The sequence below is a fragment of the Thermophilibacter sp. ET337 genome (genome assembly GCF_024733715.1).
Taxonomy (GTDB): Bacteria; Actinomycetota; Coriobacteriia; order Coriobacteriales; family Atopobiaceae; genus Thermophilibacter.
Window position 1 is genome coordinate 1 of the sequence record NZ_JANRHO010000002.1, and the last position, 55,784, is coordinate 55,784.

Annotated in this window: 54 protein-coding genes, 1 tRNA gene and 1 pseudogene (1 of these 56 running past the window's edge); 18 read left to right on the plus strand and 38 right to left on the minus strand. The window is 69.2% G+C overall.

Annotated elements, in window-relative coordinates; translation table 11 throughout:
* The coding region (gene bilS / locus NW198_RS02190; protein WP_258339838.1) for a flavodoxin family protein BilS at positions 1–516 on the minus strand (516 nt) is incomplete at its 3' end.
* Between the two features lie 337 nt (positions 517–853).
* Positions 854–1,177 carry an MGMT family protein gene (locus tag NW198_RS02195; protein WP_258339839.1) on the minus strand — a complete coding sequence of 108 codons (324 nt, stop codon included), beginning with the start codon at positions 1,175–1,177 and terminating at the stop codon, positions 854–856.
* A 65-nt stretch (positions 1,178–1,242) separates the two neighbouring features.
* On the opposite strand from NW198_RS02195, the gene NW198_RS02200 reads away from it, so the two are divergent.
* From NW198_RS02200 to NW198_RS02265, 14 genes are all read left to right on the plus strand, one after another.
* Positions 1,243–1,803 (plus strand): cysteine hydrolase family protein, encoded by a 561-nt coding sequence (locus NW198_RS02200; protein ID WP_258339840.1) that lies wholly within the window; start codon positions 1,243–1,245, stop codon positions 1,801–1,803.
* A 269-nt stretch (positions 1,804–2,072) separates the two neighbouring features.
* The gene (locus NW198_RS02205; protein ID WP_258339841.1) at positions 2,073–2,948 is read left to right on the plus strand and encodes a DUF3737 family protein; all 876 of its coding nucleotides are present in this window, start codon (positions 2,073–2,075) and stop codon (positions 2,946–2,948) included.
* 72 nt (positions 2,949–3,020) lie between these two features.
* Positions 3,021–3,097, plus strand: a tRNA-Pro gene (locus NW198_RS02210).
* A gap of 97 nt (positions 3,098–3,194) precedes the next feature.
* On the plus strand, positions 3,195–4,466 hold the full coding sequence (locus NW198_RS02215) for a hypothetical protein (RefSeq protein WP_258339842.1): 1,272 nt from the start codon (positions 3,195–3,197) through the stop codon (positions 4,464–4,466).
* Between the two features lie 137 nt (positions 4,467–4,603).
* Complete coding sequence (serC, locus tag NW198_RS02220) at positions 4,604–5,686, plus strand: 3-phosphoserine/phosphohydroxythreonine transaminase (RefSeq protein ID WP_258339843.1); 1,083 nt, start codon at positions 4,604–4,606, stop codon at positions 5,684–5,686.
* Between the two features lie 139 nt (positions 5,687–5,825).
* Complete coding sequence (locus tag NW198_RS02225; RefSeq protein WP_258339844.1) at positions 5,826–6,998, plus strand: 3-phosphoglycerate dehydrogenase family protein; 1,173 nt, start codon at positions 5,826–5,828, stop codon at positions 6,996–6,998.
* 111 nt (positions 6,999–7,109) lie between these two features.
* Positions 7,110–7,841, plus strand: a complete 732-nt coding sequence (locus NW198_RS02230; RefSeq protein ID WP_258339845.1) for a CDP-alcohol phosphatidyltransferase family protein — start codon at positions 7,110–7,112, stop codon at positions 7,839–7,841.
* On the plus strand, positions 7,838–8,695 hold the full coding sequence (locus NW198_RS02235) for a hypothetical protein (RefSeq protein ID WP_258339846.1): 858 nt from the start codon (positions 7,838–7,840) through the stop codon (positions 8,693–8,695). The genes NW198_RS02230 and NW198_RS02235 overlap by 4 nt, the downstream gene beginning before the upstream one ends.
* 42 nt (positions 8,696–8,737) lie before the next feature.
* Complete coding sequence (locus NW198_RS02240) at positions 8,738–9,118, plus strand: RidA family protein (protein WP_087316037.1); 381 nt, start codon at positions 8,738–8,740, stop codon at positions 9,116–9,118.
* Positions 9,119–9,159: 41 nt separating this feature from the next.
* Positions 9,160–9,579 (plus strand): FHA domain-containing protein, encoded by a 420-nt coding sequence (locus NW198_RS02245; protein WP_258339847.1) that lies wholly within the window; start codon positions 9,160–9,162, stop codon positions 9,577–9,579.
* 7 nt (positions 9,580–9,586) lie between these two features.
* A complete protein-coding gene (locus tag NW198_RS02250; protein WP_258339848.1) occupies positions 9,587–10,372 on the plus strand; it encodes a MerR family transcriptional regulator in 786 nt (261 codons plus the stop codon).
* Complete coding sequence (locus NW198_RS02255; RefSeq protein WP_258339849.1) at positions 10,365–10,904, plus strand: adenine phosphoribosyltransferase; 540 nt, start codon at positions 10,365–10,367, stop codon at positions 10,902–10,904. Before NW198_RS02250 ends, NW198_RS02255 begins: the two co-directional genes overlap by 8 nt.
* Before the next feature lie 106 nt (positions 10,905–11,010).
* Positions 11,011–12,237 (plus strand): NlpC/P60 family protein, encoded by a 1,227-nt coding sequence (locus NW198_RS02260; protein ID WP_258339850.1) that lies wholly within the window; start codon positions 11,011–11,013, stop codon positions 12,235–12,237.
* A 1-nt stretch (position 12,238) separates the two neighbouring features.
* A complete protein-coding gene (locus NW198_RS02265) occupies positions 12,239–13,852 on the plus strand; it encodes a ClC family H(+)/Cl(-) exchange transporter (protein WP_258339851.1) in 1,614 nt (537 codons plus the stop codon).
* 153 nt (positions 13,853–14,005) lie between these two features.
* Here the strand turns inward: NW198_RS02265 and NW198_RS02270 are convergent, their stop codons facing one another.
* The 6 genes from NW198_RS02270 to NW198_RS02295 form a co-directional block, all read right to left on the minus strand.
* Complete coding sequence (locus NW198_RS02270) at positions 14,006–14,956, minus strand: NAD(P)/FAD-dependent oxidoreductase (RefSeq protein ID WP_258339852.1); 951 nt, start codon at positions 14,954–14,956, stop codon at positions 14,006–14,008.
* A 128-nt stretch (positions 14,957–15,084) separates the two neighbouring features.
* On the minus strand, positions 15,085–16,356 hold the full coding sequence (locus NW198_RS02275; protein WP_087316023.1) for a uracil-xanthine permease family protein: 1,272 nt from the start codon (positions 16,354–16,356) through the stop codon (positions 15,085–15,087).
* A gap of 70 nt (positions 16,357–16,426) precedes the next feature.
* Positions 16,427–17,740: an NCS2 family permease gene (locus NW198_RS02280; RefSeq protein ID WP_087316021.1), complete on the minus strand. Its 1,314-nt coding sequence runs from the start codon at positions 17,738–17,740 to the stop codon at positions 16,427–16,429.
* 75 nt (positions 17,741–17,815) lie between these two features.
* Positions 17,816–18,262, minus strand: coding sequence for a dUTP diphosphatase (gene dut / locus NW198_RS02285; protein ID WP_087316020.1), 447 nt, complete (start codon positions 18,260–18,262; stop codon positions 17,816–17,818).
* A complete protein-coding gene (gene nrdR, locus NW198_RS02290) occupies positions 18,255–18,704 on the minus strand; it encodes a transcriptional regulator NrdR (protein WP_087316018.1) in 450 nt (149 codons plus the stop codon). The genes dut and nrdR overlap by 8 nt, the downstream gene beginning before the upstream one ends.
* A gap of 97 nt (positions 18,705–18,801) precedes the next feature.
* The gene (locus tag NW198_RS02295) at positions 18,802–19,260 is read right to left on the minus strand and encodes a hypothetical protein (protein ID WP_087316016.1); all 459 of its coding nucleotides are present in this window, start codon (positions 19,258–19,260) and stop codon (positions 18,802–18,804) included.
* A gap of 185 nt (positions 19,261–19,445) precedes the next feature.
* On the opposite strand from NW198_RS02295, the gene lexA reads away from it, so the two are divergent.
* Both lexA and NW198_RS02305 read left to right on the plus strand, forming a co-directional pair.
* Positions 19,446–20,093 carry a transcriptional repressor LexA gene (lexA, locus tag NW198_RS02300; RefSeq protein WP_087316015.1) on the plus strand — a complete coding sequence of 216 codons (648 nt, stop codon included), beginning with the start codon at positions 19,446–19,448 and terminating at the stop codon, positions 20,091–20,093.
* Positions 20,094–20,095: 2 nt separating this feature from the next.
* Entirely contained in the window at positions 20,096–20,857 is a 762-nt protein-coding gene (locus NW198_RS02305; RefSeq protein WP_239386779.1) for a heparan-alpha-glucosaminide N-acetyltransferase, read from the plus strand.
* Between the two features lie 56 nt (positions 20,858–20,913).
* Here NW198_RS02305 and hflX read toward each other — a convergent pair whose 3' ends face one another.
* From hflX to NW198_RS02450, 29 genes are all read right to left on the minus strand, one after another.
* Positions 20,914–22,242, minus strand: coding sequence for a GTPase HflX (gene hflX / locus NW198_RS02310; RefSeq protein ID WP_258339853.1), 1,329 nt, complete (start codon positions 22,240–22,242; stop codon positions 20,914–20,916).
* A gap of 1 nt (position 22,243) precedes the next feature.
* On the minus strand, positions 22,244–23,170 hold the full coding sequence (gene miaA / locus NW198_RS02315; protein WP_258339854.1) for a tRNA (adenosine(37)-N6)-dimethylallyltransferase MiaA: 927 nt from the start codon (positions 23,168–23,170) through the stop codon (positions 22,244–22,246).
* Positions 23,167–24,534, minus strand: coding sequence for a tRNA (N6-isopentenyl adenosine(37)-C2)-methylthiotransferase MiaB (gene miaB, locus NW198_RS02320; RefSeq protein WP_087316010.1), 1,368 nt, complete (start codon positions 24,532–24,534; stop codon positions 23,167–23,169). Before miaB ends, miaA begins: the two co-directional genes overlap by 4 nt.
* Complete coding sequence (locus tag NW198_RS02325; protein WP_087316008.1) at positions 24,531–24,842, minus strand: stage V sporulation protein S; 312 nt, start codon at positions 24,840–24,842, stop codon at positions 24,531–24,533. The genes miaB and NW198_RS02325 overlap by 4 nt, the downstream gene beginning before the upstream one ends.
* Positions 24,843–24,939: 97 nt before the next feature.
* Positions 24,940–26,025: an ATP-binding protein gene (locus NW198_RS02330; RefSeq protein WP_087316006.1), complete on the minus strand. Its 1,086-nt coding sequence runs from the start codon at positions 26,023–26,025 to the stop codon at positions 24,940–24,942.
* A 7-nt stretch (positions 26,026–26,032) separates the two neighbouring features.
* Entirely contained in the window at positions 26,033–27,586 is a 1,554-nt protein-coding gene (gene rny / locus NW198_RS02335; RefSeq protein ID WP_258339855.1) for a ribonuclease Y, read from the minus strand.
* A gap of 235 nt (positions 27,587–27,821) precedes the next feature.
* Entirely contained in the window at positions 27,822–28,481 is a 660-nt protein-coding gene (locus tag NW198_RS02340; protein ID WP_258339856.1) for a regulatory protein RecX, read from the minus strand.
* The gene (gene recA / locus NW198_RS02345; protein ID WP_087316000.1) at positions 28,481–29,584 is read right to left on the minus strand and encodes a recombinase RecA; all 1,104 of its coding nucleotides are present in this window, start codon (positions 29,582–29,584) and stop codon (positions 28,481–28,483) included. The genes NW198_RS02340 and recA overlap by 1 nt, the downstream gene beginning before the upstream one ends.
* Positions 29,585–29,800: 216 nt before the next feature.
* Entirely contained in the window at positions 29,801–30,325 is a 525-nt protein-coding gene (locus NW198_RS02350; protein ID WP_087315998.1) for a CinA family protein, read from the minus strand.
* A gap of 2 nt (positions 30,326–30,327) precedes the next feature.
* A complete protein-coding gene (pgsA, locus tag NW198_RS02355; RefSeq protein WP_204204680.1) occupies positions 30,328–30,921 on the minus strand; it encodes a CDP-diacylglycerol--glycerol-3-phosphate 3-phosphatidyltransferase in 594 nt (197 codons plus the stop codon).
* A gap of 1 nt (position 30,922) precedes the next feature.
* Positions 30,923–32,185 (minus strand): 30S ribosomal protein S12 methylthiotransferase RimO, encoded by a 1,263-nt coding sequence (gene rimO / locus NW198_RS02360; protein WP_239386785.1) that lies wholly within the window; start codon positions 32,183–32,185, stop codon positions 30,923–30,925.
* 71 nt (positions 32,186–32,256) lie between these two features.
* Entirely contained in the window at positions 32,257–32,754 is a 498-nt protein-coding gene (locus NW198_RS02365; RefSeq protein ID WP_258339857.1) for a YajQ family cyclic di-GMP-binding protein, read from the minus strand.
* A 23-nt stretch (positions 32,755–32,777) separates the two neighbouring features.
* Positions 32,778–34,433: a helix-turn-helix domain-containing protein gene (locus NW198_RS02370; RefSeq protein WP_258339858.1), complete on the minus strand. Its 1,656-nt coding sequence runs from the start codon at positions 34,431–34,433 to the stop codon at positions 32,778–32,780.
* A 1-nt stretch (position 34,434) separates the two neighbouring features.
* Entirely contained in the window at positions 34,435–36,957 is a 2,523-nt protein-coding gene (locus NW198_RS02375; RefSeq protein ID WP_258339859.1) for a DNA translocase FtsK, read from the minus strand.
* Between the two features lie 4 nt (positions 36,958–36,961).
* On the minus strand, positions 36,962–38,626 hold the full coding sequence (locus tag NW198_RS02380) for a ribonuclease J (protein WP_258339860.1): 1,665 nt from the start codon (positions 38,624–38,626) through the stop codon (positions 36,962–36,964).
* Between the two features lie 377 nt (positions 38,627–39,003).
* Positions 39,004–39,162: a hypothetical protein gene (locus NW198_RS02385; protein ID WP_258339861.1), complete on the minus strand. Its 159-nt coding sequence runs from the start codon at positions 39,160–39,162 to the stop codon at positions 39,004–39,006.
* 78 nt (positions 39,163–39,240) lie between these two features.
* Positions 39,241–40,344 carry an ATP-binding protein gene (locus NW198_RS02390; protein WP_258339862.1) on the minus strand — a complete coding sequence of 368 codons (1,104 nt, stop codon included), beginning with the start codon at positions 40,342–40,344 and terminating at the stop codon, positions 39,241–39,243.
* 200 nt (positions 40,345–40,544) lie between these two features.
* Entirely contained in the window at positions 40,545–42,797 is a 2,253-nt protein-coding gene (locus NW198_RS02395) for a polyribonucleotide nucleotidyltransferase (protein ID WP_258339863.1), read from the minus strand.
* A 132-nt stretch (positions 42,798–42,929) separates the two neighbouring features.
* Positions 42,930–43,208 carry a 30S ribosomal protein S15 gene (rpsO, locus tag NW198_RS02400; protein ID WP_087316075.1) on the minus strand — a complete coding sequence of 93 codons (279 nt, stop codon included), beginning with the start codon at positions 43,206–43,208 and terminating at the stop codon, positions 42,930–42,932.
* 327 nt (positions 43,209–43,535) lie between these two features.
* Positions 43,536–44,258: a gamma-glutamyl-gamma-aminobutyrate hydrolase family protein gene (locus NW198_RS02405; protein ID WP_258339864.1), complete on the minus strand. Its 723-nt coding sequence runs from the start codon at positions 44,256–44,258 to the stop codon at positions 43,536–43,538.
* A 268-nt stretch (positions 44,259–44,526) separates the two neighbouring features.
* Positions 44,527–45,279 carry a DNA repair protein RecO gene (gene recO / locus NW198_RS02410; RefSeq protein ID WP_258339865.1) on the minus strand — a complete coding sequence of 251 codons (753 nt, stop codon included), beginning with the start codon at positions 45,277–45,279 and terminating at the stop codon, positions 44,527–44,529.
* Between the two features lie 3 nt (positions 45,280–45,282).
* A complete protein-coding gene (gene era, locus NW198_RS02415; RefSeq protein WP_258339866.1) occupies positions 45,283–46,212 on the minus strand; it encodes a GTPase Era in 930 nt (309 codons plus the stop codon).
* Positions 46,213–46,235: 23 nt separating this feature from the next.
* Positions 46,236–46,610, minus strand: a complete 375-nt coding sequence (locus NW198_RS02420) for a diacylglycerol kinase family protein (protein WP_258339867.1) — start codon at positions 46,608–46,610, stop codon at positions 46,236–46,238.
* Positions 46,607–47,116 carry an rRNA maturation RNase YbeY gene (gene ybeY, locus NW198_RS02425; protein ID WP_258339868.1) on the minus strand — a complete coding sequence of 170 codons (510 nt, stop codon included), beginning with the start codon at positions 47,114–47,116 and terminating at the stop codon, positions 46,607–46,609. The genes NW198_RS02420 and ybeY overlap by 4 nt, the downstream gene beginning before the upstream one ends.
* Complete coding sequence (locus NW198_RS02430; protein ID WP_258339869.1) at positions 47,106–48,074, minus strand: PhoH family protein; 969 nt, start codon at positions 48,072–48,074, stop codon at positions 47,106–47,108. Before NW198_RS02430 ends, ybeY begins: the two co-directional genes overlap by 11 nt.
* 74 nt (positions 48,075–48,148) lie before the next feature.
* The gene (locus NW198_RS02435; RefSeq protein ID WP_258339870.1) at positions 48,149–49,459 is read right to left on the minus strand and encodes a MiaB/RimO family radical SAM methylthiotransferase; all 1,311 of its coding nucleotides are present in this window, start codon (positions 49,457–49,459) and stop codon (positions 48,149–48,151) included.
* The gene (dnaJ, locus tag NW198_RS02440; protein ID WP_258339871.1) at positions 49,456–50,691 is read right to left on the minus strand and encodes a molecular chaperone DnaJ; all 1,236 of its coding nucleotides are present in this window, start codon (positions 50,689–50,691) and stop codon (positions 49,456–49,458) included. The genes NW198_RS02435 and dnaJ overlap by 4 nt, the downstream gene beginning before the upstream one ends.
* A 500-nt stretch (positions 50,692–51,191) precedes the next feature.
* Positions 51,192–52,295, minus strand: a complete 1,104-nt coding sequence (locus NW198_RS02445) for a DnaJ domain-containing protein (protein ID WP_258339872.1) — start codon at positions 52,293–52,295, stop codon at positions 51,192–51,194.
* A gap of 152 nt (positions 52,296–52,447) precedes the next feature.
* Entirely contained in the window at positions 52,448–52,918 is a 471-nt protein-coding gene (locus NW198_RS02450; RefSeq protein ID WP_087315968.1) for a dCMP deaminase family protein, read from the minus strand.
* Positions 52,919–53,253: 335 nt separating this feature from the next.
* On the opposite strand from NW198_RS02450, the pseudogene NW198_RS09650 reads away from it, so the two are divergent.
* Positions 53,254–53,454 (plus strand): annotated as a pseudogene (locus NW198_RS09650) (helix-turn-helix domain-containing protein); the annotation flags it as partial.
* Positions 53,455–53,506: 52 nt separating this feature from the next.
* Here NW198_RS09650 and NW198_RS02455 read toward each other — a convergent pair.
* Entirely contained in the window at positions 53,507–55,069 is a 1,563-nt protein-coding gene (locus tag NW198_RS02455; RefSeq protein WP_258339873.1) for a hypothetical protein, read from the minus strand.
* Positions 55,070–55,364: 295 nt separating this feature from the next.
* Between NW198_RS02455 and NW198_RS02460 the strand changes: the two genes are divergently transcribed.
* Positions 55,365–55,784, plus strand: the start of a protein-coding gene (locus NW198_RS02460; RefSeq protein ID WP_258339874.1) for a Fic family protein. It continues 630 nt past the right edge of the window; the window shows 420 of its 1,050 coding nt (coding positions 1–420); the start codon lies at positions 55,365–55,367; its stop codon lies beyond the right edge, outside the window.

Here is a 55,784-nt window from a genome sequence, read left to right on the forward strand (position 1 = left end):
GCCCCCCGGGGGGGGGCCGGGGGGGGGGGAGACGAGGCCCGCGGCGGCGAGCGCGTCGACGAGGCCCGCGAGGTCGGCGTCGTTGGGGTGGCCGACCGCTCGGTCGAAGTTCTCGATCATGGGCTCGAAGCGCGCGGGGTCGTCCTGCGCCATCCTGACGTAGCGCTCGCGGACCGAAGGCGGCATCTGGCCCTGGCACATGTAGCGGCCGACCACCTCGGCGCCGTCGGGAAGCGCAGAGGCGAAGCGGTCGAGAACGCGGTCGTAGTAGGCCGGGTCGCCGCCGAAGCCGCACGTGCCGAAGACGAAGACGCGACCGCCCGCGAGCTTAGGCAGGGCGTCGGCGAGCGACGGGTCGAGGCCGCCCCTGTCGGTCCAGGAGCCGAGCAGCGTGACGTCGGCTTCGGCGGGCGACGCCACCTCGAGCGCGCCGGCGGCGGCGAGCGCCTGGCGGGCGCGCTCGGCGAGGCGGGCGGTGTTTCCAGTCTTTGAGCTGTAGATAAGTGCGTACCTCATGGGATCTCCTCTCGCTTTTCTCTGGAGAGTTATACCCCTTTGGTCCGACGGGCACTCGCGGGCGGGGTGCGGGAGGGCCGGCGCGGGCGGAGGCGGGGTCCGGGCCGGGCCGCCCCGGGGCCCGCGCCGGGGCCCGCCGCCCGAGGCCCCGAGCCTCCCGCGCGTTCTTCTCGCCTCAGCGCACTCCGTAGTACGCACAGTTCCGGTTAAGTTTTGTATATCCGCAGGTCGCCAGTTGGCGTTTCCGATACTGTGCGTACTAGCCGCCGCACGCGGGGCGCGTGGGCGGCGCGGGGCGGGGTCGCGGCGGCGCGACGGGCCGTGCTGGGCGCCGACCTCAGGCCTCCCACGAGAACCGCGCCATGTCCACGCGGCCGTCCTCGAGAAAGCCCACTCCCTCCGCCTCGAGCATGCGCCGCTGCTCGCCGGGGCCGCCGAAGGCAAACCCGCGGCACAACGACCCATCCCTGAAGACGACCCGGTGGCACGGCACGCCGCCCGCGACGCCGGGGCTCGCGTGCATGGCGTACCCCACCTGCCGTGCGCAGCGAGGGGCGCCCATCATGCGCGCGACCTGCCCGTAGCTCGCGACGCGACCCTCCGGTATCTGGCGCACCACGTCGTAGGCGCGCTCGAAGAACGACCGCTCCCTCTGCTCCATGAGCCCTCCAATCCGCTATGCTTCAGGCTATCACGCCACGGGAAGCGCCAACCGAGAGGGGACCCATGAACATCGACAAGCGCTCGACCGCCCTGCTCGTCATCGACGCCATCGAGGCCGTGGGGGATGACTCGCTCTACGACCCCGACGCTGCAACTGCCGCCTACCGCTCCGCCGTCGCACGCGCCGTGGCCGCCTGCCACGCCGCCGGCGTCCCCGTCATCTACTGCAACGACGCCCACGTCCGCGGGTACGACCGCGAGCTCGAGCTCTGGGGCGAGCACGGCATCGCGGGCGAGACCCGCGTCTTCCCGGAGATCGAGCAGGCCCCCGGCGACATCACGATCCCCAAGCGCCGCTACTCGGGCTTCTTCCAGACCGACCTCGACCTCACCCTGCGCGAGCTGGGCGTCACCACCGTCGTCGCCGTGGGCGCCGACACCAACATCTGCGTGCTCCACACCCTGGCCGACGCCTACTTCAACGGCTACGCCTCCGTCGTGGTGACCGACGCCACGATGACCTTCCTCTGCGGCACGCAGGCCGGCGCGCTCGAGCACTGTGAGAAGTGCTACGGATCTGCGCTCGTGACCGTGGCCGAGCTGGAGGCCGCGCTCAGCGCGTAGATGCCCGTTCTTTCGGTGACCCTGACGTTGTAGGCAGTTTTTTCGAGACCCCCTGGGTAGCAGCGATTTTGCGCCAAGAGAAGCGCAGCTCAGCGCCTTGCGACCAAAGCGATACTCGGGGGTCTTCCCAAAATCTGCCTACAACCTCGAAGTCGCCTCGAGAGTATGGTTTTGATGACGTTATTGTCGACGTGGCGTCACCAATACTTGTCTCAAGTGATATGATTTCCTCAAAGTGAAGAGGGGAGCGTCCCCGAGGAGAGGAACTCATGGACAGTAAGATCATCGAGAACCAGACCTTTGACGAGGAGCGCGCGCTCTACGGCGTGCGCGACGTCATCGTGAGAAACTGCCGCTTCGACGGGCCGGCCGACGGCGAGAGCGCCTTCAAGGAGTGCGACAACGTCACCGTGGAGGGCGCGTTCATGAACCTGCGCTACCCGTTCTGGCACGACCGCGGCCTCGTACTGCGCGACGTGGAGATGACCGAGCTCTGCCGCGCGGCGCTCTGGTACAGCGAGGGCGTGACCATCGAGGACAGCCGCCTGCACGGCATCAAGGCCCTGCGCGAGTGCGCGGACGTGCGGATGCGCGGCTGCGACATCGTGTCGCCGGAGTTCGGCTGGTCGACGCGCGGCATCCGGATGGAGTCGTGCACGGCCGAGAGCGAGTACTTCCTGATGCGCGCGACCGACCTCACCCTGCGCGACGTGCACTTCCAGGGCAAGTACTCATTCCAGTACGTCGAGAACGTGGAGATCGAGGACAGCGAGCTCGACACCAAGGACGCCTTCTGGCACGCGAAGAACGTCGTCGTGCGCAACTCGCTCGTGCGTGGCGAGTACCTCGGCTGGTACAGCGAGGGCCTCACCTTCGAGAACTGCCTCATCCAGGGCACGCAGCCGCTGTGCTACTGCAAGGACCTGCGCCTCGTGAACTGCCAGATGATCGACTGCGACCTCGCCTTCGAGCGCAGTCACGTGCAGGCCGAGGTCACGACGCCGGTGGTGAGCGTCAAGAACCCGCTGGCGGGCAGCCTCATCACGGCGCCGGCCGTGGGCGAGGTCATCCGCGACATCGACGGCGCCACGGGCGTGGTCACGCTCACGGGCGAGAAGAACGGCGTGACCCAGGGAGCGGCATGACGCTTCCTCGTACGAACATTCTCACTTGCACGCTCGACGATGGGATGCTATAGTACTTCCTCGCACAACGACCGGGTGGTGGCGCAGTTTGGTAGCGCACTTGACTGGGGGTCAAGGGGTCGCTGGTTCGAATCCAGTCCACCCGACCACGTAACTTCGGAGCCGACGGCAGCACGTCGGCTCTTTTCGTATAGAGAGGCGCGCAGTCGAAGGCGCCCCGAGCGATTGAAGACGTTGGGAGGGCACGTGGCTTCCTTCTCCGAGAAGGCATACGAGCTCAGGCTCTATGACCGGACCCTCATGAGCTTCACCGTGAGGAGCACCCCCTTTGCCGCCCCCGCCGTCACGGATGTGCGGGCGGACTCCCGCACGCGCGCCCTCATGCCCCCGCGCCTCGTCATTGCGCAGGACGGCGCGGACGTCATGTCCTGGCTGGAGTCGCGCGTCGTGCCCAAGAACCGCGCCTTCGTCGACAGGCTCCTTCAGCAGGTCGGCCTCACCCCCGGCGACACCATGGGAATCATCGACGTGAGTCTCGGCCTCTCCCTGAACGACGCCTATTGGGTCGTCCCCGAGGGCTTCGAGGGCTCATGGGCCCGGTACAACCTCTACGAGAACGACTTCGATGCCGCGCTTTCCCTGGTCGCCTACACCGGCTACACCTCCTCCCAGCAGCATCAGGCGGGCCTCTCCTCCGAGTGGACCACCTCCGGCAACTACCCCAAGGCATGGCGCAGAATCGAAGGCGAGGTTCGCCTCTACAAGAGCGGCAGCCCCATCTTCGAGGGGACTGCCAACCCCGACCTGGGCCCTTACTCCGAGTTCCTCTGCGCCCAGGTCGCCGACGCACTCGGCGTGCCCCATGTGCCTTACTCACTCGAGGTGTGGGAGGGGCGGCTCGCCTCCGTCTGCCCGCTCATGAATGACGAGTCCACGAGCTTCGTCCCCATTCATGCGGCAACAGGTGCCGCCGGCTTCGCGAGTACGGCAAGGACCATGCTTGAGCTCGGGGACGACGCGCTCGGCCCCTATCTCGACATGCTCGTCTTTGACGCCATCGTCCTCAACCCGGACCGCCACGCCAACAACTTCGGTTTCCTCCGCGACAACGCAACGGGCTCCTACCTGGGCATGGCGCCCCTCTTCGACCACAACCTCGCGCTCTTCCCGCACGACCTCCCGAGTGACTGGCCGCTCTGGGGCCGCGCGGGGGCAACGACACGGCCGGCAGGGGCATATCAGTCTTTTGACGACCTCGCCGCCCTCGTGATGCTCGAGCGTCACCATGAGTGGTGCCGCGGTCTTCTCGCCTTCTCCTTCGAGAACGACGCCGCCCACCCTCTGGACGAGAGCCGCCTCCAGGAGCTCACGCGATTCATCAGGCAGCGCGCCCGGACCCTCCTCTCCATGCCGTCCCACGCCCTCGGCAACGTCCGGGCAGTCCTCAAGAGCGAGCTCCCCGACGTGGAGACCGCCCGAATGCCCATCCTGGCGCAGCGGGACCTCGACGCCTCGTAGCCCTTGTCGCCTGAGCCTGCCATGCCGTGTGTCGGGCGCGTTTCGGCACGGCAAACGCCGTGTGGCCGGGCACGCGGCGTCCCAGGCGTACGGCATAAGATGGTCTCGCACGGACAACCGACCCACAGGAGGGCGACATGGCACGCGTGTACAACTTCTCCGCCGGTCCCGCCGTGCTTCCCGAGGAGGTCCTCAGGGAGTGCGCGGACGAGATGCTCGACTACGCCGGCTGCGGCATGAGCGTCATGGAGATGAGCCATCGATCTTCCGTCTTCCAGAAGATCCTCGACGACGCCGAGGCCACGCTGCGCTCGCTCATGGGCATCCCCGAGAACTACAAGGTCATCTTCACGCAGGGCGGCGACTCGCTGCTCTTCTCGACGGTCTTCATGAACCTCGCCACCAACGGCAAGGCCGACTACGTCATCACCGGCAACTGGGCCAAGAAGGCCTTCCAGGAGGCGCAGATCCTCGGCGACGCCGTGGCCGTGGCGAGCTCGGCCGACAAGAACTTCTCCTACATCCCGGACTGCTCCGATCTGCCCATCCGCGAGGACGCGAGCTACCTCTACATCTGCGAGAACAACACCATCTACGGCACCAAGTTCCCGGAGCTGCCCAACGCCAAGGGCCACGTCCTTGTGGCCGACCAGAGCTCGATGTTCCTCTCCGAGCCCGTCGACGTCTCCCGCTACGGCCTCATCCACGCCGGCGTGCAGAAAAACGTCGGCCCCGCGGGCGTGCAGATCGTGATCGTGCGCGAGGACCTCATCCCCGAGGACCTCCCCGGCGTGCCCACGATGCTGCGCCTCAGGACGCAGGCCGACGCCGGCTCGCTCTACAACACGCCCAACTGCTGGGGCATCTACGTCTGCGGCAAGGTCTTCGAGTGGATCGAGAAGGGCGGCGGCCTCGCCGCGATGGGGGAGCGCAACGCCGAGAAGGCGGCCGTGCTCTACGACTTCCTCGACGAGTCCGAGCTCTTCTCGTCCCCGGTCGAGCGGCGCGACCGCTCGCTCATGAACGTGCCCTTCGTCACGGGCGACAAGGACCTCGACGCTGAGTTCGTTGCCGAGGCGGCCAAGGCCGGCCTCGTGAGCCTCAAGGGGCACCGCTCCGTGGGCGGCATGCGCGCCTCGATCTACAACGCCATGCCGCGCGCCGGCGTGGAGGCGCTCGTCGCCTTCATGAAGGACTTCGAGCTCGCGCACCGCGCGTAGCGCCAAGAGTTGACATTCTCGTCAGGTTATGTTGTCAAATGGTCCATTTGACAACATAACCTGACGAGAATGTCAACCCACGGCCCATTTGACAATATAACCTGACGAGAATGTCAACCCCCTTTAGTGGGAGGAAGCCATGTACAAGATCTGCTGCCTCAACAACATCGCCAAGGTCGGGACCGACCACCTCGGCGAGGGATACGAGTTCGTGAGCGAGCCCGAGGGCGCCGACGCCCTGCTCGTGCGAAGCGCCAACCTCCACGAGCTCGAGCTCGGGGACGGCCTGCTCGCCATTGCGCGTGCCGGGGCCGGCGTCAACAACATCCCCGTGGAGCGCTGCGCGGAGGCCGGCGTCGTGGTCTTCAACACGCCCGGCGCCAACTCCAACGCGGTGAAGGAGCTCGTGGTCTGCGGCATGCTGCTCGCCTGCCGCGACGTCATCGGCGGCGCGGCGTGGGTCGCCGAGAACAGCGACGACCCGGAGATCGGCAAGCGCGCCGAGAAGGCCAAGAAGCAGTTCGGCGGCTGCGAGCTCGCCGGCAAGCGCGTGGGCGTGGTGGGCCTCGGCGCCATCGGCGCCGCCGTGGCAAACGCCCTCATCGACCTCGGCTGCGAGGTCATGGGCTACGACCCCTACCTCTCCATCAACGCCGCCTGGAGCCTCGACCGCAGGATCGAGCACGTCACCGACCTCGGCGAGCTGCTCTCGCGCTGCGACTTCGTGACCCTGCACGTCCCCGCCACCGACTCCACCCGCGGCATGATCTCGGCCGAGGCCATCGCCCGCATGCCCCGCGGCGCCGTGCTGCTCAACTTCGCCCGCGACGCGCTCGTGGACGAGCAGGCGCTCGCCGAGGCCCTCGACGACGGCCACGTGGGCCGCTACGTCACCGACTTCGCCAACCCCGCGAGCGCCAACATGAGAAACGCCATCGTCCTGCCGCACCTCGGCGCCTCCACGGGCGAGGCTGAGGACAACTGCGCCGTGATGGCGGCCAACGAGCTCAAGGACTACCTCGAGAACGGCAACATCAAGAACTCCGTCAACTACGGCCAGGTCGACCTCGGGGCGCTCGCGCCCGGAAACGAGCGCGTGGCCATCTTCCACGAGAACGTCCAGGGCGTCATCGGCCTGGTCTCCGCCGCCATCGCCGCCTCGGGCCTCAACATCGAGAACATGACCAACAAGAGCCGCGGCGCCAACGCCTACACCCTGATCGAGGTCTCCGGCGACGTCGCCGGCGACCTCGCCGCCCAGCTCTGCGCCATCCCGGGGATCCGGCGCGTCCGCCTCATCGAGCACGCGTAGCGGCGGCGCGGCCCAACCTGTCCTTATCGTCACCTGACGGGGCGGGGATTCTTTTTCCGCTAAGATGGGTACCCTGAAGGAGGGAAGAGAGCCCCAACCCGAGAGGCACCGATGTCAGAGAGAACCGACCAACTCAAGTCAGAGATCAAGACCATCGCGGACGCGGACGCAGCCGAGCGCCAGCGCAGCGGCAAGACCGACGTCCCCGTCGGGACCTCCGGAAACCCCTCGACCCAGGTCCTCACCGTCGCCAACGCCATCACCTTCTGCCGCCTGGCCCTCACGATCGCCTTTCTCGTCCTGTTTGCCGGCGGCGAGCACCGCACCCTTGCGCTCGTCTGCTACGTCGTAGCCGCGACCACGGACTTCCTCGACGGCCAGGTGGCCCGTCGCACGCAGACCGTGAGCTGGCTCGGCAAGATCATGGACCCCATCATGGACCGCGTCCTGCTGTTCACCGGCGTCATCGGGCTTTTGATCGTCGGCGAGCTGCCGCTGTGGGTCCCCGTCTTCGTCATCGGGCGCGACGCCTACCTCGCCGCGGGCAGCATGGTGCTGCAGCGCTACCGCCGCCGCCCCGTCGACGTCTCCTACGTCGGCAAGACCGCCACGGCGCTGCTCATGTTTGGCTTCTGCGACCTGCTGCTGGGGCTTCCCCAGGTGGGCGGGCTCGGGCTCGTGGACGTCCCCTGGCTGCCCGGCCTCAACGACCAGCCCGCGGCGCTCGGCATCTTCTTCGTCTACCTCGGCGTGCTCTTCTCCACCGCCGCGGCGGCCATCTACACCAAGGAGGGCGCCGAGCTGCGCCGCGCCGCGATCCGCGAGCGCGAGGCCCGGCGATGAGCGCGCAGCGCGCCGGCATCCTCCACGAGGAGCACCTCCTGCTCGGCGCCCGTCTCGTCGAGTCCGCGCTCGGCGGGCTCGAGGTCGCCTCGTACGCGGGCGAGAAGGACCTGCCCTCCGCGCTCAAGGGCGCCGCGCTCGCCGACCTCACCGGCTCGGCGTACCTGCTCGCGAGCGGCGCCGGCGCCGCGGATCTCGCCCGGGCGGCCCTGAGCGGGCGGGCGCTCGGCGTGGGCGACGCTGCCTTCGAGGGCTGCCTCGCCGGGGACGGCGGGCTCGTCTCGGTCCCGCTCGCCATGAGGACCGGGGACGCCGAGCACGTCCTTCTCGACCCCTCCGCGCGCGGGCCGGTGCTCGCGGGCTGGCTCGGGTTTCTCGCCGGGCTCGAGGGGCGGGGCGGGCGCGCCTTCGAGGGCGTCGAGCTCGAGGACGCGAGCGAGCTGCTCGTGGCGCTGCTGCTCGCCGGCGCCGAGGCAGAGCGCGTCCTGTCCGACTACGTGAGCGCCGAGCCGCTGCCGCCCGCCGGCGCCGTCGCCCCCGTCCACCTCGACGCCATCGGCTCGCTCGTGGCGCGCCTGCCCGAGCCGGGCGGCTCGTCCGCGCAGGCGCCGGCGTTTCTCGTCCTGGTGCCGCCCGCCTCGGCGCGCTTGCTCTGGCGGAGCCTGCTCTCGTTCAACGAGGTGTCGCCCGTCGGCCATGAGGCGCTGCGCGAGCTCGCGCGCACCTCGGCGCCCTGGGGCGAGCTCCTCGCCCAGGACGGGCCCTGCCGCGTGGGCAGGGAGGACCTCGCGCGCTGGGGGCTCGTTCGCGACGGGGGCGACTTCGTGGGCGCCCGCGCCCTCGAGCCCCGCTGACCTGCCGCCCGGCGCCACGGCGCGACCTGAAGGGGGACTGACATGAAGTACTCGATCAACGCCCAGGGTGCGCCCGAGGCCATCGGGCCGTACTCGCAGGGGACCACCGCCGGCCGGCTCGTCTTTGCCTCCGGCCAGCTGCCCATCTCGCAGGACGACTCTCATTCGCTCGTTGAGGGCGGGGTCACGGAGCAGACCGAGCGCGTCATCGACATCATCGAGTCGATCCTCGGGGAGGTGGGCTGCACCCTCGCGGACGTCGCCCAGACCACGGTCTACCTCGCGAGCCTCGAGGACCTCGACGCCATGAACGAGGTCTATGCGCGCCGCTTCGGCTCGCCGGCGCCGGCGCGCGCCGTCGTGGGCGTCTCGGAGCTGCCGCTCGGCTCGCTCGTCGAGATGGACTGCGTCGCGTGCAGATAAGCGCGCTATGATAATGGTCTGAGACCGAAGAGGGGAGAGACATGCCCAACACCAACCCCGGCGCGACCGAGATCTTCCGGATGCCCGCCGCCGACTCGACCGTTCCCGACCTCATGGGGGGCCTCAAGCCCTCCCATCCCACGCTCACCATCGTCAAGGGCCCGCAGATCGGGCAGGCCTTCGAGCTCGACACCCCCGAGATCACCCTCGGGCGCGACCCCAAGAACAGCGTCTTTCTCAACGACATGACCGTGTCGCGCCACCACGCGCGCATGGACCTCTCCAACATCGCACTCGGCCTCGCCACGGTCGAGGACCTCGGCTCGCTCAACGGCACCTGGGTCGACGGCGCCATCGTGAGCAAGGCCAGCCTCAAGGACGGCTCGACGATCCAGATCGGCACGTTCCGCATGGTCTTCCACACGAGCGCCCGCCCGCGCAGGATCGACGCCGAGGCGTAAGACGGCCATGGCGGACGCCGGATACCTGACCATCGGCAAGGTCGTCAAGAAGCTGCAGGAGCGCTACCCCGACCTCTCCATCTCGAAGGTGCGCTACCTGCAGGACGAGGGCCTGCTCAACCCCTCGCGCACGCCGAGCGGCTACCGCCTCTACTCCCAGCGCGACGTACACCGCCTCGAGACGATCCTCTACCTGCAGAAGAGCCGCTTTCTGCCCCTCTCCGTCATCAAGGAGGAGCTCGACCGGATGGAGAGCGGCCAGCCCGCCGCGAGCGCCCCGCCGCTGGCGGAGAGCGTCTCGCTGCCGCCCGACGACGAGGAGACGGCCGGCAAGCTGCACCCCATCGACCGCATGCCCGAGCTCGTGGGGGCAACCGTGAGCTTCGTGCGCCAGCTCTCCGAGGCGGGCGTCATCCAGCTCACGCGCTCGCCCCACGGCCGCGACCTCGTCGACGGCCGCGACTTCCCGCTCATCCGGGTCTGCGACGAGCTGCGCCACTTTGGCATCGGGCCCAAGAACCTGCGCCAGTACGTCATCGCCGCCAACCGCGAGTCGGCGATGTTCGAGCAGGCGCTCGTCGTCTTCGCCCGCAAGGGCGGCGGCGTGGAGCTGCAGGACACCGAGGAGACGCGCCAGCGCTTCAACCAGGCGTTCTCGCGCATGCTCGGCCTCACCAACACCGTTCGCGACGAGCTCATCGCCCGCCGCGTCAAGGAGCCGTTCAAGGACAGGGACGCCGAGCGCAAAGACCCCGGCGACAAGAACACGGGAAGAGGGACCGCACGTGTCTGACAAGAGCTTTGACTTCGAGAGCCGCATCATCGACATCCCCGACTACCCTGAGCCGGGCGTCGTCTTCAAGGACATCACGCCGCTGTTCGACGACCCGGAGGGGCTCGCCGCCGTGGTCGACGCCATGGCCGGGCACTTCGCCGGCCGCGGCATCACCAAGGTCGTGGGCGCCGAGGCGCGCGGCTTTCTCGTGGGCGCGCCCGTGGCCTATCGCCTGGGCTGTGGCTTCGTCCCGGCGCGCAAGCCGGGCAAGCTCCCGCGCGCGGTCTACTCACAGACCTACGACCTGGAGTACGGCACCGACGAGCTCCAGATCCACCGCGACGCGCTCACCTCGGACGACCGCGTCCTCATCGTCGACGACCTCGTGGCGACCGGCGGCACCGCCGTCGCCGCGGCGCGCCTCGCCGAGCAGTCGGGCGCCCAGGTCGAGGGCTTCTCGTTCATCCTCGAGCTTGAGTTCCTCGGCCCGCGCGATATCATTGCTAGGGACTATCCGCAGGAGGTCTTCTCACTCGTCAAGGTGAGCTAGCGGGACGCGCCCAGCGCTTGGTTTTTTGCCCATCGTATGGAACGTTTCGCGTCGAAGGAACACACAGCCTAAAATGAAGCAGCACGCCTTCGAAAGGACATCGTTTATGACGATCAGACATAGGGCCGTCACCGCGGGCATCGTGCTCGCGCTCGCCGGGGCGGCCGGCATCACGGCCCTTCCCGCCGCCGTCGCCTACGCCGACCCTGCGAGCGACCTCGCCGCCGCCCAGCAGCAGCTCGACTCCCTCGGCGCCCAGCTCGCCGACTCCCAGGCCCGCCTCGCCGAGGCCACCACGCAGCTCGAGACCACCGACTTCGAGATTGAGCAGAAGCAGGCGGACATCGACGACAAGCGCGCCACGCTCGCCGAGAAGCAGTCCGCGCTCGGCCAGGGCATGAAGAGCACCTACAAGTCCGGCCCGGCGTCGCTTCTCGACTTCATCCTCGGCTCCACCAGCGCCGAGGACCTCGCCAACCGCGTCTACTACCTCGACAAGGTCTCCGAGCAGCAGGCCACCGCCATCGCGGAGGTCCGCACGCTCACCGAGCAGCTCCAGGCCGAGATGGGCGAGCTGCAGGACAAGCAGCTGACCCAGCAGGCGCAGGTCGCGAGCCTCCAGAGCGAGGTCGACGCCTATCAGGGCCAGGTCGCCGAGGCCACCTCGATCTACCAGTCCCTCGACGCCGAGGTCCAGGCGCAGCTCGCCGCCCAGCAGGAGGCCAACTCCAACGTCTCCACCGCCATCGAGGCGGTCGAGAACAACCAGGCCCAGCAAAACGCCGGCGGCTCCCAGCAGCCCGACGCCGAAACCGGCGTCACGCCCGATCAGGGCCAGGACGGCATCACCGACCAGAACCAGAACCAGAACCAGAACCAGAACCAGAACCAGGGGCAGACCCCGGACAGCACGCCCGAGCCCGAGCCGGAGCCCACGCCGGACCCCGAGCCCGAACCTGAGCCCGAGCCGGAGCCCGACCCCGAGCCCTCCGCCCCCTCCGGCGGCGGCCTCGCGACGGCCTATGCCCAGCTCGGCAAGCCCTACGTCTACGGCGCCGCGGGCCCCAACGCCTTCGACTGCTCCGGCCTCATCTGCTACAGCTACGGCTACGCGCGCGGCCGCACCACCTACGCGATGATCTCCTCGCTGCAGGCCACGGGCGACTGGAAGACCGACATGAGCCAGCTCAACGTCGGCGACCTCGTCTTCCCGCACTCCGGCCACGTGGGCATCTACGTTGGCAACGGCAACTACCTGCACGCCGCCAACCCGAGCTCCGGCGTCATCGTCGGCAAGCTCTACAGCTTCTACGGCGGCGGCTCCTACTACTAGGATGGCGGGGGAGTTCTCCGGCACAGAGGTCCGGCGGCGCCTCTCGAGGCGCCTGCAGGTCGCCCTCGTGGGGGAGGGCGCGCTCGTGGGCCTTGCCGGCGGGCTCGTCGTCACGCTCTATCGCATCGCGCTCTCCGGCGCGGAGGACCTGCTCCGCGCCGTCACGGCCGCCGCGTCGGGAAGCCTCCCGCTCGTGGCGGTCTGGTTTTTGGCACTCGCCGTCCTTCTCGTCATCGTCTCGAGGCTCATCCGCTGGGAGCCGGCCACCTCGGGCTCCGGGATCCCCCAGATCGACGCCGAGGTCATCGACCGCATGGACGCGCCCTGGCACCGCGTCATCCCCGCCAAGTTCGCCGAGGGCACCCTCGTGGCCCTCGCCGGCCTCTCGATGGGCCGAGAAGGGCCGTCCGTGCAGCTCGGCGGCATGTCGGGCAAGGCGGTCTCGCGGGCCCTCAGGCGCGGCAGGGGAGAGGAGCGGCTGCTCGTGACCTGCGGCGCCGCGGCGGGCATGTCCGCGGCCTTCCATGCCCCCTTCACCGGCGTGCTCTTTGCCCTCGAGGAGATCCACAAGGAGTTCACAGCTCCGCTCATCATCTCGGTGATGTGCTCGGCCATCGTCTCCGACCTGCTCGTCTCCCAGGTGCTCGGCGTGGAGCCCGTGATGGCGCTCGCCTTTGCCCAGGACCTCCCGCACCCCGACTACGCGCTCGTCGCCCTTCTCGGCGTGGTCTGCGGAGTTCTGGGGGCACTGCACAACCGCGGCATGTTCCGCTGCCAGGATCTCTTTGGGAGGCTCGGGTCGCTCCTGCGCGGCGGAGACGCCTCGGGAGCGTCCGTCATGCTGCGGCTCGCGGTTCCGTTTGCGCTCGCGGGCCTCGCCGCGTTTCTCTGGCCCGAACTGATGTGCGGGGGAGACGCGATCATCGAGCGCGTCCTGGAGCCCGGGGCGCCCGCGCTCGGGACGCTGCTCGCACTGCTCGCCGGCAAGTACGTCTTCACCGCGATCTGCTTTGGGTCCGGCGCGCCCGGGGGCACGCTCTTTCCTCTGGTGGTCCTCGGGGCGCTCGTGGGAGGCTCGTTCGCCGCGGCGTGCGGGCAGCTCGCAGGGCTTCCGAGCTGGTTTTTCCCGAACTTCGTGGCGCTCGGGGTGGCGGGGCTCTTCTCGGGCGTCGTGAGGGCGCCCGTGACCGCCGTCATCCTCGTCTTCGAGCTCACCGGCTCGCTCGACGCGCTGCTCTCGGCCTCCATCGTCTCGATCGTGGCCTACGTGACCTCCAGCCTCACGCGCACCGACGCCTTCTACGAGCACCTGCTCGCCGCGATGCTCGGCACCACGACCGACGACCCGGCGGTGAGCGGCATGGGGGAGTCCAAGACCCTGAGGACCGTTCGCGTGGGCGCCGGCAGCGCGCTCGAGGGGCGCCAGCTGCGCGAGATTCCCTGGCCCGACGGCCTGCGCGTGGTGACCATCGAGCGTGCGGGCGGCGAGATCGTGCCGACCGGGCAGACGCGCGTTGAGGCGCTCGACGAGCTGCTCGTGATCGTGGACGAGGGCGCGGCCGACGACGCGATGCTCAAGGTGCGCCTCATGGCCGAGCAGCGCGTGCGGGCGTAGGGCGCGCCGGGCAGAGCGAAAGCCCCTGGGGGCCTCAAGGCAATAGAGAGCAGGAGGGGACGGCGCGGCGCGACCCCTCCTGCTCGCTCTTATCGCTACTTTACATAAGATATATTATCATGGTTTTGCGTAATCTGGCGAGAAGGGCCTGCGCTAGCCCTCCACCGGCAGCCCGAGGTACGCCGCCGCGCTCGTGGCCGCCACGGCGCCGTCCGACGCGGCCGTCACGATCTGACGCAGCGGCTTGGCGCGCGCGTCTCCCGCGACGAACAGACCCGGCGTCCACGTTGCCATGCGCTCGTCCGTGAGCGCGTAGCCCTGCCCGTCGAGCTTCACGAGCCCGCTCACGAGCTCGGTCTCCGGGATTCGGCCCACGAGGACGAAGATGCCCACGGAGCCCTCCTCAAAGCGCTCGACGTACGTGGCGCCCGTGGCGTTGTCGCGCAGCGTGATCTTGCCGGGCAGCTCGTCGCCCTCAACGGACACGATGCTCGTGAGCAGCCTGAGCTCGACCTTCTCGTTCTCCTCGAGCTCGCGGACGAGCGCCGTCTGGGCCCTCAGGTGGTCCTTGCGGACGATGAGGGTCACCTTGCTCGCGATGCGGGCCAGGAAGAGCGCCTCCTCCGCGGCCGAGTTCCCTCCCCCGACTACGAACACCTGTTTGCCCCTGTAGAACATGCCGTCACACGTGGCGCAGTACGAGACGCCGTGGCCGGCGAAGCGCTCCTCGCCCTCGAAGCCGGCCGGGCGCGGGCGGGCGCCGGCGGCGAGGATGACCGAGGCGGCGTCGTAGCGGGCGGAGGCGGCCTCCACGACGAAGCGGCCCGTCTTATCGTCGAGCCCGATCGAGCTCACCGGGTCCATGACAATGTGGGCGCCGAGTTCCTCGGCCTGGGCGCGCATGGCGTCCGAGAGCGTGTAGCCGTCCGTGTGCGGCACGCCGGGATAGTTGTCGATCTCGCTCGTGAGGATGGTCTGCCCGCCGAGCGCCTCGCGCTCGAGGGTCACGGCGTCGAGCAGCGAGCGGCGCGCGTAGATGGCGGCGGAAAGTCCCGCCGGGCCGCCGCCGACGATCACGAGGTCCTTGGATACGAGCTCTGGCATGTCGCTCCCCTTTCGTGGGTCTGAGGCTTACTTGAAGGGATACCCCGCGCTCCCCCATCCTAATCAATATGAGAGGCGGCGACCAGCATTTGGCCGCCGCCCCCTTGGAAGAGCTTGCGAAGGCGCCGCTAGGACGCGGAGTCCTCCTTGGGCCTCGGCAGCACGAGGTTCATGAGGATGCCCACGAGCGTCGAGGTGGCCATGCCGGGCAGCGTGTAGTCGCCGATGGGGATCGAGATGCCCGAGGTCTCCATGCCCACGCCCAGGATGATCACGACGGAGGCGATCATCAGGTTGCGGTTGACGTCAAAGTCCACGCGGTTGGAGACGAGCATGCGCAGGCCGTTGGACGCGATGAGGCCAAAGAGCAGCAGGCTCACGCCGCCCATGACCGGGCTCGGGATCGACTGGATGAGGGCCGCGAGCTTGGGACAGAAGCCGCCGACCACGAGGGCGAACCCCGCCGCGTACCAGAAGATCTGGGTCGAGTAGACGCGCGTCACGCTCATGACGCCGATGTTCTCGGCGTAGGTGGTCGTCGGGGGGCCGCCGAGGAAGCCGGAGATCATCGTGGAGATGCCGTCGCCGGCAAGCGAGCGCGGCAGCATCTCGCGGTAGTCCTTGCCCACGATCTCGCCGACGGCGAGCAGGTGCCCGATGTGCTCAATGACCACGACCACGGCGACGGGGGCCACGAGCGCCACGGCGCCGAGGTCGAAGCGCGGCATCGAGACGTGCGGCAGGCCGACCCAGGCGGCCTCGGCCACGGGAGCGAAGTCCACGAGCCCGAGCGCGAGCGACAGCAGGTAGCCCACGATGATGGCGAGAAGGACCGGGACGGTCCCGACGATGCCGCTCATGCCGGAGAAGATCACGGCGGCGGCGAGGGTGACCGCCGCGACGATCGCGCCGGTGCCGAAGAAGGCCGTCGTGCCGTCGGGCAGGTCGGTCATGAAGGCCATGTCCGCGGCGGTGGCGGCGAGGCCGACGCCGATGACGACCATGACCGAGGCCACAAGGACCGGGGGCAGCAGCCGGTCGAGCCAGCCGGTGCCCACGAGCTTGATGATGCCGGCGACGGCGAGAAACACCAGGCCGGCGACGATGACGCCGGACATGGCGGCGTCGAGGCCCTTGGTGGCGCCCACCGCGAGGATGGGGCTGATGAAGGCAAAGGAGCTCCCGAGGTAGCTCGGGATCTTGTTGCCGGTGACGAGCAGGTAGCAGATCGTGCCGATGCCCGAGCACATGATGGCGACGTTGGGGTCGAGCCCGGTGAGGACCGGGACGAGCACCGTCGAGCCGAACATCGACATCATGTGCTGGATGCCCAGAGGGATGGCGCGGCCGACCGAGACACGGTCGTCGACGCCGATGACCTCGCGCTCATGTGCGCTCATGGCTCACCTCCCTGAGAGAGTGTGTTTAGAAAAAGAGGGCCCGGGATCTCCCGGGCCCTCGTCTGCTCACCTAGACGACGAGGAAGTACACCAGGAAGGCGAAGGCCGCGACCCACATGAGCGGCTTGACCTTCTTGAGCTGGCCGGTGACGGCGGCGACGACGACGTAGGCGATGAAGCCAAAGCCGATGCCGTTGGAGATCGAGTAGGTCAGGGGCACGCCGGCGACGATGAGAAACGCGGGCAGACCCTCGAGGAGGTCGGACCAGTCGATCTCGTGAACCTCGCTCATCATGAGGTAGCCGACGAAGACCAGGGCGCCGCAGGTCGCCGCGGAGCTCACGATGGAGATGAGCGGCGAGAAGAACGCGGCGACGATGAAGAGCACGCCGGCGACGACCGAGGAGAGGCCGGTGCGACCGCCGTCGGCGGCACCGGAGGCGGACTCGACGAAGGTCGTGATCGAGGAGGCGCCGACGAGGCCGCCCACGGCGGCGGCGGCGGAGTCGACGATGAGGATGGGCTTGATGTCCTTCACGCGGCCGTCAGACTCGAGGAACTCGCCCTGCTTGGCGACGGCCATCGCGGTGCCCATGGTGTCGAAGAAGTCGGACATCATGAGGGAGAAGGCGAAGACGAGCAGCGTGGGGTTGGTCACGACCTTGGCGATGCCCATGACGCCCGCCTCGTCGGAGAGGAACGGGGCGCCGAAGGTGGTGAAGTCAAGGCCGGAGACGATGCCGGAGGGCATCTGGGTAACGCCGAGCGGGATGCCGGCGACCACGGCGATCACGATGCCGAGCAGAAGCGAGCCCTTGACGTTCATGGCGTAGAGGACGATCGTCACGACGATCGAGATCAGGCCGACGAGGAACGTGGGGCTGAAGACGTCGCCGAGGGCGACCATCGTGGACTCGTCCGCGACGATGATGCCGGCGTCGGCGAGGCCGATCATGGCGATGAACAGGCCGAGGCCGACCGAGATGGCGTGACGAAGCGACACGGGGATGGCGTCCATGATGGCCTCGCGCAGGCCGCAGAGGACCAGGATGAGGATGGCGACGCCCTCGATGAAGATGACCGCGCTCGCGGCGTGCCAGTCACCGCCGGCGATGCCGGCGAGGGTGTAGGCAAAGACGGCGTTGACGCCCATGCCGGAGGCGCAGGCGAGCGGGCGGTTGGCGAAGAGGCCCATGAGAATGGTCATGACGCCGGCGCCGATGCAGGTCGACGTGACCGCGGCGCCCGCAGGAATGCCGGCCGCCGTGAGCAGCGAGGGGTTCACCGCGATGATGTACGCCATCGCGAGGAACGTCGTCAGGCCAGCGCGAATCTCCTGGCCGACGCTCGAGCCCCTCTCACCTGCCTTGAAGAAAGAATCCATACGTAAACATCCCTTTCGTTTGGTACGTACACTATGTCTTGCCTCGCGGCGCGGCCGCGGGCGCAAAACCAGACGTCAGACGCCGCTCGAGCCAAAGCCGCCGGCGCCGCGGTCGGTCTCGTCGAGCTCGTCGACCTCGATGAGCGAGACGACGGGCACGCGCTGGATGACGAGCTGGGCGATGCGCTCGCCCCGCGAGATGGTGATGGGTCGCTCGTCGTCGAGGTTCACGGCGCACACCTTGAGCTCGCCGCGGTAGTGCGCGTCCACGAGGCCGGGCGTGTTGGCCATCGAGAGGCCCTCGCGCAGGGCGAGCCCGCTTCTGGGCTGGACGAAGCCGGCGTAGCCCTCGGGGATGGCGACGGCGAGCCCCGTGGAGACGAGGCGGCGCTCGTGCGGGGCGAGGACGACGTCCTCGTTGGCGCGCAGGTCAAGGCCGGCGTCGCCGGCGTAGGCATAGGTGGGCAGCTCGACGGAGGGGTCGAGACGCTTGATCGGAAGCTCGATGCGGTCCTCAGTCATTCAGGCTCCTCAGCTCCTCGCTGAACTCGTCAACGTCCTTGAAGTCGCGATACACGGACGCGAACCTCACGTATGCCACCTTGTCGACGGAGACGAGGCGCTTGAGCACCATGCCGCCAAGGTCTACCGAGGAGACCTCGGTCACCCCGCCGTCGCGCAGCTCCGACTCGATGTCGTCGATGAGCGCGGAGAGCGCCGAGAGCGGCACGTCCCTTTTCACGGTGGCCGTCACAAGGCCGCGCATGAGCTTCTGGCGATCGAAGGGCTCCTTGCGCCCGTCCCGCTTGACGACGACGAGCGGGAGCTCCTCGCAGCGCTCGTAGGTGGTGAACCTGAAGCCGCAGCGCGTGCACTCGCGACGTCGCCTGATGGCGTCGTTGTTCTCGGAGGGCCGGGAGTCAACGACCTTTGACTCCTCGCACCCGCATTTGGGACAACGCATGAGACCTCCTCGTGAATACGCACAAGAGAAGGTATCACAAAATGTTCAAATCTCGAAGCCTCGCCGCCGTCCCGAAACCTGACGGAAAGGAGCGGCGCTAGCCCTGCGCCCCGGCGACGGGGACCATCAGCTCCTGTCCGGGGACGACGAGGCCGCCTTCGATGCCGTTGCGCTCCTGGATCCACGTGACGACCTCGTCTGTGGGGGCGTCAAGCTCGCAGCCTGCGGCGATGCCCCAGAGGGAGTCCCCGCTCGAGACGATGACGGAGCGCGTGGGCAGCTCGTCGAGGGCGCTCTGGACGCCCGCGGCGCGGGCCGGGTCGACCAGCGCCGAGGCCACCACGACGGCCAGGATGACGAGGCCGCCGCAGACCAGCGCGCGCACCGTCTGGCCGAGCGTCAGGCCGCCGGCGTCCGCGTGGCGCGCGGGGCGCGGGGCCCGCGCGGCAAGGCGTCCGGCGCGGCCGCCCTCGATCAGGACGAGCCCGCTCTCGCACGGGCTCAGGGCGGAGGTCCCCTCAACGGCGGCGTAGGCCGAGCAGCTGCAAGCGCTCATCGATATCCCCTTTCGTCTCTTGTGGTCGAGACGTTTATATCGTGGCGACCGGACAACAATTGACCAATGAGAACGTCTGTACCCTATTATGGGGGTACAATTGTTCGTGTCAAGAGAAAACGAACATCTGTTTGCAACTTGGCCCAAGCTGCGGTATCATGGCTTCACGGAAGAAGGAGGCCCACATGGCACGAGGAAAGCTCGGCAAGCGCCAGCTCGCCATCTATGACTTCATCAAGTCCTACTCAGACGAGCACGGCTACCCGCCGTCGGTCCGCGAGATCGGGGCGGCCGTCGGGCTCGCCTCCCCCTCCACCGTCCACATGCACCTCAAGGCGCTCGAGAGCCAGGGCCTCATCAAGCGCGACTCCAAGAAGCCGCGCACCATCGAGGTCATGGGCAAGAGCGAGGAGGGCGACGAGCCCCTCGCCACGGTCTCCCAGGACGTCGACCACGACGTCATCCGCCTGCCGCTCGTCGGCCGCGTCGCCGCCGGCGTGCCCATCCTCGCCGAGCAGAACATCGAGGACACCTTGAGCCTCCCGACCTCGATCGTCGGTGACGCCAGCTCGTTCATCCTGCGCGTCCGCGGCGAGTCGATGATCAACGCCGGCATCTTCGACGGCGACTACATCGTCGTCAAGGAGCAGCACGAGGCCCACGACGGGGAGATCGTCGTCGCCCTCATCGACGACTCCGCCACGGTCAAGACCTTCTACCGCGAGCGCGACCGCATCCGCCTCCAGCCCGAGAACGACTCCATGGAGCCCATCTACGTCGACAACCCCGTCATCCTCGGGCGCGTCACGGCACTCATCCGCTCGGTCGGCTAAGGGTGGAGAAGACCTCGAGCCAGCACGAGCGCTCGCGGGTCCGCGTCGGCGTCTTCGACGTCGTGCGAGGCATCGCGGTCGTCTCGATGGTCCTGTTTCATCTCTGCTATGACCTCAGGTTCATCGCGGGCGTCGATCTTCCCTGGTTTGCCCCTCCCCTGCAGGGCGCCTGGAGCGCGAGCATCTCGTGGACCTTCCTGTTTGTCGCGGGGTGCATGTGCCCGCTCTCGCGCTCCAATCTCAGGCGCGCGCTCCAGTATGGGGCGGCGGCCCTGCTGATCTGGGCCGTGACCACCGTCGTCGCCGTCGACACGCCCATATCCTTCGGCATCATCTACTGCATGGCCGCGTGCACCCTCGTCGCCTGGGCGCTCGGACGCATCCGCGCGCTTCCGTCGGGGCCCGTCGCCGCGGCCGTGATGCTCGTGGCGTTTCTCGCCCTGCTCGACCTCAGGGAGGGCTTCGTCGGGTTCGGGCAGATGGGGATAGAGCTGCCCCGGGAGCTTCTCGAGAGCCCCTGGCTCGCCTGGCTTGGCATCCCCGGACCCGGCTTTGCCTCGGGAGACTACTATCCCCTGCTCCCCTATCTCTTCATGTACCTCGCCGGCGCCGCGATGGGCTCGTGGTGGGCCGCGCGCGGCTATCCCGTCTGGGCACGGTCGGCGCGCCTCGAGCCCCTCACGTGGATCGGCCGCCACGCGCTTCTCGTCTACGTGGCGCACCAGCCCCTGCTGCTCGCACTGACCATGCTCATCGCCGCCTAGCGTGCGGTCGCTTAGCGCTGCGCGCGGGCCGGTTTCTGTAAGCGGCGCGCGACCGCTCAGGCCTCGGGCGTCGCGTCCCTCTCGCCGTCGCCCTCGTCCTCGACGCGGTACGGCTCGAGGGTCGAGGCCATGCGCGCGTCGGCCTTGACGGTGGCGAGCAGGCCATCCTGGACGTAGCTCTCGCGCATGACCTGGCACCGCTCGTGGACCATCTTCATGAGCAGGCCCTTCTCGTAGGGCACGAGCACGCTCATCGTGACGCTGTCGCTCGCCGCCTCCTTGGCGATGCGGTAGAGCAGCCCCCGCACGCCGGTGCCCTCGCGGGCGGAGATGACCTGGGCGTCGGGGTGCTCGAGCAGCGCGGCGCGCAGCTGCTCGGCGTCCACGAGGTCGCACTTGTTGAGCACGGTCACGCAGCGGATCTTGTCGGCGCCGATCTCGGCGAGGACCGAGCGGACCGCCTCGATCTCGAGCTCGCGGTGCGGGTCGGAGACGTCGACCACCAAAAGCACGAGGTCGGCGGCGCGCACCTCGGCGAGCGTCGACTTGAAGGACTCCACGAGCATCGTCGGGAGCTTCTGGATGAAGCCGACGGTGTCGGTGACCGTGATCTTGCGGCCCTCGTCGAGGTCGAGCGCCCGCGTGGTGGGGTCGAGCGTGGCGAAGAGCTCGTCGCGCACGTAGACGTCGGAGCCGGTCAGGCGGTTGAGCAGCGTCGACTTGCCGGCGTTGGTGTAGCCGACGAGCGCCACGCGATAGACGCCGGAGTCCCAGCGGGCCTTGCTCTGCACGCCGCGCCGCCGCTCGAGGCGCTCGAGCTCGCGGCGAAGCGTCGAGATCCGCGCCCTCACCAGGCGTCGGTCGACCTCGAGCTGGCTCTCTCCCTGGCCGAAGCGGCTTCCGATGCCGCCGCGCGTCTGCTCCCCCACCAGGTGGCTCCACATGCCGCGCAGGCGCGGGAGCACGTACTGGAGCTGGGCGAGCTGCACCTGCAGGCGTCCCTCGTGCGTGCGCGCGTGCACGCCAAAGATGTCGAGGATCAGCGCCGTGCGGTCGATGATCTTGACGGGCTCGCCCACGATCCTCTCGAGGTTGGACTGCTGCGAGGGCGTGAGCTCGTCGTCGAAGATGACGACGTCGGCCTCGAGGCTGCGCACGTAGGAGCAGAGCTCCTCGACCTTGCCCTTGCCGATGAAGGTCTTGGGCACGGGCGCGTCGAGCCGCTGCGTGAGCGTCATCACGACCTCGGCGCCGTCGGTCTCGGCGAGGCGCGCGAGCTCGGCGAGGGACTCCTCGCAGCTCCAGTCGGAGCGCCCGAGGTCAACGCCCACGAGGATGGCGCGCTCCGGCACCGGCGCCGTCGAGAGCGGCTTGAACCTTCCCAAATCACGCACCTCCCGCGGCGTCGAGGATGAGCCGCGCGGCCCCCTCGGCGTCCGTCTCGTCGAGGTCGATCCAGCGCACGCGCCCGTCATGGCGAAACCACGAGAGCTGCCGCTTGGCGTAGCGGCGCGACCTCTGCTTGACCCGCTCGATCGCCTCGTCCATCGTGCACGCGCCCGCGAGCGCCTCGAGCACCTCCTTGTAGCCGATTGCCTGCCCCGCGGTGAGCTCGGTCGTGAGCCCGCGGGCGGCGAGCCCGCGCACCTCGTCCACGAGCCCGGAGGAGACCATCTCGTCCACGCGCGCGTCGATGCGAGCATAGAGCCTCTCGCGTGCCATCGTGAGCCCCCACACCTGCGCGTCGTAGTGCGCGCGCCTCTCGTGGAGCCCCTCATGGTGGCGGGCGTAGGAGACGCCCTCGTCGAGCATCTCGAGGGCGCGGACGACGCGCCGGACGTTGTTGGGGTGGATGAGCGCCGCGCTCTCGGGGTCGCGGGAGGCGAGAAGGGCGTGGAGCCCCTCGGCCCCGCGCTCGGCGGCGAGCGCCTCGTAGGAGCGGCGGCGATCGTCGTCCTTCTCGCCCGAGGGGAAGGACATCTCGTCTATGACGGCGTTGAGGTAGAGGCCCGTGCCGCCCGCGAGCACGGGGACCCGCCCCCGGGAGAGCAGCTCGTCCACGCAGGCCCGGGCCTGCCCCTGGAAGAGCTGGACGGAGTAGCTCTCGAGCGGGTCGGCCACGTCGACCATGAGCAGAGGGACGCGGCGCTCGGAGGGCGGCGTCTTGGCCGTCCCGATGTCCATGCCGCGGTACACCTGCATGGCGTCGACCGAGATCACGGCCGAGCCGAGCCCCTCGGCGACGAGGTCCGCCACGACGCTCTTGCCCGAGGCGGTGGGCCCGACCACGCAGACGACGCGCGGCAGGCTCATCGCGGCTCGCCCTCCACGGTGCCGCGCAGGTACCACGTCCGCGCCTCCTCGACGCGCACGTCGACGATCTTGCCCACGAGCTCCTCCGCCGTCATGCCCTCGGGAAGCGAGAAGTGCACCGTCTGGTTCTTCTCGCTGTGGCCGACCATGACGCCGTCGTCGCGCTTGGAGGTTCCCTCCACGAGCACGGCGGCAAGCGTGCCGAGGTCGGCCTGATTGGCGTCGTGGGCCTGCTGGGCCACGAGCTCGGCGAGCCGGTCGAAGCGGCCCTGGATGACCTCGTGGGGCGTGTCGTCGGGCATCTTGGCCGCCGGCGTGCCGGGGCGGCGCGAGTAGATGAAGGTGAAGGCCGAGGAGAACGCCGCCTCGCGCACGAGCGAGAGCGTGTCGAGGAAGTCCTCCTCGGTCTCGCCGGGAAAGCCGACGATGATGTCGGTCGAGAGGGCCAGGCCCGGCATGGCGGCGCGCAGCCGGCCCACGAGCTCGAGGTACTCTTCGCGCGTGTAGCTGCGGTTCATGGCCTTGAGGACGCGCGTCGAGCCGCTCTGGACCGCCAGGTGCAGGTGCGGCATGACCGCCGGCAGCTCCGCCATGGCGGCGATGGTGTCGTCAGAGAGGTCCTTGGGGTTCGAGGAGGTGAAGCGGATGCGCTCGACGCCCGTGGCGGCCACGCGGCGCAGCAGCTCGGCGAAGCGGGGCTCGCCGTAGATGGTCCGCCCGTAGGAGTTGACGTTCTGACCGAGCAGCGTGACCTCGCGGACGCCGTCGGCGACGAGCCTCTCGACCTCGGCGACGACGCTCTCCATCGTGCGGCTCTTCTCGCGGCCGCGCACGTACGGGACGATGCAGTAGGTGCAGAAGTTGTTGCAGCCCGTCATGATGGGGACCCAGGCGTGGAAGGGGCTCTCGCGGCGGCTCGGGAGGTCCGTGGAGAAGGGCCTGCCCTCCTCCACCGTGTCGACCTCCACGGCGCGGCCGTCGTCGGCGAACGCCTCGGCGAGCAGGCCGGGCAGGCTCGCGAGGGCGCTCGTGCCGAAGACGACGTCGGCGCAGGGGATGTGCTCGCGGATGCGCTCGCCGTCTCGCTGCGCGATGCAGCCGCCGATGGCCACGACCCTGCGGCCGGAGGGCGGCGTGGGCGCCGAGACCATCGCCGAGGCCTGGCCGTAGAGGCGCTGGTCGGCGTTCTCGCGCACGCAGCAGGTCATGAAGACGACGATGTCCGCCTCGTCGGGCTCGGGCACGCAGATGCAGCCGCAGGACTCGAGCAGGCCGGCGACGCGCTCGGAGTCGTGCAGGTTCATCTGACAGCCGAAGGTCCTGACGCAGTAGGTCTTGCCCACGAGGGCGTCCGTCGGCCTCATCGGGGCATCAGCTCCGCCTCGGCGCCCGCGGCGGAGGGCGCCACGAGCCGGTGCACGTAGACCGCGATGCGGATGGCGGTGCGGCTCTCGCCGCCGATCTCAATGTCCGAGAAGGTCGGCGCGCAGGAGATGTCGACGCCCGTGGGGATCAGAAAGCCCCGGGCGATGGCGATCGCCTTGATCGCCTGGTTGACGGCGCCCGCGCCGACGCACTGGATGTTGACGGGGACCTCGTCCTTGACGAGGCCGGCAATGGCGCCGGCGACCGAGGCCGGCGACGACTTGCTCGACACCTTGAGATAGTCCATGTCTTGTTCTCCTGCTGCGTGGCTCCTGCGAGCTGCTGCGGTTGTGGTGTGTGCGTTCTGAAAATTCTAGTGGTTGGCGGGATCGTTGGAAAGCGCGCTAGTCGAGCTCCTCGAGATCGAAGGTGACGGTGATCTTGCCGCGGCCCACCCGGACCTTGGGGTCAGAGGAGAGCGAGAGGTAGTAGCGCTCGGCGAGCAGGTCGAAGTCGCGCTCGAGTGCCCGCGAGAACTCCTCGAGGTCCTCGCGCGAGACCCTGAGGCTGCGCCGGTCGCGCGCGAGGTCGACCTCGCGCGGGCCCGTCGCCGGCGCGGCGCGGTGCGTGAGGCGCGAGAGCACGCTTCTCAGCGGCCGGATCTGCCCCGAGACGATGCGGTGCGCCGTGCGCTCGGACATCTCGAGGCCGAGAAGCGCCGCCTGCTCGCGCAGCTCCGCGGCGTCCGCGGCGGCCCTCAGGCGCTCGAGCACCGGGAGCTCCTGGAGCGAGTCGAGGAAGAGCAGCTCGCCGGGATCGACGCTCACGGCGGCGCGCGCCCGCGCGGTGGCGGCGACCTCGGCGGGAGAGCCGAGGTAGACCTCGCAGGCCGAGCGCTCCTCGAGGGCGAACTCGCAGCAGGTGCGCACGATGTTGTGCGGCCCGCGCACGCAGGCGAGGCCCCCGTCGGGCCGGGCCTCGACGACCGGCCAGCTGGACTGGTCGGCGCGCTCGGAGAGGGAGGTGGCGTCGGTGACCGCGCGGATGGCCGCGCCCTTGCCGGGGGCCGAGGACATGACCTCGGCGCTCACGGCGTTCTCCTTGATCGAGAAGAGCGCCATGCCGCGCCCGTGGACGCCCCAGCGGTCCATGTGGACGCTGTCGAGCTTGGAGGTGACGCGCGCCTCGAAGACGCGCTCGTGGAGCTCGGCCGGGATGCCCGAGCCGTCGTCGAGCATCGTCGTGGTCCTGAGGTCTCCCTCGCGGGTCGTCGCCACGTAGATGTGGCGGGCGCCGGCGTCGCGGGCATTGCGCAGCATCTCGATGACCGCGTCCTCGACGCAGCGCACGTCGTGCTTCGCCTGCCTGCGCTCCGCCTCGGCGACGCGCAGGCGATAGAAGCCGCCGCCGAGGCTCTCCTCGACGCGAAGGGCGCGGTCTGCGCCCATCGAGGAGACGAAGCCGGCAAGGTCCTCGGCGGCGACGCTCATGGGCACGCTACTTCGCGACGTCGACGGCGCGGGACTCGCGGATGACGACGACGCGCACCTGGCCCGGGTACTCCATCTCGTCCTCGATCTGCTTGGCGATGTCGTGTGCGAGGACCGTGGCCTGCGCGTCGGAGATCTTCTCGGGCTCGACCATGACGTGGAGCTCGCGGCCGGCTTGCATCGCGTAGGTGCGCTCGACGCCGTCGTGGGCGTTGGAGATCTCCTCGAGCTTCTCGAGGCGCTTGATGTAGTTCTCGGCCGACTCGCGACGGGCGCCGGGGCGCGCAGCGGAGATGGCGTCGGCGGCCTGGACGAGGACGTCGAGGACGGTGTCGGGGTCGACGTCGGCGTGGTGGGCCTCGATCGCGTGAACGATCTCGGGGCGCTCGCCGTAGCGGCGGGCGAGGTCGGCGCCGATCACGGCGTGCGGGCCCTCGACCTCGTGGTCGATGGCCTTGCCGAGGTCGTGGAGAAGACCGGCGCGCTTGGCGGGCGTCTCGTCGAGGCCGAGCTCGGAGGCCATGATGCCGCAGAGCGCGGAGACCTGGACGGAGTGCGAGAGCACGTTCTGGCCAAATGAGGTGCGGTAGCGCAGGGCGCCGAGGGTCTTGACGAGCTCGGGGTGCAGGTCGTGGATGCCGGCGTCGAAGGCGGCCTGCTCGCCCGCCTCGCGGACGCGCTCGGCGACGAGGGCCTCGGCCTTCTTGTAGAGCTCCTCGATGCGGGCGGGGTGGATGCGGCCGTCGGCGATGAGGTTCTCGAGGGCGACGCGCGCCGTCTCGCGGCGGACCGGGTCAAAGCTGGAGAGGACGACGGTCTCGGGCGTGTCGTCGATCACGAGGGAGACACCGGAGACCTGCTCGAAGGTGCGGATGTTGCGGCCCTCGCGGCCGATGATGCGGCCCTTGAGGTCGTCGGAGGGGATGTGGACGGAGGTGACGGTGATCTCGCCGGCCTGGTCGGCGGCGCAGCGCTGGATGGCGGTGGAGATGATCTCGCGGGCGGTCTTGTCGGCCTGGGCGCGGACGGACTGCTCGGCCTCGCGCAGGATCTGCGCCTCCTCGCGGACGGACTCGGCGCGGACGCGGGCGAGCAGCTCGTCGTGGGCCTCGTCGCTCGAGAGGCCGGCGATGCGCTCGAGCTCGGCCTCCTGGCGCGATACCATCTCGTCGAGGTCGGACTTGCGGCGGTCGAGCTGGCCCTGGAGGCTCGAGAGCTGGTGCTCGCGGCGGTCGAGGGCGTCGTTTCTGTGGTCGAGGGACTCCTCGCGCTGCATGATGCGGTTCTCGAGGTTCTGGAGCTCGTGCTTGCGCTTCTTCTCCTCTGCCTCCGAGGTCTGCTTCAGGGCGAGGATCTGCTCCTTGGCCTCGAGGATGGCCTCCTTCTTGGCGTTCTCCGCCTGGCGCGCGGCCTCGGAGGCGATGCGCTCGGCCTCGCCGCGGGCGGAGGCGAGCTGAGCCTCGGCGTCCTTGAGCTTGGAGCCGCTCTTCCCGGCTAGGACGAAGTAGACGACGATGGCGCCGACCGCGAGGCCGACCACCCCTGCGATGATAAACTCCATGGCTGCTCCTCAGATATCGTGCGTGTTCTATGCGTGGGTTCAGGAGACCATGGCGCGAGCGCCATGGAACCCGCCATCGGAGGTGCAGTCGTGGCGCCTACGTAGAGAAAGATCCTATGCGAGAGCTAGCGTGAACGTTCCGAACATATGAACATCAGCTGGCCGACCAGCGTGAGAGTGCGCTCCAATAGCCCCCTCATCCTAGCGTCTGCGCGGGCGCCCTGTCAAATGCGCCTCAGGTAAGCGACCGCGCGGAGCGCCCCGCGACCTCGCGCGCGACCTCCGCCGAGACGCCGTAGGGAAAGCCCCTCCCGCACAGGAACCTCATGATCTTCTCGTAGTCGTTCTTGCCCGTGAGGCGGCGGCGCGAGGCGAGCTCAAGGGCGCGCGAGCGCTCGGAGTCGTCGTCGAAGAACTCCTCCGGCCAGCCCTCGACCTCGTCCACGCGCACGCCCCGGCGCTCGAGCTCGCGCTCGACCTTGACCCTCCCCCATCCGGCGAGGGCCTTGGAGCGTGCGAAGGCGGCTCCGTAGCGCGCGTCGTCGACCAGGCCGCAGTCGCGCGCCCACGAGAGGGTCTCACAGACGAGATCGTCCGCATAGCCGTCGGCGCGGAGCTTGTCCATGAGCTCGGAGGAGGTGTAGTCGCGCCGCCCCAGCAGGTCGGCGACGCGGGCGCGGGCGCACGAGCGACCGAGCGCCCCCACGGTCTCAAGAAGCTCCTCGCGCGTGGAGGGCTCGGGAGCGCCCTTCGCCGAGAGCCTGCGTCCCACGGCGACGGGGACCTCGAGGGCCTCCTCGCCGAGCCCGGGCGTCCTCAGCGTCACGCGTGCGCGCCGGGACCGGGAGCCGCGCTCGGGCAGCCTGACCTCGAGCGAGCCGAGCGAGCCGGGCATCAGAGCGCGTCGGGCGCCGGGGCGGCGGCGTCGAGCTCGACGACCTCGCCCACGCGCTCGTCGCCGAGCTCCAACCCGCAGGCAACACGGACGCGGTGGTCGATCTCGTCCATGAGGTCGGGGTTGGAGGCCAAAAAGTCCTTGGCGGCCTCGCGACCCTGGCCGAGGCGCTCCTTCTCGTAGGTGAACCAGGCGCCGGACTTGCTCACGATGCCGTACTCCACCGCCATGTCGAGGATCGAGCCCTCCTTGGAGATGCCCTGGCCGTACATGATGTCGAACTCCGCCTGCTTGAAGGGCGGGGCCACCTTGTTCTTGACGACCTTGACGCGGACGCGGTTGCCCACGACCTCGTTGTTGACCTTGATGGAGTCCACGCGACGGATGTCCATGCGCACGGACGAGAAGAACTTGAGCGCGCGGCCGCCCGGCGTGGTCTCGGGATTGCCGAACATGACGCCGATCTTCTCGCGCAGCTGGTTGATGAAGATGCAGGTGGTGTTTGACTTGGAGAGCGAGCCGGCGAGCTTGCGCAGCGCCTGGCTCATGAGGCGGGCCTGCAGGCCGACGGTGGAGTCGCCGATCTCTCCCTCGATCTCGGCGCGCGGGGTGAGCGCGGCCACCGAGTCGACGACCACCACGTCGATCGCGCCGGAGCGCACCAGCATGTCGCAGATCTCAAGCGCCTGCTCGCCGGTGTCCGGCTGGGAGATGAGGACCTCGTCGATGTCCACGCCGATGCGGGCGGCGTAGCCCGGGTCGAGCGCGTGCTCGGCGTCGATGAACGCCACGACGCCGCCTGCGGCCTGCGCCTCGGCGAGGATCTCGAGGGAGAGCGTGGTCTTGCCCGAGGACTCGGGGCCGTAGATCTCGACGATGCGGCCGCGCGGGACGCCGCCGATGCCGAGCGCCGCGTCGAGCGCGATCGACCCCGTGGGGATGGCCTCGACCTCGAGGCTCGGGCCCTCGTCCCCGAAGCGCATGATCGCGCCCTTGCCAAACTTCTTCTCGATCTCCTCGGTGGTGGCGGCGAGGACCTTCTCGCGCTCCTCGCCGGTGGTCCTCGGGTGGATCTCCTTGGTGATGCCCTTGGCCTTGGCCATGCTCTCCCCTTTCGCGTCCTTTGTCGCCGTGATGGTATCCGAACATCCGTTCTAAGTCAAGCGGGACGCATCGAACATAGCAGGCACGACGTACCGGCGGCAGCAACCAGGCTGACGGGCGGCTCGCGGGGAGCTTTCGGGGGACTTCCCCGTTCGGAGAAGCCCCACGTACCGGGGCTCGGGAGGGGCGCCCCTCACCCGGCCCCAGGGCCGCGCCTACAAGCGCTCCTCCACAACACCTTCACGAAGCAGGGCCACGGCCTCGCGCGCGGCGGCGCGACGGACGGCCGCGCGGTCGCCCTCCAGGGCAAGAAGCGCGCTGCGCTCCCCCGCCGGGCCCGAGAGTCCCAGCCACACCGTGCCCACGGGCTTGCCGGGCTCCTCCCCTCCCGGGCCGGCGATGCCGGTCACCGAGACGGCGAGGTCGCAGCCGAGCACGAAGCGGGCGCCGCGCGCCATCTGCTCGGCGCACTCGGGCGAGACCGCGCCGCGCGCGGGGTCCTCGAACACCTCGTCGGCCACGCCCAGGACGGCGCGCTTGACGTCGATCGCGTAGCTCACCACGCCGCCGCGCACCACGTCCGAGGAGCCGGGCACGGCCGTCAGGCAGCCGCACACGAGGCCTCCCGTGCACGACTCTGCGGTACCGAGCGTAAGCCCCCGCCCGCGGGCGAGCTCGAGCAGCTCGGCGCAGGCGTCATAGAGCTCGGGGTCGTCCGAGAAGATCTCGCGCTCGGCCACGGCTACCTCCCAAAGACGACGTGACGGGCGTTCCAGAAGTACTGCACGCCGGAGACCACGGTGAGCACCACGGCGGCGATCATGAGCGCCCAGGAGACAAAGCCGATCTGGGTCCCAAAGTCGACGAGGCCGACCGCGTACAGCGCAAAGGCGAGGTAGTAGCCGCACAGCGACACCATCGTGACGGCGGTCTTGGCCTTGCCGAGGCTGTCGGCGGCGATGACCTCGCCGGTGGACGCCGCGACCATGCGCAGCGCGCTCACGAGAAACTCGCGCACGAGGATCACGAAGACCACCCACACGGCCACCTCGCCGCGGTCGAGCAGCATGAGCAGGGCCGAGAAGACCAGGAGCTTGTCGGCGATAGGATCGAGGAACTTGCCGAAGTCGGTGATCTCGTCGCGGGAGCGGGCGAGGTAGCCGTCGACCTTGTCCGTGAGGGACAGGGTCACGTAGATGACGAAGGCGGCCACGGAAAGCGGGGCGTCGACCGGGCCGTCGGCGAGGGCCGCCACGACCATGAAGACCGGGATGAACGCGATCCTCACGCAGGTCACGATGTTAGCAGGGGTCCAGACGCTCTTCTCGCCCGCCATGTCAGTCGTCCTCCTTCACGAGCTCGCCGGTCATCTCGTAGCAAAACGAGTCGACGAGGTCGACGGTCACGATGTCTCCCACCGAGGCCTCGCCCTCGGCGATGTGGACGGCGCCGTCGGAGTCGGGCGCCTGGAACCAGGCGTGCCCGATGAGCTCGGGGCCGTCCGGGCCCTCCTCCACGCCGTCGACGATCACGCGGACGCGCTCGCCCACGTGGGCGGCCGTCGCGGCAAAGCCGAGCTGCTCGGTGAGGTCGATGAGGCGCTGGGTGCGCTCGAGCTTGACCTCCTCGGGCACCTGGCCGTCCATGCGGGCGGCGGCGGTGCCGTCCTCCTGGGAGTAGGCGAAGACGGAGCAGTAGTCGAACTCCTGCTCGGCGATGAAGTCGTAGAGCTCGTCTGCCTCCTCGTCCGTCTCGCCGGGAAATCCCGCCATGCCCGTGGTGCGCAGCACCATGCCGGGGATCTCGGCGCGCAGGCGCGCGAAGAGGGCGCGGAGCTCCTCGGCCGAGCCGGGGCGGCCCATGGCCTTGAGCACGCGCGCGGAGCAGTGCTGGATGGGGATGTCGATGTAGGGCAGCACCTCGGGGACATCGCGGATCGTGGCGATGAGCTCGTCGGTCATGCCCTCGGGCTGCAGGTAGAGCACGCGCACCCAGCCGCCGTAGGGCCGCACGGCCTCGGCGACGCGGCGCAGCAGCGCGGCGAGCGTCTCGCCCTCGCCGAGGTCGCAGCCCCACACGCCGGTGTCCTGGCCGATGAGCACGACCTCACGGACGCCGCCCTCCATGAGCGCGCGCACCTCGGAGACGACCTCGTCGGCCGGGCGCGAGTGGTAGCGCCCGCGGATGTAAGGGATCGCGCAGAAGGTGCAGAAGCGGTCGCACCCCTCGGAGATCTTCACGAAGGCGCTCGCGCCCTCGATGGTGCGCAGCGTCCCCTCGGCGGCCGCCCGCGGGGCCTCGGCGCCGAGGACCTCGCACACCACGCCGACGATGCCGTCCTCGTCCTCGGCGCGCACGAAGGCGGCGACCTCGGGGAGCTCGGAGGCGAGCTCGTCGCCGTAGCGCGAGGGCACGCAGCCGCACATCACGATGGGGCAGGCGCGCACGCCCTCGCTGCGCTCCTCGGCAATCTGGAGCGTGGCCTCGACGGACTCCTCCGTCGCGGAGGCGAGAAACGAGCAGGTGTTGACGATCGCGACGTCCGCCTCGGCGGCGTCGGCGACCTCCTCGAAGCCCGCGGAGAGCAGAAGCGCCCTCATGCGGTCGGAGTCGACCTCGTTCTTGGCGCAGCCAAGCGTGACGAGCAGAAAGCGCACGGCATCCCCCTTTGCTAGCGATAGTTGACGAACTGCAGGGGCTGGCCGTAGTCGCGGTCCCTGAGCGCGGAGATGACGGACTGCAGGACGTCCTTGGAGGCCGAGCTCATGCGGAGCTTGTCGCCCTCGACGGTGGCCTTGGCCTTGAGCTTGAGGTCGCGGATGTCCTTGGCGATCTTCTTGGCCGTGTCCTGGTCGATGCCCTGGACCACGGTGCCGCTCTGACGCACGCTCATGCCCGAGGCGGCGATGGGGTCGGACCAGCGCACCGCCGTGAGGTCGACGCCGCGCTTCACGAGCTTGGACCCCAGGATGTCGCGCACCTGGGAGGCCACGAACTCGGAGGGCGCAGAGATCTTGAGGACGCCCTCCTTCTTGGAGAGCTCAAGGGTGGCGCCGGTGCCCTTGAGGTCGTAGCGCTGGGTGAGCTCGCGCGCCGCCTGCTGGCAGGCGTTGTCGACCTCCTGCATGTCGACGACGGACACCACGTCGAAGCTAGATTCCTTGGCCATGTGAAACTCCTTTCGCGGGCGGCCTAGAGGCCGTCCGTCCCTGTCTGCCCGGCGGGGTCGGCCGACGCGTCTGCGCCGGTGCCGGCGCCCTCCCCGTCCTCCGCGCCCTCGGGACGCGGGGTCCCCTTGATCGTCACGCTCTCGACGCCGCCCGCGGAGGACGTGAAGTCGACGCGCTCGCCGTTCTTGGTGACCTTGACCACGGAGGGGTCGCCCACCTGGACCGTGATCGAGTCATAGACCGTGAACTCCTGGGACCACGGCCCGGTCATGCCGTCGGCGACGACGCTCTCGCCGTCGCAGACGATCTCGAGCCAGGAGTAGCCGCCGCTCGCGAGCTCCACGCTCACGACCGTCTCCTCGGGCTCCGCGTCCGCGGAGGGGTCGGCGGGGTCCTCGCCGTCGGTCTCGCCGTCCGTCGCCTCGCCGTCGGTCTCGCCGTCGGTCGCCTCGCCGTCGGGCGTCTCGTCGCCCGCGGCGTCGTCACCGGAGGCGTCGTCGGAGCCGTCGCCTGCCGTCGCATCGCCCGCGGGCGTGGTCGCGTCGTCTGCGGCGTCACCCTGCGTGGCGTTGCTCACCTCGACGGTCTGGCCGCCCGTCGTCTCCTGGCCGCCGCGCACGCACGAGCCCACGGAGAAGATCAAGATGGCGGTGATCAGCGCGGTGGCAACGATCACGATCGCGAACAGCGCGCGGCGCGGATCCGAGAAGAACCCCTCGACGGCGCCGAGGGCGCCCCCGCGCGTGGGCGGGCGGACGCCGCGGCCCTGGCGCTGGGGACCCGCGGAGCGCCTGCGGACGTTGGGGCGCTCCACCTGGGCGATGTTTCGAGAGGAGCGGCGGCCCGAGATGGTCGAGGCCGGCGCGTAGGGGTTGGCGCGGTCGTCGTAGCGCAGATCGTCGACGTACTCGCTCGGGCTCACGCGGCGCGTGCTCACGTCGTCGCGGCGGTAGAGCCGGTTCGAGCGCACCTGGGAGCGCCCGTCGTAGGCGCGCTCCGGGGAGCGCTGGCCCTCGCTGATCAGGCGGCCGGCCTGGTCGTCGGGGCGGCGCCTGCGCTCGACGGCGCGGCGGCGCGAGGGGCCCTGCGGCCCGCGGTCCCGCTCGCCGGCGCTGTTGTAGGGACGACGGCGCTCGCCCTCGCGCGTCCACTCGAGCTCGCTTTCGCGGGAGAACGAGTACGACGAGCGGGTGCCCGGCGCCGCGGCCCCCATGCCCACGAGCGGCACCGAGGAGCGCGAGCGCACCGGCGCCGTGGTGGCGAAGTAGCCCATGTCGCCCGCGGGGCCGCCCGAGGTCGGGAGCAGCGGGCGGTACTCGACGTAGGCCTTGGGCCGCGAGCCCACCTCGTTGACGAGGTCGTAGCCCGAGACGCCGCGCCCGGCCTGCGTGTCGCGCGTGCGGCGCCTGAGCTCGTGCGACGCCGTGCCGGTGCGGTGGACGTAGAGGTCCTCCTGGAAGAGGTCCACGATCTCGCGGGCGTTGAGGCCGAGGTAGCGGGCGTAGCTCGAGAGCATGCCCTGGGCGTAGCCGCTCTGGGGCAGGTGGTCGTAGTCGCCCTCCTCGAAGGCGATGAGCACGTCCTCGCGCAGCTTCAAGATCTTGGACGCCTGGGAGATGGAGAGGCCGAGCTCGTGCCTGCGCGTCACGAGCGCCTCGCTGAAACGCGGACGTGCCATGTCACTCAACCTCCCGATACGCGGCTTCCTGCACCTTCAGGTCCTCCAGACCGTCCTTGTCGAGAAGGACCTCGCGCGGCTTGGAGCCGTTGGCCGGCCCCACGACGCCCTTGGCCTCGAGCATGTCCATGATCCTGCCCGCGCGGGCGTAGCCCACGGAGAGCGCGCGCTGCAGGCTCGAGGTGGAGCCGAGCTGCGACTCCACGACGATGCGCGCCGCCTCCCACACGAGCGGGTCGTCGTCCTTGGCCGCGCCCGGATCGCCGGGGGCGCCCGGGGCGTTGGGGACCACCGCGGTCAGGATGTCCTCATGGTAGTCGGCCGTGACCTGGGTGCGCACGAACTCGACGGTCTGCTCGATCTCCTCGTCGGAGACCCAGCAGCCCTGGGCGCGCCGCGGCTTCTTGCCGCGGAGCTTGACGAGCATGTCTCCCCTGCCGAGGAGCTGCTCGGCGCCCTTCTGGTCGAGGATGATGCGCGAGTTGATGGAGTTGTCGACGGAGAGCGCCACGCGGTTGTCGATGTTGGCGCGGATAAGGCCGGTCACGACGTCTGCCGAGGGGCGCTGGGTGGCCACGATCAGGTGGATGCCGGCGGCGCGGCCCAGCTGCGCGATGCGCACGATCGAGGACTCCACGTCCTTGCCGGCGACCATCATGAGGTCGGCGAGCTCGTCGATCACGATGACGAAGTAGGGCATGTGCTTCGGGGGGTTCTCCATCTCGTCATACTTGCCCCCGTCGACGTTGCCGTTGTAGGTCTTGATGTCGCGGACCTTGTAGTGCTCGAAGACCTTGAGGCGCCGCTCCATCTCGGTCACGCCCCACTGAAGCGCGCTCGCCGCCTGGCGCGGCTCGGTGACCACGGGAACGTAGAGGTGCGGCAGGCCCGCGTAGCCCGTGAACTCGACGCGCTTGGGGTCGACCATGATCAGGCGCACCTGCTCGGGGGTGGCGCGCATGAGCATGGACATGATGATGGCGTTGAGCAGGACCGACTTGCCCGAGCCCGTGGTGCCGGCGACGAGCAGGTGCGGCAGCCCCGCGAGGTCGACCACGATCGGCTTGCCCTCGGAGTCGCGGCCAAAGGCGCAGTCGAGCGGGCCGCCCTTGGCGAAAGGAAGTACGTCGGAGAGATAGACCGGCTGGGGCTTGTCGTTGGGGATCTCGATGCCCACCAGGGAGGTCCCCGGGATGGGCGCGAAGATGCGCACGGACTTGGCCGCGAGCGACAGCGCGATGTCGTCCTCGAGGTTGACGATCTTGTTGACGCGCTCGCCCTCGCCCATCGAGATCTTGAACGTGGTGACCGAGGGGCCGGCGATCCAGCCCTCGACGCGCGAGCTCAGGCCAAACTCCTCGAGGGTGCCCTGGAGCTTGGCCGCCGTGGCTGCGAGCTCCTCGTCGTTGGCGAAGGTGCCGTCGAACTGGTCGTTCTTGCGCAGGATGGAGAGCGGCGGGAGCTTGTAGGACTCGTCACCGTCGCCGGGCCGGGTGATGGTCTGCGGGGCGGGCGCGGCCTTGGCGGCCTTCTCGCCCTTCTCGGCCTTGGCGGCCTTGGCGTTCTTCTCGGCCTTGGCGCCCTTGGCGCGCTTGCCGGCGCGCCTCTCGGGGCGCAGGAACGAGGGGACCTCGCCGTGGACCTCGGAGGGCGCCGGGGCATCGTCGGCAAAGAGCGGCGCGGGGCGCGGGGCGCGGTCGAGCAGCGTGGTCGCAGGCTCCTGAGCGTCGTCGGAGAGCAGCTTGGCGCGGCTGCGCTTGAGCACGGTGGTCTTACGGTCGCCGATGAACGACGTGGTGCCCTCGCCCGTCTCGTCGAACAGCGACGCCTGCGGCCCCTGGGCGGCGCCGGGGACGAACGACTCGTCCGCGGCGGCGTCGATGATCGCCTGGGCGCGGCGCTCCTCGACGCGGGCGCGGTGGTCGTCGGCCAGGGCGCGGGCGCGCTCGCGCGCCGAGGTGACGAGCCCCGAGATGGAAAAGCCGCACACCACGACGCCCGCGAGGACGCACCCCACGAGCACGACGTTGCCCACCACGGGGCCGAGCAGGGCGAGCAGGGCGTAGGCGATCGCGCCGCCCACGTAGCCGCCCGCGAGCTCGGCGGGCTCGGGCTGCAGGACCGTGCCCGGGTCCTCGGCGGCGCCGGGGCAGTTGAGCGAGAGCATGGCGAGGACGGCGAGAAGGACGAGCGCGAGCCCCGCCGCGATCCGCCCGGAGACCGGGCGGTCGCCGTCCACGAAGAAGGTCATCGCGAAGGCGAAGAGCGCCACCGGCACGAGCAGCGCGCCCGCGCCGAAGGAGAGCGCGAGAAAGTCGTGGACCGCGCTCGTGACCACGGCCGAGGACGGAACGACCACGGCGACGAGCATCGCCACGGCCACCACCGCCAGGACCACGCCGAGGATGTCGGACTGGGCGTTGCCGAGAGCCACGGCGCCGCCGGACGCGCGGGACTGCGCGCGGGCGGGCCGCTTGGCGCCGGAGCGCCCCTTGGCTGCGTTTGTGCTGCGTTTTGCGGGCATCTGCCTAGACCTCCATCACGACCGGGATGATCATCGGCCGCGTGTGCGTCCTGTTCCAGAGCTGGTTGGAGAGCGCGTTGCGCACGCCGCGGCGCAGCGCGTCGATGTTGACGCCGCCGGAGGAGGTGAGCTTGGCCACCTGCGCGCGCACGAGCTCCTGCGCCTCGCTCAGGAGCACGTCGTCGGTGGAGGTGGCCACGCCGCGCGTGGAGACCTCGACGGCCTCGACCGCGCCGCGGCGCTTGGAGATGATGACGGTGCAGGTGACCACGCCGTCCTGGGCGAGCTTCTGGCGGTCGCGCAGGACCACGGGGTTGGCCTCGGTGACGGTGCCGCCGTCGACGTAGACCACGCCGGACTCGACGGCGCGCCCGCGGCGGACCTTGTGCTTGACCATCTCGAGCGAGTCGCCGTTGTCCAGGACAAAGACGTGGCTCGCGGGCACGCCCATCTGCACGCCGAGCTCGGCGTGGGCGCGCAGGTGCTGGGCCTCGCCGTGCACGGGCATGAAGTAGCGCGGCTTGGCCATGGCGAGCATGAGCTTGAGCTCCTCGGCGCTCGCGTGGCCGGAGACGTGGACGAGGCCCTTGCTCTTGTCGTAGATCTCGCAGCCGACCTTGGAGAGCGAGTTGACGATCGCCTGGACGCTCTTCTCGTTGCCGGGGATGGGCGTGGCCGAGATGATCACCGTGTCGGTGTTGTGGATGGAGAGCGACTTGTGCTCGCCGTTGGCCATGCGCGCGAGCGCCGAGAGCGGCTCGCCCTGGCTGCCGGTGCACAGCACCACGATCTTCTCGTCCGGGATGCGGTCGACGTCGTAGGCGTCGATGATGTTCTCCTCGTCGATCTTGAGGTAGCCGAGCTCGCGGGCGACCTTGGTGTTGGTCACCATGGAGCGGCCGGTCACGACGACCTTGCGGCCCACGGCCACGGAGGCGTCGCAGATCTGCTGGAGGCGGTGGATGTGGCTCGAGAACGCCGCCACGAAGACGCGGCCCGGGGCGTTCTTGATAACGTGGCGCAGGTCGCGGCCCACCGCGGCCTCGGACGGCGTGAAGCCCGGACGGCAGGCGTTGGTGGAGTCGGAGAGCAGAAGGTCCACGCCCGAGGCGCCGAACTTGTTGATGGCCTGGTAGTTGGGGCGCTGGCCGTCGATGGGCGTCTGGTCGAACTTGAAGTCGCCGGTGTGCATGACGGTGCCCGCGGGGGTTGACATGAAGACGCCGAAGGCCGCCGGGATCGAGTGCGTCATCGAGAAGAACGTGATGGTGAAGGCGCCGAGCGTGATCGTGGAGCCGTCGCTCACCTCGCGGAACTTGGGCGAGCGGATGTTGTGCTCGGCAAGCTTGCCCTGGATGAAGCCAAGCGTGAGCTTGCTCGAGTAGATGGGCACCTTGCGGGTGAGGTCGGCCAGCAGGTACGGCAGGGCGCCGGTGTGGTCCTCGTGGCCGTGCGTGATGATGATGCCGCGGAGCTTCTCCTCGTTCTCCAGGACGTAGGTGTAGTCGGGCAGGATGAGGTCGATGCCGGGCTGTCCCTCGTCGGGGAACATCAGGCCCGCGTCAACGAGGACCATGTCGTCGCCGTACTCGAAGGCGGTCATGTTCTTGCCGATGCCGTCGAGGCCTCCGAGGGGGATGATCTTGAGCGCTATGTCCTTCTTTGGCATTCCCGAGTGGTTCCTTTCGCGCGCGTTTGGTCAGGTATATCAGACGACCCCGAGGGTCGCTCCAATTCGCATACGGATTGATTCTACCCGAGAAGAACGCGCCGTCCGGATGTTCCACGATGGCTTCACGGGCCGCAGGCGGGACGGGGCGCGGGGGCGGGGGGCGGCCCGCACTCGGCGACGTCCGCCGGAAGCCCGCCCGCACTTCTCGTCCCGCCGCATCCAGTGCGGGCCGGCGCGCAATGGATGCGCGCACTTGGCGACGGCGGCCCGGAGGGGGTCGCGCACTCGATGCGCCACGGACCGAAATAGGCCCGCACTCGATGCGCGCACACACGAGTGCGGGCAAGAAGTGCGGGCGCGCGGGGCCAGGGCGCCTACTCGCCGCGGAGCTCGAGGTTCATGAGGGTCGCGTTGCTGCCGATCTGACGAGGGGAGGGGTCATAGGAGAGCTTGAGCTGCCCACGATTTCGTTCTCGGCAGACATAGCTTAGGAGCAACGCCACCGGCTTGGCGCCGGACGCCCACTGCCCCACCGTTCTCATCCCGCAAGTCAGGAACACGCTCCCTTGCAATCGCCGCCGATCCGCGGACGGCAGGCCCCGGAATCAGCGTCAGCTCACGAGGACGTATCTGCGGTTGCGGCTCGTCTCCCCCGCCGTTGGAGCGACCTTCCCCTGCTCGATGAGCTTGGGGAGCAGGTAGCGAATGCGCGCCACGCCGACGCCTATCCTCTCGGCAAGCTCCCGCGCGCTGGTGGGGCGCTGGGCATCCAGCTCCAAAAGGATCTTCTCCTCAAGGAAGTAGGTGTCCATCGAAGGCGACACGGGCGCGGGGGCGGGTACTGCCACGACACCCGCCAGCTCCCGGCGAAGGATGACCGTGAACGAGTCCGCCGTGACCCTGAACTCCGGGACAGGCAGCGAGCGCGCCTCCATCTCTCGAATCATGTATCGGATGCCGGTGCCCTGGCTCTCCGCGATGAACCCGCCGTGCTCGAGCGGCACGGCGCCCATGAGGCTCATGAGGCGCGGGTTGCGGCACCGCGAGCTCCCGTCCCCGAGGGACTCGACCGTCTTGCCGCCCCAGAGTCCGCCGGGGTTGCGGATCTCTATGCGGTCCGGGTAGACGTCGACGCTCACGGCCTCGCCCACGTACAGCGGCGCGTACTCTCGATGGACGAGAGCGTTGGAGAGCGCCTCGCGCAGGACCTCCTCCGGGATCTCCCACTCGTCATGGCGCTCGGCCCCGACCACGTGGGAAGTCTTGCGCAGGTTGCGCGCCAGCACGGCAAGCGCGTCCTCGATGCATACCGAGAGGGGCCCGTCGCACATCTGGCGGTCGATGAACCTCGGCTGCCCCGGCGGCGCCTTCTCAACGTCCGGATGCACCGCGACGTCGATGAGCAGGCGTGGATAGAACTGCTGCGGGTACAGGCCCGCGGCAAGCAGGCCGCCCAGATAGAGCGTCCCGTCCTCCGCCGCGATTCCCAGCCTCTGAAGCTGGGACTCTCTGGTTTCCGCGCCCCTGAAGACGCGCGAGCTCTGCCTCCTGCGCGCTTCGATTATGGCGTCGACGAGGCTCTGATCGAGGTCGGCAGCCGTGGCCCCGCAGACAAGGGCGGCCTCCGCGTCGCTCGGCAGAAGCGCCCCCTGCATCTCAAACAGCTCCGACGGCGACAGCCTATCAACAATCAGCCCAAGCTCATCATCGTGCATGGCAACCCCCCCGTCTCTCCGCTCACTCAACTATAGAGGATTATCTCTCAAATCTGAGAGACACTTTGAGAGAAGACTGAGAGAGGCCCGCCGACCGACGGGGCCGCCCCCGGCGCTCCGAAAGGAAGTTCCACGAAGTGCACTTCCTGGGGGAGCGCCGGGGGCGGCCCGAGCTGCGTCAGAGTATGGAGCCTGAAGCCCTACGCCCCGTGGTGACGGCGCGGACGCGGACGGTCGTCGCCGCCCTCGCCCTTGTCGCCGGGACGACGGCGCGGGCCGCGGTGCTCGCGGCGCGGACGCCCGGCATCCCCGTCCTTCTCGGCACGCTCGCCGCCATGGCCGCGGCCGGAGCCGGCCGGGGCCTCGGGCTTGTCGATGCGGTCGAGGCTGATCTTGCCCTTCTCGTCGACCTCGAGGACGCGGACCTTGACCTCGTCGCCGATGTTGAGGACGTCCTCGACCTTGTCCACGCGGCCCTGCGCCACGCGGGAGATGTGGAGCAGGCCGTCCTTGCCGGGCAGCAGCTCGACGAAGGCGCCGAAGGGCTGGATGCCCACGACGCGGCCGGTGTACTCCTCGCCGACCTCGGGGACCTTGACGATGGCCTTGATGCGCTCGGCCGCCGCGTCGCCCGCGCCGCCGACGCCCGCGATGAAGACGGTGCCGTCCTCCTGGATGTCGATCGTGGCGCCGGTGTCCTCCTGGATGCCGCGGATGACCTTGCCGCCGGAGCCGATGACGTCGCGGATCTTGTCCGTGGGGATGGTGAGGCTGATGATCTGCGGCGCGGACTCCTTGGTCTCGGAGCGCACGCCGGGCACCGCGTCGAGCATGGCGTCGAGGATGAACATGCGGCCCTCGTGCGCCTGCATGAGCGCGGAGCGCAGGATCTCGGGCGTGAGGCCGGTGGCCTTGTTGTCCATCTGCATGGCGGTGATGCCCTTGGTGGTGCCGGTCACCTTGAAGTCCATGTCGCCGAGGAAGTCCTCGAGGCCCTGGATGTCGGTGAGGACGACGGTCTTGCCCTCCTCCTGGATCAGTCCCATGGCCACGCCGGAGACCGGGCGCTTGATGGGCACGCCGGCGTCCATGAGCGCGAGCGTAGAGCCGCAGGTGGAGCCCATCGAGGACGAGCCGTTGGACTCCATGACCTCGGAGACCACGCGGATGGTGTAGGGGAACTCCTCCTCGGAGGGGATCACCGGGAGCAGGGCGCGCTCGGCGAGGTTGCCGTGGCCGATCTCGCGGCGCTTGGGGCTGCCCATGCGGCCGGTCTCGCCGGTGCAGAACGGCGGGAAGTTGTAGTGGTGCATGTAGCGCTTGCCATCGACGGGCTCGATGGTGTCGAGGCGCTGCCACTCGTTGAGCATGCCGAGGGTGCAGATGGAGAGCACCTGCGTCTGGCCGCGCTGGAAGAGGCCGGAGCCGTGGACGCGGGGCAGGTAGTCGCCCTTGACCATGAGCGGGCGCACCTCGGTGGGCGTGCGGCCGTCGACGCGCTCGCCGGTCTCGACGACCATCAGGCGCATCGCGTGCTTCTCGAGGGCCTTGAGCTCCACGGGGATGGCGCGGCTCCACTCGGCGCGCTCCTCGTCGGTGAACTCGGCCTTGATGGACTCCTTGAGGGCCTCGACCTTGCCGATGCGGGAGAGCTTGTCGGCGTCCTTGAGGGCGGCCTCCATCTCGTCGTAGTGGGCGAAGACGCGGTCGTGGACCTCGGGGATGGGCTCGTCGAGGATGTACTCGCGCGGGACGATGGGGCCGTTGGTCTCCTCGACCTTGGCGAAGAACTTCTTCTGCTCCTCGCAGAAGGCGGCGATGGCCTCCTGGCCAAAGGCCATGGCGGCGAGCATGTCCTCCTCGGAGATCTCCTCGGCGCCGGCCTCGAGCATGGAGATGAAGTCGCAGGAGCCGCCGAGCTCAAGGTCGAGGTCGGAGTTGTCGCGCTCCTCGTAGGTGGGGTTCACGATGAACTCGTGGGTGTCGCGGTCGCGGCCGATGCGCACGCAGGCGAGCGGGCCCTCGAAGGGCACGCCGCCGACGGTGAGGGCGGCGGAGGCGGCCATCACGCAGATGGTGTCGACGGGGTTGATCTGGTCGGCCACGAGGGTGGTGGCCACGACCTGGACCTCGTTGCGGAACCCGGCCGGGAAGCTCGGGCGCAGCGGGCGGTCGATCATGCGGGCCGTGAGGGTGGCCTTCTCGGACGGGCGCGCCTCGCGCTTGAGGTAGCCGCCGGGGATGCGGCCCACGGCGTACATCTTCTCGATGAAGTCGACCGTGAGCGGGAAGAAGTCGTAGTCCTTGCGCTCCTTGGAGACCACCGCGGTGAGAAGGACCGTGGAGTCGCCCGCCTTCACAAGGCAGGCGCCGGTGGCCTGCTTGGCAAGCTCGCCGGTCTCGAGGACGTAGTGCTTGCCGTAGAGGTCGAACTCGTGCGTAACCTTTGCCATTTCTTTTCCCTTATCTCCGCCTGCCCCATTGCAGGCGGGCCGTCTTGGCGGCCGCGCCTGCGACCGCCGCCCGCTCCGTGCGGGCTAAACCAAAAGAGGGGGCACCCGCGGGCGCCCCCTCGAAGAACCGCTTTACTGGATGTTGTCGCGGATGCCGAGGCTCTTGATGAGGGTACGGTAGGCCTCGATGTCGTTGCCCTTGATGTAGGAGAGCAGGCGACGACGCTTGCCGACGAGCATCAGAAGGCCGCGACGGGTGTGGAAGTCCTTCTTGTGGGTCTTCATGTGCTCGGTCAGGCCCTTGATGCGCTCGGTGAGCAGGGCGACCTGCACGGCCGCGGAACCGGAGTCCTTCTCGTCCTTGCCGTACTGGGCGACGAGCTCGGCCTTGCGCTCCTTGGTGACTGCCATGTTCAAACCACCTTTCACATAGATTCGCCCCGAACCGGGATGGCCGTCAGGTGTGGGCGGGCCGCCAGGTACGGGGTACTGACCTGTGGCAGTGTAGCACAAGCGCGCGCTCCGGTCCTTCTCGGCAGAAAATCCACGAGACGCGCGCGGCACGGCGGCGTTTGCGGGGACGAAGCGGCCCCCTTATGAGGGTGTGTACACCGCCCCTATGGGGTATGTACGCCAGGCCCTGTGGCACTTCTCGCAAAGGCGCAGTTCAGAGCGCTGCCGAGAAGAACGGGCGGGTCGGATGACTGAACATACCCTACAGGGGCGGTGTACACACCCTCACGAGAGGGAGGCCGCGTCCACCAGCGCCGAGAAGATCTTGCGGCTGGGCTCGTCGACGGCGTGCGAGAACTCGGGGTGCCACTGGACCGCCCAGCAGAAGCGCGAGGAGGGGCGCCACACGGCCTCGACCACGCCGTCCGGCGCCGTGGCCATGACCTCCAGGCCCGGTGCCACGTCTCGCAGCGCCTGGTGGTGGAAGCTGTTGACGGGCAGCGCGCCGGCGCCCACGCAGGCCGAAAGCGGCGTTCCGGGGAGCACGTCCACCTCGTGGACCGGGTTCTCGTAGGGGGCCTTCCCGTGGTGCTCGACCTCGGAGGGCAGCTGCGCAGGCAGGTCCTGCCAGAGCGTGCCGCCCAGGACGACGTTGAGGGCCTGGAGGCCGCGGCAGATGCCAAGCAGCGGCAGGTCCCGCTCCAGCGCCGCCGGGACGAGCAGCGCCTCCATGGCGTCGCGCTCGCGGCAGAGCTCGCCGCAGAGGGCGGCCTGGTCGGGGGCGCCCGCGCCGTAGCGGGCGGGGTCGACGTCCTGCCCGCCGGTCACGACGAGCCCGTCGAGGGCGTCGAGCAGGCAGGCCACGGCGTCGGCGTCGGAGGTGAGCGGCAGCATCACGGGCACGCCGCCGGCCTCGGCGACGGCGTCGAAGTAGCCCGGGAGCATCCACAGGCTCTCGCGACCGTAGTCGACGAGCGGCACGCAGCCGATCAGCGGCTTGTGGGACATGGGGCGCACTCCCTTCTCGCGGGCGGCAGGGCACGGCCGCCCATTATGCCGCAACTCCGCGCGGAGGATCGCCCGGGCGGCGCAGGCCCCGGCATTAATCCCCGAGAAATGTACGACCATTCTCAGTGAGGCCATTCCGTTAATTTAACTCCATAGCTCAATGGTTTACTGTCAAGGGAAACGGTCGTACATTTCTCCCCTTGGGGTGCGGGGCGCGCGAGACACTGGGCCCGCGGCCCGCGGCCCGCGGCGCGCGGCCCCGCCGCACTCACAGGGCGCCGAGGTAGAACTCCCAGGCGCGCAGGCGGGCGTCGAGGTGGGTGGCGGCCCAGGCGTGCGCGAGGCCCAGGAGCGCGAGGGCGCCCTCGGCGTCAATCTCCGCCGCCAGCAGCTCGTCGAAGGTGAGGCCCAGAAGCGCGCGCAGCCACGCGAGCGTCCCGGGCGCGACCGGCTGCGCCCCGGCGACCTCGCGGGCGCAGCTCTCGCACAGCGCCCCTCCCGCGGCGGGCGAGAAGTACGTCACGGCCTCGTCGCCGCAGGCGCAGCACGTCGCGAGCTCGGGCCTCCAGCCGCCGTGCGCGAGCACCTTCCACGCGTACGCGGCCACCACGACGTCGAGGTGCGCGCGGTCCGCAGCCTGCTCGCAGGCGGTGAGCGCACGCAAGCAGATGGGATGCAGGAAGCCGTCCGGCGCGTCCTCGTAGCAGGTGAGCCGCGCGAGCTCGGCCACCGCGCTCGCCGCCGAGACCCGGTCGTACTCCCCGCGCAGCCCCGGGTGCGGGTCCACGAGCGCAGCCTCGCTCACCACGTCGAGGCTGCGTCCCTCCGCCAGCAGCAGGTCGCACTCGGAGAAGAGCTCAACGCGCGCGGCGAGGCGCCCCCCGGGCTTGCGCGCGCCCTTCGCGACGGCGCGCCGCTGCGAGCCGTCGGCGGCAAGCAGCGTCAGGATGAGGTCCGTCTCGCCGAGCTTGGTGCGGTCGAGCACGATCGCGCGCGTTCGGTAGGTGCGCCTCCCCGCCATGGCCTAGCCCTCGTCGAGCCCGTAGCCCAGGCGGCGGATCTCGCGCTCGTCGCGCCTCCACTGCGGCGCCACGCGCACCGTGAGGTCGAGAAAGACCCTGCAGCCGAGCAGGCGCTCGATGTCGCGGCGGGCCTCCACGCCCACGCGCTTGATCATCTGCCCGCCGCGGCCGAGCACGATGCCCTTCTGGCCGTCGCGCTCCACGAGGATCGTGGCCGCGATCGAGGCGTGGCCGTCGTCGGCGTACTCGAGGCTCTCGCACAGCACCCCCACCGAGTGCGGCAGCTCCTGGCGCAGGTGCAAGAAGAGCTTCTCGCGCACGAACTCGGCCACGAGGTCCTCGGGGGTGGCGTCCACGTCCATCCCCTCCGGGAACCACCGCGGCCCCTCGGGCAGGTGCGCCGATACCAGGGCGAGAAACGCGTCGACGTTGAAGCCCTCGGTCGCGGAGACCACGAGCTCGTCGTCGAAGCGGCACAGGGCCCGGGCGGCCTCGAGCTGCGCGGAGACCTGCTCGGGGCCGGCGATGTCGGCCTTGGTGAGCACGAGCAGCTTGTAGTCGGCCTCGGCCGAGTCGACGTGGCGCGCCACCCACTCGTCGCCGCGGCCCACGGGCTTGGTGGCGTCCACGAGGAAGGCCACGACGTCGGCGTCGGCGAGCTCGGCGAGCGCCGCCTTGTTGAGCTCGGAGCCCAGGGCGTCCTTGGGCTTGTGCAGGCCCGGCGTGTCGATGATCACGAGCTGGGACCCCGGCGTGTTGATGACCGCGCGCATGCGGCGGCGCGTGGTCTGGGCCACGGGGCTCGTGATGGCGACCTTCTCGCCCATGCAGGCGTTGAGCAGCGTGGACTTGCCGGCGTTGGGCCGGCCCACCAGGGCGACGAAGCCGCTGGTGAACGGCGCGTCCTTCTCGCCCGCGTTCTTGTTGGCCATGAAACCTCCCCGGGGCCGCGCCCCTAGTTGAAAAGGGCGTTGGCGTAGACGAGCACGCCCACGATCGCGACGACAAACGACAGGAACCACACCGCCGCGGCCGCGATGTCCTTGGCGCGGCCCGCGAGCGGGTGGAACTCCGGCGAGACGAGGTCGACCACGGTCTCGATCGCCGTGTTGAAGAGCTCAGCCATGATGACCACGGCACAGCACAGCAAGATGATCGCCCAGCTCAAGAGGTCGATCTGCAGCACGATGCCGGCCACGACCGCGAGCGCGCCCACGGCGAGCATGACCTTGATGTTGCGCTCGGTGACGACGGCGGTCCTGAAGCCCTGGATCGCAAAAAGGAAGCTCTTGCGGAAGCCCGGGTGGTCGCTCTTGGAGCCGGGTATCATGCGTCGCCATCCTCGCGGTGGCGGGTGAGCATGACGTGGTCGATCGGCCGGTCGCACGGCATGAGGGCCAGGAGCGCCTCCTCGCGCGCCTCCATGGCGGACGCCTCCTCGTCGTCGAGGTGGTCGTAGCCGAGCAGGTGCAGCAGGCCGTGGGTGAGCAGCAGCCGGAACTCGTCAGCCTCGGTGGTGCCGAACGCGGCCGCCTGGCGCGCGATGTAGGCCGGCGCGAGCACGATGTCGCCGAGCTCGCAGGGCTCGCCCGGCGCGAGGTCGGGGTCGTCGGGGCGCTCGCACTCGAGGCTGATCACGTCGGTGGCGCGGTCGACGTCGCGCCAGGCGTCGTTGAGCGCGCGGATGCGCTCCTCGCTCACCACCGAGATCGAGACCATGCAGGGCCGCCCCACGCCCTCCTGGGAAAGGACGACGTCGCAGTCCGCGCAAATCTCCTCGTCGCTGATGGGGGCGCGAACGCCCTCCTCGCACGAGAGGTCGTACTCATTTTCCATGGCCTGCCTCCTTTGCCGCCGCCTGGGCCGCGTAGGCGTCCACGATGCGCGCCACGAGGGTGTGGCGGACGATGTCGTTGCGGTCGAGGTCCACGAAGGCGATGTCGTCGATGCCGTCGAGCACTCGGCGCGCGCTCTCGAGCCCGCCCACGCCGGAGACGTCGCGCTGCGAGGCGTCGCCCGTGACCACGAACTTGGACGAGAAGCCCAGACGCGTGAGGAACATCTTCATCTGCTCGGGCGTGGTGTTCTGCGCCTCGTCGAGGATGACGAAGGCGTTGTTGAAGGTGCGGCCGCGCATGAACGCGAGCGGGGCGATCTCGATGACGCCCTGCTCGATGAGGGCGTTGCCCTTGCCCATGTCCGTCATGTCGAAGAGCGCGTCGTAAAGCGGGCGCACGTAGGGGTCGAGCTTCTCCTCGAGGGTTCCGGGCAGGTAGCCGAGCGACTCCCCCGCCTCCACGACCGGGCGCGTGAGCACGATCCGGCCCACCTCGCGGCGCTTGAGGGCGGCCACCGCCATGGCCATGGCGAGGTAGGTCTTGCCCGTGCCCGCCGGCCCGATGCCAAAGGTGACCGTGTTGGTGCGGATGGACTCGACGTAGCGCTTCTGGCCCGCCGTCTTGGGGCGAATCGCCCGGCCGTGATAGGTGAGCAGGATGTCGTCGCCGACGAGGTCCAGGCGCTGCGCCCCGTGGCGGACCTGGTCGACCACGAGGTCCACGTCGTCGGGCGTGGGCGCCTCCCCCGCCTCCACCAGGCGGATCAGGCGCGAGAAGACCGAGGTGAGCTGGTCGACCACGTCGACGGGCCCCGAGAGGGCGACCTGGTTGCCGCGGACCGAGATCATGGCGTCGAAGCTGGACTCGATGCGGCGCAAGAGGGAGTCGGCCGGCCCCATGAGGGTGGTCGGGTCGACCGAGTCGGGAATGGTGAGACGAACCTGGGTGGGCTCCATGCTCCTCCTGTGACGGCGATTGCTACCCTGATGATACCCCAGGCACGCCGGGGCCGGGCGCGCAACGCGCCGGGCTACAGGAGCTCGGCGGCGAGGGTGGCGTCGGGCGAGACGGAGGCGAGGCGCACCGGCACGAGCGAGTCCACCGGCACCGACGGGTCGAGCGTCACGTCGAAGAGGCCGCCCGAGACGCCTCGGCCGGGGTACTGCACCACCACGAGGTCCTTCTCGCCCACCAGGCGGCGCGCCTCGGCGAGGCGCAGCTCGTCGGCGAGCTCGCGGGCCCGGGCGCCGCGCTCGGCCATCACGTGCGGGTCAAGCTGGCCGGGCATCGTGGCGGCCGGGGTGCCGGGGCGGCGGGAGTAGCGGAAGACGTGCATCTTGGCGAAGCGCATCTCGCGGCAGAAGGCGAGGCTCTCCTCGAACTCCTCGTCCGTCTCGCCGGGAAAGCCCACGATGAGGTCCGTGCCCAGCGCGATCCCGGGCACGCGCGAGCGCGCGGTCTCGACCACGCGGCGGAAGAGGTCGGTGCGGTAGACGCGCGCCATGCGCCTCAGCGTCTCGTCGCAGCCCGACTGCAGGCACACGTGCAGGAAGGGCGCCACGCGCTCCCCCGCCGCGGCCATCACGTCGCAGAGCTCGGGCGTGACGTCGGGCGGCTCGATCGACGAGAGGCGGATGCGCTCCACGCTTGTGCGCTCGAGCAGCTCGTCCAGAAGCCCCGGCAGGCCGAGCTCGCGGCCGTCCGGGCCGGCGGCCCGGTAGCAGCCCAGGTTGATGCCCGTGAGCACGACCTCGCGCGCGCCGCGGTCCTGGGCCTGCCGCACGGCGAGAAGGACCTCGTCGAGCGCGACCGAGCGGGCGGCGCCGCGGGCCTTCCACACGATGCAGTAGGTGCAGCGGTTGTCGCAGCCGTCCTGGACCTTGATGCCGGGGCGGGTGCGGCCGGTGGGCGTGGGCGTGGCGGCGCAGGCGGCCTCGGGCCCGGCGTCGCCCGCAGCCCCGGCGTCGCCCGCAGCCCCGGCGACGCCCGCGAGCCCCAGGCGCTCGAGCGCGAGCCCGGCCACGCGCGACTTGTCGCGCTCGACCACCACGTTGGGCGCGAGCGCAGCAAGCTCGTCGGCAAACAGGCTCGCCACGCAGCCGGTGGCCACCACGAGCGGCGCCCCCGGCAGCGACGCCGCGCGGCGGACGGCCTTTCTCGCCTTGGCCTCCGCCTCGCCGGTGACGGCGCAGGTGTTCACGACCACGACGTCCGCCTCGCGCTCGCCGGTGAGGCGGGCGCCGGCGCGCTCGAGCTCGGAGGCCATGAGGTCGAGCTCGACGCGGTTGACGCGACACCCCAGGTTGACGAGGGCCACCGCGGGCGCGGCCGGCGTCGTCACTTGCGGCTCCTGAAGGGGTTCTTGGGCGCGTGCCAGCGCTCCTTGGCAAAGTGCTCGGCGGCGTTCTCGGCGGCGGCCGAGAAGCCCTCGGCCTCCTCCTCGCTGGTGGGCTCGGGCCGCGCGTCCCTCTCAGCCGCCGCGCCCTCGTCGAGCGCGCGCTCGGCGACGATCGCCGCGACGTCGAGGAGCTGCTTCTTGGTGAGGTCGCGCGGGGTCTCCACCTGCACGACGGCCACGAGGTTGCCGCGGGCGATCATGCCCATGCGCGGCATGCCCTTGCGCTCCACCACGACCTGCTGGCCAAACTGGCAGCCGGCCGGCACCTCGACGGTGACGCGCTCGCCCTCCATGATGCCGTCGAGCGCGACGGTGGTGCCCACGATCGCCTGGAGCGCGTCGACGCGCACGGTGCAGTAGAGGTCGTCCCCGCGGCGCTCGAAGCGGTCGCTCTCGGCCACCTCGATGCTCACCACGAGGTCTCCCGAGGCGTCGCCGCGCACGCCCGCCTCGCCCTTGCCGGAGACGGTGATGGTCTGGCCGCTGTGGACGCCGGCGGGCACCTGCACCTCGACCTTCTCGCGCGAGGGGGCGCGGCCCTGACCCTCGCAGGTCTCGCAGGGGTGGTCGATGACCTGGCCCTGGCCGTGGCAGACGGGGCAGGTGGCCTGGGTCTGCATCTGGCCGAAGATCGTGCGCTGGACCTCCACCACGCGCCCGGTGCCGTGGCAGCGCTCGCAGGCGTGCGCGCGGCCGCCCTCGGCGGCGCCGGTGCCGCCGCAGTCCTCGCAGGGGGCGAGGCGCGTGTAGGCGACGGTCTTCTTGCAGCCGGCCGCGGCCTCCTCGAGCGTCACCGTGAGGCGGATGCCCATGTCGCGGCCGCGGGTGCGGGCCTGCGCGCCGGCGCGCCCGGCCCCGCCGCCAAAGAAGGAGTCGAAGATGTCGCCAAAGCCAAAGCCGCCCCCGCCAAAGATGTCGGAGACGTCGACGTAGTCCGAGCCAAAGCCCGCGGGGCCGTTAGGGTCGCCGTAGCGGTCGTAGTTGGCGCGCTTCTGGTCGTCCGAGAGGACGGCGTAGGCCTCGTTGACCTCCTTGAAGCGCTCCTCGGCGTCCGGCTCCTTGTTGACGTCCGGGTGCAGGGTGCGGGCCTTCTTGAGGAAGGCCCGCTTGATCGTCTTGGCATCGGCGTCACGAGGTACCTCGAGCACCTCGTAGTAGTCCCTCTTCGGTTCCACGTGCATACTCCAGAAACTCGTTCGTTTTCGTCCGTGGGTGTTATACCCCGAAACGGGCGCGGGCGCAGCCCGGCAGGGCACAAAGCTATCACTTTTCTGAAAAGAGCGGCGACGGGCCGCGCGGGGCCTGGGACGGGGGCGGCACGCTCGCCCTCGCGGGGGCCGGGGCCGCGGGCGTTTTGACTTTGGGGGCCAGGGCGCGACGGGGCCTTCGGCGCGTTGCGACTTTGGGGGCGAGGGCACTCACCGGGGCGTCGGTGGCGAGAAGAACGGCGACGTCGGAGACAGGCCCCGGCAAAAGCCCAGCTGGCGTCCGCGCACCGAGGCGCGCACCGCGGCCCGCGCCTGCCCTGACCGCAAGAAGCGCAACGTCCTTCTCGGCCTGTCGTGCCCTGACCCTCAAAGGCGCAACGCACTTCTCGGCACACGCGCCCCAGCCGCGAAAAACGCGACCCTTTGGGGCTGCGCCCGGCTCAGCGGCACGCTCGCCCTCGCGGGGCCTACCAGTAGTAGTACCCCATGTAGCCGCCGCGGCCGAGGCCCGAGGTGCAGGAGAACATCATTGCGAAGACGAGCGCGATCATGAGGCCGTTGGAGATTCCGTTGGCCACGGCGACGCCCGCGTTTCTCCACCAGCGCGGCGCGAGCCGCACGCCGTCGCGCACGACGAGCACCACGCCCACGACCACCGGGATGATCACCATGAGCGAGAGCGACGCCAGCGTGGAGGTGGCGAGCCCCAGCACCAAAAACGGGATCGCGAACCCGATGAAGTTGAAGCCGCTCGCCTGGGAGCGGGTGAGGCGCTCCTCGGGGACGCAGACCCGGCAGACGAAGTCGCCGGTGGACGAGCCGTTGGTGCCCGCGTTGCCCATGCCGGCCACGCGCACCTCGTCGCCGTCGTGGCTGCCCGCGGGCACGTCGACGACGACCTCGCTCGCCGTGAGCGTGCGGCCCGAGCCGCCGCAGGCCGAGCACGGGTCGGCCACGACCTTGCCGGCGCCCTCGCACTCGGGGCAGGTCATCATCATGACGCCAAAGAGGCCGGTGTCCACAGTGATGTGGCCGGCGCCGCCGCAAGTGGGGCAGGTCTCGGGGCGCTCCGCCTGGACGGAGCCGGAGCCGTGGCAGACGTCGCAGGTGGCGTAGCGCTGGTAGGTCACGCCGCGGCGCACGCCCTCCTTGGCCTTCTCGGCGTCGACGGTGAGCTCGTAGATGACGTCGGCGCCGGCGCGGGGCCGGTACGCGCGCGAGCGGCGCTGACGGGACGTCCCGCCGAAGCCGGCGCCGAAGGGGCCCCAGCCAAAGGGGCCGCCGCCGAAGGGGTCGCCGTAGCCGCCGGTGCCGGCGGGGGCGCCGTAGCCGCCGCCCGCGAAGGGGCTGCCGGAGCGCATGGCGTCGTAGCGCTTGCGCTTGTCGGGGTCGGAGAGGACGGCATAGGCCTCGGAGACCTCCTTGAAGCGCTCCTCGGCGTCGGGTTCCTTGTTGACGTCGGGGTGGAGCTTGCGGGCCTTGGTCTGGAAGGCCTTGCGGATCTCATCGGCGGAGGCGTCCTTCTCGACGCCGAGGATGGCGTAGTAGTCCTTGTCGTTCATCGATGCCATGTGGCATGTCTCCCTGCTGGCGATACGTCACAGATGGGGAGAAGTATACCCGCCATTCAGGGGGTTGAGAGAAACGCCACGGTATCCGCGCAGTTGGCGTGCCCGGGCGAGTGGCCTCCGGGGCGGCGGCAGCGTCCCGGACGGAGGGCCGGCTACTCCTCGAGCGACATCTGGCGGTAGCTCACGCCGCAGCGCTCGAGGATGTTCTTGGAGATGCGGTTGTCCTCCGTGCCGTCGTACTTGTCGTCGAGGTAGACGACCTCGCCGATGCCCGCCTGGACGAGCGTCTTAGCGCACTCGTGGCAGGGGAAGAGGGTCACGTAGACGGTGGCGCCCGTCATGTCCTTGAGGGTGCCGCGGTAGTTGAGGATGGCGTTGGCCTCGGCGTGGATGACGTAGTTGTGCTTGTCGTAGAGCGGGTCGTCCGCGGTGCCCCAGGGGAACTCGTCGTCGTTGAGGCCGTGGGGCGTGCCGTTGTACCCCACCGAGAGGATGCGGTTGTTGGTGTCGGCGATGCAGGCGCCCACCTGCGTGTTGGGGTCCTTGCTGCGCAGGCTCGCCGCGACGGCAGCCCTCATGAAGAACTCGTCCCAGCTGATGACGTCGGTGCGCTTGCCCGGCATGGCGCTCCCCTCTCGACCGTTTACGCTGCTAGCATGGCGCATTTGCCGCGCCCGCGCAAGGGGCCGGAAGCGCGGGCCACCGGACGTCCGCCTGTTCTGTTCGTTGGGGACAGTCCCCAATGTGCAGCACGTTGGGGACTGTCCCCAACTTGCAGACGCGAGAAGAACCCTGAGGCTGAGGATGAGGCTTGGCGCCGAGAGACGCTCAAGCGACCCTCAAGTTTACAGGTAGCAACTGCTACAGACTCGAAGGATATGCAATATTTTGCATTATCTGGAATCTGTAGAATATTGCATGTATACTCATAGGCAGGAGGTTGCATGATTGGGGGACCATGACAGAAGCCGTCATCACCATTCCACGCCAAGCGGGAATCAGCGTCCGGCGCGCGAGAGAGCGGCAGGGTCTCACGCGAGCGCAGCTCGCACGTGCCTCGGGAGTCTCCGAGCGCACCCTCGCATCCCTCGAGCTCGGTGACGCCACGGGGATGAGACTCGACAAGCTGCTTGCGAGCCTCTCCGCGCTTGGGCTCGAGCTCGTGGTTCGAGACGGCTCCGCGCCTGTCGACGAGGTGCGGACCTCTGATGTCACGCCCCCGCAAGGCCAAGCCGTACCCTCTCCCACGTGCATCGCGCCCTCCGCTGTCGGAAACGATGGCTCCCCCTCGCCCGAGGCACGGCGACAAACGCCTGCGTCGCCTCGCCGGATTCTTCCGTAGCCGGTTTCCACCCGCCGATCTCCCCCGTGCTGACCTCGAGCCCGCCGGGCCGCACGATGGTGATCTCGTCCGGCCCGCCGCCGATGCCCGCGGCGGAATAGCTGCGCGCCGTGACCTTACTCGAGCCCGTGATGGTGATGGTGAGGGGCTGGGGGACCCTGTCCGTGCTTGAAAAAAGCTCCGCGGACCCGATACCGGCGCCTTCGAGGCTCGTCGCCGTAACGATGCTGTCCTCTATGTGGATGGAGCCAGAGATAGCCTTGAGCTGCTCGTCGCTCGCTCCCTTGCCCACGCCCTCATGACCGATGCCGATTCCGGCACCCTTGGCGCCAGCGCTCTTGACGGTCGAGTCGGTGATCTTGATGTTCTGGAACACCCCGCCGATTCCGGCAGAATATGACTTTGAATTTGTGTCCTCGCTATCGGCACTCATCTCGACCTCAATGGTTGAGTTGTCGATGATGATGTCCCTAACCCCGCCGATGCCAGCACGGTCAGAATCGCTGCCAGAAATGGTCACCTTTGAACCCTCGATGCTAACCCGAGACGTGACCGCCTCAGCATTAGCATTGCTCAACAGGTTATAGAAGAGGCGATCGTGGTTATCCTTGGTAAACGACGCATCAAATTGCGGATCCGCATCCCCACCCAGCACGGCCTCTTGCCAAGAGCTGCTGCTCTCAAGGTCAACGACCGAGTCCTTGATGGCAATGGAGCCCGTCAGCTTGTCGGTGATGATGGCCTCGAAACCCTCGCCACTCGTGAGCTCGCAGTCCTCGAGGGCGATGGACTTGGCGGAGAGCAGGCGGGAGACGACGTAGCTTCCGTCCTTGAACACCAGCGAGCCGCCGTCACCCGGCTCCACGTTGCCATTGCCTTCGTTCGAGACATCATAGAGCTCAAGGGTCGACGCCTCAGAGGCGTCCTCGGCTCGAGAGAACGTGAGCTCCGTCTTGTCGCTTATGACGATGCGCGGTAGCGCGCAGTCGCCCGAATACTTGACGTCAATGCTGACGTCATCTGACGCTTTCCTGCCGATTTGGTTGAGGACGATTGTCTGGTCGTTGCCATCGTCCGTCTGCTGAAAACGCATGTCCTTCACCGTGAGGGTGAGTTGCGTCTTTGTGCCCCAGTCGTTGAGGGAGAAGTCGAGCAAGTCCGTGGAGAATGAGAGCTCTTTATCCTTGGGGCCAATGATCGTCAGGTCGCCCTGGACTAGGAAGAGTGCCGGGGGCTCATTATCCCCGCCCGTATAATTTCCGGCATTGGACAGATTAAGAATCGCCCCGTCAGGGAGCTTGACCTCCGAGGCATAGACGCTCTCGCGGTAACCCTCGGTCCCGTTGACCGTATAGGTCTTCGTTTCCGCGTTCCAGCCCGAACCAGCAGCTCGCGCAACGCGAGGAACGAGCAGCAGTGCGCAGCACGCCACCAGAGCGATCGCGCACGCGAGGGCGCAGCGAAGGCCCCTACCCCCTAACCTTCGGCGACCCCCCCGATGGTTCTTCTCGACTGCGGCATGAGGGCCTCCCTCTCGATCGACCGCCCCTCTGGCGGGGCATTCCCATACTGAGAAAAACTTTATCCGAGCGCCCCGCCGCTCACAACACACCTTGTCCGAACGGTAGCCCACCATGTCCGAAATAACCCTCTTTGATACACATGTTCGGTATCAGTGGGTGCTACTATGATACCGAAAGCAAATCTCGTGATACCAAAGGTGCCCTATGCGGACGTTTGACTACCTCACCGTACCCCCCTCGCTCCAGGCAACTCCGGTGACCAACCTGCTCCTTGCGATCCGCGAGTACAAAGGACGTCAGGCGCTTTGGACCGAGACGCGATCAGACCTGCTCGAGGACCTTCTCGAGACGGCTCAGGCTCAGAGCGTCGGCGCTTCCAACCGCATCGAGGGCATCGTTACCACCGAGCGGCGACTCGAAGACCTTGTCACCCGTTCGGATTCCCCAAGGACGCGCGCCGAGGAAGAGATTGCCGGCTATCGCGACGTGCTCGCGCTCATTCACGAACAACACGACTACATCCCCGTCACTCCAGGAGTCATACTGCAGCTCCATCGTGATCTTCTCGCCCATACGCCGTTGTCGTTTGGAGGGTCCTGGAAAGACGCGGACAGCCAAATCGTC

What these genes read in the sequence shown, in the direction of transcription:
- recA (WP_087316000.1), bottom strand. Translation starts at nt 29,584, where the DNA reads ATGGCCAAGGCCAAGGGCATCACCAAGGAGATCCACCCGAGGACCACC.
- ybeY (WP_258339868.1), bottom strand. Translation starts at nt 47,116, where the DNA reads ATGGAAAATGAGTACGACCTCTCGTGCGAGGAGGGCGTTCGCGCCCCC.
- NW198_RS02395 (WP_258339863.1), bottom strand. Translation starts at nt 42,797, where the DNA reads ATGGCAAAGGTTACGCACGAGTTCGACCTCTACGGCAAGCACTACGTC.
- NW198_RS02225 (WP_258339844.1), top strand. Translation starts at nt 5,826, where the DNA reads ATGTACAAGATCTGCTGCCTCAACAACATCGCCAAGGTCGGGACCGAC.
- NW198_RS02275 (WP_087316023.1), bottom strand. Translation starts at nt 16,356, where the DNA reads ATGAGCGCACATGAGCGCGAGGTCATCGGCGTCGACGACCGTGTCTCG.
- nrdR (WP_087316018.1), bottom strand. Translation starts at nt 18,704, where the DNA reads ATGCGTTGTCCCAAATGCGGGTGCGAGGAGTCAAAGGTCGTTGACTCC.
- NW198_RS02340 (WP_258339856.1), bottom strand. Translation starts at nt 28,481, where the DNA reads ATGCCCGGCTCGCTCGGCTCGCTCGAGGTCAGGCTGCCCGAGCGCGGC.
- serC (WP_258339843.1), top strand. Translation starts at nt 4,604, where the DNA reads ATGGCACGCGTGTACAACTTCTCCGCCGGTCCCGCCGTGCTTCCCGAG.
- NW198_RS02230 (WP_258339845.1), top strand. Translation starts at nt 7,110, where the DNA reads ATGTCAGAGAGAACCGACCAACTCAAGTCAGAGATCAAGACCATCGCG.
- NW198_RS02250 (WP_258339848.1), top strand. Translation starts at nt 9,587, where the DNA reads ATGGCGGACGCCGGATACCTGACCATCGGCAAGGTCGTCAAGAAGCTG.
- recO (WP_258339865.1), bottom strand. Translation starts at nt 45,279, where the DNA reads ATGGCGGGGAGGCGCACCTACCGAACGCGCGCGATCGTGCTCGACCGC.
- NW198_RS02325 (WP_087316008.1), bottom strand. Translation starts at nt 24,842, where the DNA reads ATGGACTATCTCAAGGTGTCGAGCAAGTCGTCGCCGGCCTCGGTCGCC.
- NW198_RS02445 (WP_258339872.1), bottom strand. Translation starts at nt 52,295, where the DNA reads ATGGCATCGATGAACGACAAGGACTACTACGCCATCCTCGGCGTCGAG.
- NW198_RS02270 (WP_258339852.1), bottom strand. Translation starts at nt 14,956, where the DNA reads ATGCCAGAGCTCGTATCCAAGGACCTCGTGATCGTCGGCGGCGGCCCG.
- NW198_RS02240 (WP_087316037.1), top strand. Translation starts at nt 8,738, where the DNA reads ATGAAGTACTCGATCAACGCCCAGGGTGCGCCCGAGGCCATCGGGCCG.
- NW198_RS02280 (WP_087316021.1), bottom strand. Translation starts at nt 17,740, where the DNA reads ATGGATTCTTTCTTCAAGGCAGGTGAGAGGGGCTCGAGCGTCGGCCAG.
- NW198_RS02405 (WP_258339864.1), bottom strand. Translation starts at nt 44,258, where the DNA reads ATGTCCCACAAGCCGCTGATCGGCTGCGTGCCGCTCGTCGACTACGGT.
- NW198_RS02375 (WP_258339859.1), bottom strand. Translation starts at nt 36,957, where the DNA reads ATGCCCGCAAAACGCAGCACAAACGCAGCCAAGGGGCGCTCCGGCGCC.
- NW198_RS02245 (WP_258339847.1), top strand. Translation starts at nt 9,160, where the DNA reads ATGCCCAACACCAACCCCGGCGCGACCGAGATCTTCCGGATGCCCGCC.
- dut (WP_087316020.1), bottom strand. Translation starts at nt 18,262, where the DNA reads ATGACTGAGGACCGCATCGAGCTTCCGATCAAGCGTCTCGACCCCTCC.
- NW198_RS02260 (WP_258339850.1), top strand. Translation starts at nt 11,011, where the DNA reads ATGACGATCAGACATAGGGCCGTCACCGCGGGCATCGTGCTCGCGCTC.
- NW198_RS02370 (WP_258339858.1), bottom strand. Translation starts at nt 34,433, where the DNA reads ATGGCACGTCCGCGTTTCAGCGAGGCGCTCGTGACGCGCAGGCACGAG.
- rpsO (WP_087316075.1), bottom strand. Translation starts at nt 43,208, where the DNA reads ATGGCAGTCACCAAGGAGCGCAAGGCCGAGCTCGTCGCCCAGTACGGC.
- NW198_RS02330 (WP_087316006.1), bottom strand. Translation starts at nt 26,025, where the DNA reads ATGAGCGTCGCCGCCGAGGACCTTGCCGGCTTCGTCTCCTCGATGGGC.
- miaA (WP_258339854.1), bottom strand. Translation starts at nt 23,170, where the DNA reads ATGAGCCTGCCGCGCGTCGTCTGCGTGGTCGGGCCCACCGCCTCGGGC.
- NW198_RS02450 (WP_087315968.1), bottom strand. Translation starts at nt 52,918, where the DNA reads ATGCCGGGCAAGCGCACCGACGTCATCAGCTGGGACGAGTTCTTCATG.
- NW198_RS02295 (WP_087316016.1), bottom strand. Translation starts at nt 19,260, where the DNA reads ATGAGCGCTTGCAGCTGCTCGGCCTACGCCGCCGTTGAGGGGACCTCC.
- rimO (WP_239386785.1), bottom strand. Translation starts at nt 32,185, where the DNA reads ATGAGGGCGCTTCTGCTCTCCGCGGGCTTCGAGGAGGTCGCCGACGCC.
- NW198_RS02380 (WP_258339860.1), bottom strand. Translation starts at nt 38,626, where the DNA reads ATGCCAAAGAAGGACATAGCGCTCAAGATCATCCCCCTCGGAGGCCTC.
- NW198_RS02430 (WP_258339869.1), bottom strand. Translation starts at nt 48,074, where the DNA reads ATGGAGCCCACCCAGGTTCGTCTCACCATTCCCGACTCGGTCGACCCG.
- rny (WP_258339855.1), bottom strand. Translation starts at nt 27,586, where the DNA reads ATGGAGTTTATCATCGCAGGGGTGGTCGGCCTCGCGGTCGGCGCCATC.
- NW198_RS02235 (WP_258339846.1), top strand. Translation starts at nt 7,838, where the DNA reads ATGAGCGCGCAGCGCGCCGGCATCCTCCACGAGGAGCACCTCCTGCTC.
- era (WP_258339866.1), bottom strand. Translation starts at nt 46,212, where the DNA reads ATGGCCAACAAGAACGCGGGCGAGAAGGACGCGCCGTTCACCAGCGGC.
- lexA (WP_087316015.1), top strand. Translation starts at nt 19,446, where the DNA reads ATGGCACGAGGAAAGCTCGGCAAGCGCCAGCTCGCCATCTATGACTTC.
- NW198_RS02390 (WP_258339862.1), bottom strand. Translation starts at nt 40,344, where the DNA reads ATGCACGATGATGAGCTTGGGCTGATTGTTGATAGGCTGTCGCCGTCG.
- NW198_RS02365 (WP_258339857.1), bottom strand. Translation starts at nt 32,754, where the DNA reads ATGGCCAAGGAATCTAGCTTCGACGTGGTGTCCGTCGTCGACATGCAG.
- NW198_RS02420 (WP_258339867.1), bottom strand. Translation starts at nt 46,610, where the DNA reads ATGATACCCGGCTCCAAGAGCGACCACCCGGGCTTCCGCAAGAGCTTC.
- NW198_RS02205 (WP_258339841.1), top strand. Translation starts at nt 2,073, where the DNA reads ATGGACAGTAAGATCATCGAGAACCAGACCTTTGACGAGGAGCGCGCG.
- pgsA (WP_204204680.1), bottom strand. Translation starts at nt 30,921, where the DNA reads ATGGCGGGCGAGAAGAGCGTCTGGACCCCTGCTAACATCGTGACCTGC.
- NW198_RS02200 (WP_258339840.1), top strand. Translation starts at nt 1,243, where the DNA reads ATGAACATCGACAAGCGCTCGACCGCCCTGCTCGTCATCGACGCCATC.
- NW198_RS02265 (WP_258339851.1), top strand. Translation starts at nt 12,239, where the DNA reads ATGGCGGGGGAGTTCTCCGGCACAGAGGTCCGGCGGCGCCTCTCGAGG.
- NW198_RS02195 (WP_258339839.1), bottom strand. Translation starts at nt 1,177, where the DNA reads ATGGAGCAGAGGGAGCGGTCGTTCTTCGAGCGCGCCTACGACGTGGTG.
- miaB (WP_087316010.1), bottom strand. Translation starts at nt 24,534, where the DNA reads ATGAGGCCGACGGACGCCCTCGTGGGCAAGACCTACTGCGTCAGGACC.